The organism is Kitasatospora sp. NPDC057500, assembly GCF_042802195.1.
GTDB lineage: Bacteria > Actinomycetota > Actinomycetes > Streptomycetales > Streptomycetaceae > Kitasatospora.
In genome coordinates this window covers 1-48,611 of the sequence record NZ_JBHVER010000037.1, presented here as the reverse complement: position 1 = coordinate 48,611, position 48,611 = coordinate 1, and the positions used below count along the sequence as shown (strand labels likewise).

General features: G+C 75.1%; 39 protein-coding genes. 29 read left to right on the top strand and 10 right to left on the bottom strand.

From position 1 onward, the window contains the following. The 8 genes from ACFU74_RS11355 to ACFU74_RS11320 form a co-directional block, all read left to right on the top strand. The coding region (locus ACFU74_RS11355) for a hypothetical protein (protein ID WP_380755212.1) at window positions 1-667 on the top strand (667 nt) is incomplete at its 5' end. Continuing rightward, complete coding sequence (locus ACFU74_RS11350; protein ID WP_380755210.1) at window positions 664-1,089, top strand: hypothetical protein; 426 nt, start codon at window positions 664-666, stop codon at window positions 1,087-1,089. The genes ACFU74_RS11355 and ACFU74_RS11350, both read left to right, overlap by 4 nt. Next, window positions 1,082-2,413 carry a baseplate J/gp47 family protein gene (locus tag ACFU74_RS11345; RefSeq protein WP_380755208.1) on the top strand — a complete coding sequence of 444 codons (1,332 nt, stop codon included), beginning with the start codon at window positions 1,082-1,084 and terminating at the stop codon, window positions 2,411-2,413. The genes ACFU74_RS11350 and ACFU74_RS11345 overlap by 8 nt, the downstream gene beginning before the upstream one ends. Beyond that, a complete protein-coding gene (locus ACFU74_RS11340) occupies window positions 2,410-4,794 on the top strand; it encodes a hypothetical protein (protein ID WP_380755206.1) in 2,385 nt (794 codons plus the stop codon). Before ACFU74_RS11345 ends, ACFU74_RS11340 begins: the two co-directional genes overlap by 4 nt. Beyond that, the gene (locus tag ACFU74_RS11335; protein ID WP_380755204.1) at window positions 4,791-6,593 is read left to right on the top strand and encodes a hypothetical protein; all 1,803 of its coding nucleotides are present in this window, start codon (window positions 4,791-4,793) and stop codon (window positions 6,591-6,593) included. The genes ACFU74_RS11340 and ACFU74_RS11335 overlap by 4 nt, the downstream gene beginning before the upstream one ends. Further along, a complete protein-coding gene (locus ACFU74_RS11330; RefSeq protein WP_380755202.1) occupies window positions 6,590-6,922 on the top strand; it encodes a hypothetical protein in 333 nt (110 codons plus the stop codon). Before ACFU74_RS11335 ends, ACFU74_RS11330 begins: the two co-directional genes overlap by 4 nt. Continuing rightward, the gene (locus ACFU74_RS11325) at window positions 6,919-10,761 is read left to right on the top strand and encodes a hypothetical protein (RefSeq protein ID WP_380755200.1); all 3,843 of its coding nucleotides are present in this window, start codon (window positions 6,919-6,921) and stop codon (window positions 10,759-10,761) included. Before ACFU74_RS11330 ends, ACFU74_RS11325 begins: the two co-directional genes overlap by 4 nt. Window positions 10,762-10,892: 131 nt before the next feature. Further along, window positions 10,893-11,672, top strand: a complete 780-nt coding sequence (locus ACFU74_RS11320; RefSeq protein WP_380755198.1) for a peptidoglycan-binding protein — start codon at window positions 10,893-10,895, stop codon at window positions 11,670-11,672. A 73-nt stretch (window positions 11,673-11,745) separates the two neighbouring features. Here the strand turns inward: ACFU74_RS11320 and ACFU74_RS11315 are convergent, their stop codons facing one another. After that, entirely contained in the window at window positions 11,746-12,390 is a 645-nt protein-coding gene (locus tag ACFU74_RS11315) for a GntR family transcriptional regulator (RefSeq protein ID WP_380755196.1), read from the bottom strand. 128 nt (window positions 12,391-12,518) lie between these two features. Between ACFU74_RS11315 and ACFU74_RS11310 the strand changes: the two genes are divergently transcribed. The 12 genes from ACFU74_RS11310 (at window position 12,519) to ACFU74_RS11255 (ending at window position 27,637) form a co-directional block, all read left to right on the top strand. Continuing rightward, window positions 12,519-14,504: a beta-galactosidase gene (locus ACFU74_RS11310; protein ID WP_380755194.1), complete on the top strand. Its 1,986-nt coding sequence runs from the start codon at window positions 12,519-12,521 to the stop codon at window positions 14,502-14,504. Window positions 14,505-14,513: 9 nt separating this feature from the next. Next, window positions 14,514-15,863 (top strand): aminomethyl-transferring glycine dehydrogenase subunit GcvPA, encoded by a 1,350-nt coding sequence (gene gcvPA, locus ACFU74_RS11305; protein ID WP_380755192.1) that lies wholly within the window; start codon window positions 14,514-14,516, stop codon window positions 15,861-15,863. Further along, entirely contained in the window at window positions 15,860-17,434 is a 1,575-nt protein-coding gene (gene gcvPB / locus ACFU74_RS11300) for an aminomethyl-transferring glycine dehydrogenase subunit GcvPB (protein WP_380755190.1), read from the top strand. The genes gcvPA and gcvPB overlap by 4 nt, the downstream gene beginning before the upstream one ends. Next, window positions 17,431-18,534 (top strand): ATP-NAD kinase family protein, encoded by a 1,104-nt coding sequence (locus ACFU74_RS11295; RefSeq protein WP_380755188.1) that lies wholly within the window; start codon window positions 17,431-17,433, stop codon window positions 18,532-18,534. The genes gcvPB and ACFU74_RS11295 overlap by 4 nt, the downstream gene beginning before the upstream one ends. Continuing rightward, window positions 18,531-19,301 carry an SDR family NAD(P)-dependent oxidoreductase gene (locus ACFU74_RS11290; RefSeq protein ID WP_380755186.1) on the top strand — a complete coding sequence of 257 codons (771 nt, stop codon included), beginning with the start codon at window positions 18,531-18,533 and terminating at the stop codon, window positions 19,299-19,301. Before ACFU74_RS11295 ends, ACFU74_RS11290 begins: the two co-directional genes overlap by 4 nt. Window positions 19,302-19,367: 66 nt before the next feature. After that, window positions 19,368-20,684 carry an ABC transporter substrate-binding protein gene (locus tag ACFU74_RS11285; RefSeq protein ID WP_380755184.1) on the top strand — a complete coding sequence of 439 codons (1,317 nt, stop codon included), beginning with the start codon at window positions 19,368-19,370 and terminating at the stop codon, window positions 20,682-20,684. Beyond that, window positions 20,681-21,655, top strand: coding sequence for a carbohydrate ABC transporter permease (locus tag ACFU74_RS11280; RefSeq protein WP_380755182.1), 975 nt, complete (start codon window positions 20,681-20,683; stop codon window positions 21,653-21,655). Before ACFU74_RS11285 ends, ACFU74_RS11280 begins: the two co-directional genes overlap by 4 nt. Before the next feature lie 9 nt (window positions 21,656-21,664). Continuing rightward, window positions 21,665-22,504, top strand: coding sequence for a carbohydrate ABC transporter permease (locus ACFU74_RS11275; RefSeq protein WP_380755180.1), 840 nt, complete (start codon window positions 21,665-21,667; stop codon window positions 22,502-22,504). After that, window positions 22,504-24,108, top strand: a complete 1,605-nt coding sequence (locus ACFU74_RS11270; protein ID WP_380755178.1) for an amylo-alpha-1,6-glucosidase — start codon at window positions 22,504-22,506, stop codon at window positions 24,106-24,108. Before ACFU74_RS11275 ends, ACFU74_RS11270 begins: the two co-directional genes overlap by 1 nt. A 129-nt stretch (window positions 24,109-24,237) precedes the next feature. Further along, window positions 24,238-25,113 (top strand): nitroreductase/quinone reductase family protein, encoded by an 876-nt coding sequence (locus tag ACFU74_RS11265; protein ID WP_380755176.1) that lies wholly within the window; start codon window positions 24,238-24,240, stop codon window positions 25,111-25,113. Window positions 25,114-25,192: 79 nt separating this feature from the next. Further along, window positions 25,193-26,770 (top strand): PucR family transcriptional regulator, encoded by a 1,578-nt coding sequence (locus ACFU74_RS11260; protein WP_380755174.1) that lies wholly within the window; start codon window positions 25,193-25,195, stop codon window positions 26,768-26,770. A gap of 48 nt (window positions 26,771-26,818) precedes the next feature. Next, window positions 26,819-27,637, top strand: coding sequence for a HEAT repeat domain-containing protein (locus ACFU74_RS11255; RefSeq protein ID WP_380755172.1), 819 nt, complete (start codon window positions 26,819-26,821; stop codon window positions 27,635-27,637). Between the two features lie 27 nt (window positions 27,638-27,664). On the opposite strand, the gene ACFU74_RS11250 is transcribed toward ACFU74_RS11255, so the two are convergent. After that, entirely contained in the window at window positions 27,665-28,519 is an 855-nt protein-coding gene (locus tag ACFU74_RS11250) for a class I SAM-dependent methyltransferase (RefSeq protein WP_380755170.1), read from the bottom strand. Window positions 28,520-28,892: 373 nt separating this feature from the next. Here ACFU74_RS11250 and ACFU74_RS11245 point away from each other — a divergent pair, with 373 nt between their 5' ends. From ACFU74_RS11245 to ACFU74_RS11225, 5 genes are all read left to right on the top strand, one after another. Further along, window positions 28,893-30,191 (top strand): diaminopimelate decarboxylase, encoded by a 1,299-nt coding sequence (locus ACFU74_RS11245; RefSeq protein ID WP_380755168.1) that lies wholly within the window; start codon window positions 28,893-28,895, stop codon window positions 30,189-30,191. Window positions 30,192-30,339: 148 nt separating this feature from the next. Beyond that, window positions 30,340-31,041, top strand: a complete 702-nt coding sequence (locus ACFU74_RS11240; protein WP_380755167.1) for a DUF998 domain-containing protein — start codon at window positions 30,340-30,342, stop codon at window positions 31,039-31,041. Window positions 31,042-31,240: 199 nt separating this feature from the next. Beyond that, window positions 31,241-32,200 (top strand): GlxA family transcriptional regulator, encoded by a 960-nt coding sequence (locus ACFU74_RS11235; RefSeq protein ID WP_380755166.1) that lies wholly within the window; start codon window positions 31,241-31,243, stop codon window positions 32,198-32,200. A gap of 187 nt (window positions 32,201-32,387) precedes the next feature. Beyond that, complete coding sequence (gap, locus tag ACFU74_RS11230; protein ID WP_380755164.1) at window positions 32,388-33,386, top strand: type I glyceraldehyde-3-phosphate dehydrogenase; 999 nt, start codon at window positions 32,388-32,390, stop codon at window positions 33,384-33,386. Between the two features lie 167 nt (window positions 33,387-33,553). Next, window positions 33,554-34,579: an LLM class flavin-dependent oxidoreductase gene (locus ACFU74_RS11225; RefSeq protein WP_380755163.1), complete on the top strand. Its 1,026-nt coding sequence runs from the start codon at window positions 33,554-33,556 to the stop codon at window positions 34,577-34,579. 12 nt (window positions 34,580-34,591) lie between these two features. Here ACFU74_RS11225 and ACFU74_RS11220 read toward each other — a convergent pair whose 3' ends face one another. Both ACFU74_RS11220 and ACFU74_RS11215 read right to left on the bottom strand, forming a co-directional pair. Beyond that, complete coding sequence (locus tag ACFU74_RS11220; protein WP_380755162.1) at window positions 34,592-35,980, bottom strand: MFS transporter; 1,389 nt, start codon at window positions 35,978-35,980, stop codon at window positions 34,592-34,594. After that, a complete protein-coding gene (locus ACFU74_RS11215) occupies window positions 35,977-36,792 on the bottom strand; it encodes a glycerophosphodiester phosphodiesterase (RefSeq protein ID WP_380755160.1) in 816 nt (271 codons plus the stop codon). Before ACFU74_RS11215 ends, ACFU74_RS11220 begins: the two co-directional genes overlap by 4 nt. 172 nt (window positions 36,793-36,964) lie before the next feature. Between ACFU74_RS11215 and htpG the strand changes: the two genes are divergently transcribed. From htpG to ACFU74_RS11200, 3 genes are all read left to right on the top strand, one after another. Further along, entirely contained in the window at window positions 36,965-38,926 is a 1,962-nt protein-coding gene (gene htpG / locus ACFU74_RS11210) for a molecular chaperone HtpG (protein WP_380755158.1), read from the top strand. Between the two features lie 467 nt (window positions 38,927-39,393). After that, complete coding sequence (locus ACFU74_RS11205) at window positions 39,394-40,602, top strand: hypothetical protein (RefSeq protein ID WP_380755156.1); 1,209 nt, start codon at window positions 39,394-39,396, stop codon at window positions 40,600-40,602. A 48-nt stretch (window positions 40,603-40,650) separates the two neighbouring features. Further along, window positions 40,651-42,876: a tetratricopeptide repeat protein gene (locus ACFU74_RS11200; RefSeq protein WP_380755155.1), complete on the top strand. Its 2,226-nt coding sequence runs from the start codon at window positions 40,651-40,653 to the stop codon at window positions 42,874-42,876. Between the two features lie 53 nt (window positions 42,877-42,929). Here the strand turns inward: ACFU74_RS11200 and ACFU74_RS11195 are convergent, their stop codons facing one another. From ACFU74_RS11195 to ACFU74_RS11185, 3 genes are all read right to left on the bottom strand, one after another. Then, complete coding sequence (locus tag ACFU74_RS11195; RefSeq protein WP_380755153.1) at window positions 42,930-43,508, bottom strand: MAB_1171c family putative transporter; 579 nt, start codon at window positions 43,506-43,508, stop codon at window positions 42,930-42,932. Next, window positions 43,501-44,055 (bottom strand): ParH-like protein, encoded by a 555-nt coding sequence (locus ACFU74_RS11190; RefSeq protein WP_380755150.1) that lies wholly within the window; start codon window positions 44,053-44,055, stop codon window positions 43,501-43,503. The genes ACFU74_RS11195 and ACFU74_RS11190 overlap by 8 nt, the downstream gene beginning before the upstream one ends. An 88-nt stretch (window positions 44,056-44,143) precedes the next feature. Further along, complete coding sequence (locus tag ACFU74_RS11185) at window positions 44,144-44,563, bottom strand: XRE family transcriptional regulator (RefSeq protein ID WP_380755147.1); 420 nt, start codon at window positions 44,561-44,563, stop codon at window positions 44,144-44,146. 261 nt (window positions 44,564-44,824) lie between these two features. On the opposite strand from ACFU74_RS11185, the gene ACFU74_RS11180 reads away from it, so the two are divergent. After that, window positions 44,825-45,259, top strand: a complete 435-nt coding sequence (locus ACFU74_RS11180) for an Ohr family peroxiredoxin (RefSeq protein ID WP_380755145.1) — start codon at window positions 44,825-44,827, stop codon at window positions 45,257-45,259. 144 nt (window positions 45,260-45,403) lie between these two features. Here the strand turns inward: ACFU74_RS11180 and ACFU74_RS11175 are convergent, their stop codons facing one another. The 3 genes from ACFU74_RS11175 to ACFU74_RS11165 form a co-directional block, all read right to left on the bottom strand. Next, on the bottom strand, window positions 45,404-45,964 hold the full coding sequence (locus ACFU74_RS11175; protein WP_380755143.1) for a CGNR zinc finger domain-containing protein: 561 nt from the start codon (window positions 45,962-45,964) through the stop codon (window positions 45,404-45,406). A gap of 186 nt (window positions 45,965-46,150) precedes the next feature. Beyond that, the gene (locus ACFU74_RS11170) at window positions 46,151-46,618 is read right to left on the bottom strand and encodes an SsgA family sporulation/cell division regulator (protein WP_380755141.1); all 468 of its coding nucleotides are present in this window, start codon (window positions 46,616-46,618) and stop codon (window positions 46,151-46,153) included. A 538-nt stretch (window positions 46,619-47,156) separates the two neighbouring features. Continuing rightward, window positions 47,157-48,506 (bottom strand): amidase family protein, encoded by a 1,350-nt coding sequence (locus ACFU74_RS11165; RefSeq protein WP_380755138.1) that lies wholly within the window; start codon window positions 48,504-48,506, stop codon window positions 47,157-47,159. Window positions 48,507-48,611 lie beyond the last annotated feature (105 nt).

Genomic DNA, 48,611 nt, shown 5'->3' with positions numbered 1-48,611 from the left:
GGTGCGCGGCGCGGACGGGCCCACCGCCACCGTCTGGCGGGGGCTCGCGCCCGGCGACGGCGAGCCGATGCAGCACCGGCGGCTGGACACCGCCCGCAGCGAGCCGGACCGGCTGCCCGGTGTCGGCTACGCCACCCCGTTCGCCTGGGGCCGCTACGGGCTGGTGCTGCCGCGCTACCCCGGCACCCGGGTGCTGCTGGTGCCCCGGCGGGGCCGGGCCGACGACGCGGTGGACGTCGGCGCCCTCTGGCGGGACGGCGAAGGCCCGGCGGCCCGGTCCGGCGACTGGTGGCTGCACCTGCCCGCCGCGGTGCCGGCCGGCCAGCGGGGCGCGGTCGGCGACGACCGGCCCGGCGCCGACCCCGGCGACCGCGCCAGCAACGACCTCACCGACGCCGACGGCAACCGCGTCATCGAGGTCGGCGAACTGACCGTCCGGGTCGGGCGCAAGGCGCTGCACGGCGCCGGCGTCCGCCCCGAGCGCGCCCGCGCCGAACACGCCGTCACCATCGAGCACGCCGACGGCGGGGCGTCCGTGGTGATCGCCGCCGACGGCACCATCACGCTCACCGGCAAGAACCTGCGATTCGAGGCACAGGAGACCATCGCGATGAAGGCGGAGAACGTCAAGGTCGCCGTCACCGGGCACATGGACGTGACCGGATGACCGCCGCCTGGAACCTCGCGGTCGGGCCGTCCGCCGAGCCGGTGCCCGCCACCGACCCGCTCGCCGCCGACCTGCTGCTGCGCGACGGCGACCTCGCCGTCGTCACCGGCCCCGACGCCGTCCTCCAGTCGGTGCGCCTCGCGCTGACCACCGCGCTCGGCACCGACCCGCTCGACCGCGGCTTCGGCTTCGACGGCCTGCGGGTGCTCGCCGAGGAGCGCACCCCCGAACTGGTCCGCGAGCGGATCCGGCTCGCCGTCCTCGCCGTCCTGCGGCGCGACCCCCGGGTGCGGCGCGTCCTCGACGTCCGGGTCGACGACCCGTCCGGCGCCGACCGGGCCCTGGTGGTCGGCGCGGTCCTGGAAACCGACACCGGCGCGGTGCTGCCGGTGACCCTCACCACCGGAGTGCAGCGTGCCTGACCAGCCTTCCCCGATCACCCCGACCGCCGAGGCCGCCGAGGCCGGGTACGGGGTCACCGACCACGGCTTCGTGCCCAAGCCCTACGCCCGCCTGGTGACGGAGCGCTTCGAACTGGCCCGCGAGGTGTTCGGCGCCGACCTCGACCTCGGCCCCGGCTCGGTGATCCGCCGCCTGCTGGAGGTCACCGCACTGGAGGACGCCCGCACCTGGTCGGCCCTGGCCGGCGCCTACGACGACGCCTTCGTCCCCACCGCAGGCGGAGCCGCACTCACCGCGCTCGGCGCCGAACTCGGCCTCCCCCGACCGTACCTGGAGGCGGGCGGCGAGCTGAGGCTCTCCCTGCGCGGCACCCCGTCGGCGCCGGTCGTGATACCGCGCGGGGTGCGCCTGCTGACCCCGCGCGGCGACGACGCCGCCACCGACGCCCGGGTGGAACTCTCCGCCCAGCAGCGGCAGGTGACCGTCCCGGTGGTCGCCTTCAACCCGGGGCCCGGGGGCAACCTCGACCCGGCCCGGCCCGAGCAGCAGATCACCGCCTGGAACCCGCAGGACCCCTGGCGCGCCGAGTTCCTCGCCGGCCCGGGCAAGGCGGGCGTCGAGATCGAGATCGACGGCGCCGCCGCCCGGCTCACCGGCGGCGAACGGCAGTGGCCCGACGACCGCTACCGCCGGCTGCTGCTGCGCGCGCCGCGCTCGCTGTGGAACGCCGAGGCGATCCGGCTGGCCGCCGCCATGGTGCCCGGCGTGCGCCAGGTGCAGGTCAGTGACGTCTACGGCGGCCTGGACATCCACCAGTCGATCTTCGGCACGCTCGACGGCAACTTCATCGACCGGCTGTTCGGCGACGAGGCCACCGCGGCGAGCCCGTTCGGACTGGACGTGCTGGTGGCGCCCACCCCGGCGGCGATCTGGGGCGGCCCGGGCGGCGGCGGGCTGCACGACGCCGTCCGCCGGGCGATCGACGACCTGCGCCCGCTGGGCGTGGTGCCGCGCATCCAGCCCGCCGTGGAGGTCGGCGTGGTGCTCTCGGCCCGGCTGGTGGTGCGCGGCTCCACCACTCCGCCCGACCAGTTGAAGGCCCGGCTGCTGACCAGGGTCGCCGAGTACGTCGACGGCCTCGGCCTCGGCGAGGAGGTCCGGCACGCGGCGGTGCTCGCCGCGATGATGGCCGAGCCCGGCCTCGCCGACGTCGTCGACCTCAAGCTGACGAAGTTCCCCTCCCCCCTCCACGCCGGAGCGGTGCCCCCCGCCGGACCGAACGTGCGGCTGGCGGCCAACGAGATCGCCGTGCTCGTCGAGGACGCGAAGGGGCTCACCCAGTGACCGCCCGCACGCCCATCGAGCCCCCGGTGGCCGGCCACCGGGCAATGACGGCCCACCTCCCCGCCCCGCTGCGCGCCGCGGTGTACGACGAACCGGTCGCGCTCACCGCGGCGGACGGCCGCCTCACCGGGCGGCTGCCGGGCACCCCCGGCACCGGCCCCGCCCGCCCGCTGGTCCTGGCCGGACCGGCCCGCGGACTCGCCGAGCGGGGCCTGCGGCTCACCGCAACCGTGGCGGGCGCCGTCCAACCGCCGCTGCTGGTACTCCCGTTCACCGAGGCCGAGGCCCTGCACCCGCTCCCGCTCGGCGCCGACCGGGTGCCCGGCACCCCGTTCGAACTCGCCGCCGCCTGGCTCGACGGCGACGGCACCGCCCACCCGCTGACCGCCGCCGAGGCCGCCGACCTGCTGCGGGTGCGCTGCCTGTCCGGCACCACCGCCCGGCTGCTCTACGTCCTGGGCGCGCCGAAGGCCGAGATCCGCCGCACCGCCCGGCAGATCGCCGCCTCCCGCACCCTGGCCGGCGCGCGTTCCGGCGCGCTCGACGAACTCGGCGCCGAACTGGAGGCGCCCCGCTTCGCCGAACGCCTCACCGTGCGCCCGGACGGCGCGGACGTTCGGCCGGCCCGCGAGAGCGACGACGAGTACCGGGCCCGCCTCGCCGTGCTGCGCCCCTGGGCGGTGCCCTCGCCGCAGGGCCTGGCCGGGCTGCTCAACGGCCCGGCGCCGGAGGGCGGGGCGCTGGCCCGGTTCGCCGTCCCCGCGCCGTTCACCGTGGAGGACAGCGCCAACGGCCTGGCGATGGCCTTCCTGGTCACCGCCCCGGGCGGCGACGCGCTCGACCGGCTCACCGTGCTCGACCAGGTCCGCACCGTCCACCTGGTGCACCCCGGCCCGGAGGGGGACGCGGTGCACGCCGCCCGGCCGCTGTCGGCCGACCGCCGGGCCCGCGACGAGCAACTGCGGGCCGCCCTGCGCACCGGCTGGACCTTCGCCGACCGGGCGGCCGCGCAGCCCGCGCTGGCCCGCGGCCTGGCCGCCGCCCTGGTCCGGCTGGCGGCCTGCCGCACGGCCCTGGGCGCCACCGCCCGCGGCACCCTGCTGCGGGTCCAGGACCGGGACGGCGGCAGCCGCTACGAGCTCGGCATCGGCGCCGACCTGACCCCGCTCACCGCCGCCGAACTCACCGCGCTCGCCGCCCGGGTGCGCACCCCCGACCCGTCCGTCCCCCCGGAGGTCCGCGCGCTGATCGCCGAGCTGCGCCCGCCCGCCGACCCGGCCGACGACCCGGACGGCCGCTGGCTGCTGGCCCCCTGCGGTCTGACCACCGTGCACCGGCTCGCGGCGGACCGCCTGTTCGTCTCGCACCTGCCCCTGCACGGCATGGTCCTGGACCGCGACGCCGACCAGCTGCGCGCCCGTTACACGGCCCGCCAGGACGAGCGCACCCACGCCGTGCTCGGCGACGGCCTCGCCGCCGCCCTGCGCGCCTGGACCCCGCACGGCGCGGCGACGACCGTCCTCACCGACCGCTCCGCCGCCGTGCAGCGGCTGCGCACCGAGGCCCAGCAGCTGACCGCCGCCGACCCGGCGACCGCCGCGTTCCGGGCCGCCGGCCTGCCCGCGGTGTCCAACCCGCTCCCGGCGATCGAACAGCTGCCGCCGCTGCCCGCCGAGTTGTACACGGTGATCACCCTGCCCGGGCAGCTCGGCACCGACTTCCTCGCCCGCGGGGCCGAGGCCGTCGCCCAGGTCCGCCGGCTGGTCGGCCTGCTGCGCGACCAGTGGCTGGTCTCCGCCCTGCCGGTGGTGCTCGCCCCGGCCGGCGGCACCGGCAACCGGACGCTCGCCCTCGTCGTCGGCGCCGTTCCGCTGCCGCAGGTCGGCACCAACCTCAACCGCCGCCGCGCGGTGGGCTTCCGCTGGCAGACCGTGCGGATGCGCGGCGCGCTGGCGCTGTCCGCCACCACCGGCGCCGCCACCACGGTCGGCAGCCCCGACGGGGGCGTGGGCGTCGTCGTCGCCCTCGGCTACGCCCGCCGGCGGCGCACCGACCCGTACGAGTTCAGCGTCGACCTGCCCGCCGGCACCCTCGACCACCGGCAGTACGAGGCGCTGATGAACCTGCTCGACCGGGTCCACCCGGCGGGCACCGCGGTCGACACCTCACCGATCCGGCGCGCCCGGGTGGTGCTGGGCACGGGCCCCGACCCGACCCCGCTGACCCCCGAGCAGTCCCGGCTCTACCGGGACTACCGGCCGAGCCGGGGCCACCTCGCCGACCGGGTGTTCAAGCCCGTCACCGCGGGCCTCCAGGTCGGCGTCCGTGCCACCGTCCGCGTCGACACCTACCTCAAGCCTCGCAAGGGGGAGAAGCCGTGACCCAGCCCGTCCCGCCGATGCAGCGGCCCCGCTACTTCGACTACCAGTTCCTGCGCGCCGACGACTTCGACACCGAGCAGCGCTACCACCGCTCCCGGCGCGAGCTGCTCACCGCGCTGTTCTACAGCCCCGGCGTGGTCTCCGGCCTCACCGTGACCTGCACCGACGCCAGTGTCACGGTCGCCCCCGGCTACGCCGTCGACCGGCTGGGCCGACTGGTCGTGCTGCCCGCCGCGGCCCAGGTCCCCGTGCCCGGCGCCGGCGACCTGACGCTGACGGTCGCCGTCCGCTACAGCGAACGGGCCACCGACCCGAGCGACGAGACCGGCGTGCCCGGCGAGACGCGGTGGACCGAGGAGCCCAAGGTCGAGGCGGTCGGCGTCGTCACCGCCGACCACCTCGTGCTCGGCACCTTCCGCCGGGCCGCCGGCAAGGGCACCGTCACCACCGCCGGACGGGTCGCGGCCGGCCTGGTGATCCCCGGCCAGTACACCGTCAAGGGCAACCTGACGGCCGAGGGCGACCTCACCGGCGCCAACCTCAACACCAAGGACGTCCGGGCGACCGGGGCGATCGTCCCCTCGGTGGGCGCCACCGCGGCGAACGGCATCATGTTCCCCCGCGACCCCGGCGGCGGCTCCGGTGACGAGGCCTTCATCCGGTACTTCCCGTACAACGGGGAGAAGACCCAGCTGGTGATCGGCACCGGCAACGACCCCGACGACCTGATCGACTTCTACCAGGCGGCCAGGACCAGGCTGCGGCTCGGCGGCGGCATGCTGCACACGGGCCGGCTGGACGGCGACACCGCCGTGGCCGGCGAGGTGCTCGGCGCGCTCGGCTTCCACGGCCACGGCGTCCAGCACGCCCAGTTCTCGTTCCGGGCCGGCCGGGGCTTCGAGTTCGTCGACCGCAGCGCCGACTGGCCGTCGCTCGAGTACGCCGCCGACAGCAAGCCCTACGCCGACGTCTACGCCCGCAACCTCACCGTCAACGACGTGACCGCCCGCAACCTGGCGGTCAACGACGTGACCGCCCGCAACCTCGCCGTGAATGACGTCCGATCCACCGGCGACGTGTACCTGGGCCGGGACAAGACCCTGGTCGGCGCCGGCAACCTGCACCTCGCCGGGCCCGGCAAGACGGTCGTCAGCAACCAGTACTTCGGCAGCAGCGGCCTGCTGCACGTCCAGGGCGGCCTGTCGATCGGCGACTACGAGCCGGCGCTCAACCGGATCACCTCCTGGGACGCCAACTTCGGGGGCGGCCTCTACCTCGGCGGAACGATCGGCGACTTCGGCACCGCCACCGTCCGGATGTACAACAACGGCGACATCCGCTGCTCCGGGATCGTCTACGCCAAGGAGAAGAAGTTCCTCATCGACCACCCGCTCGACACCGAGCGGAAGTACCTCCTGCACACCGCGCTCGAAGGGCCCGAGAACGGCGTCTACCAGCGCGGCGAGGGGCGGCTCGCCGATGGCCGGGCGGTGGTCGAACTCCCGGAGTACTTCGAGGCGTTGACTCTGGCAGAGGGTCGAACCGTGCAGCTCACCCCGGTCTTCGAGGACGACGACGAGCCGCTCTGCGCGCTCGCCGCCTCCCGGGTGCGGGACGGCCGCTTCACCGTCCGCACGGTCGACGGCTCCCCGGCGTCGCACGCCTTCCACTGGGAGGTCAAGGCCGTGCGCGCGGACATCGAACCGCTGACGACCGAGGTCGACAAGGCCGAGTTCGACCTCCGGCACGAGGCCCCGGCCGCCGCGCCCGCCGCCGTGCCCGCCGGGGAGCCGGCATGACCGCCGTCCCCGGGGCGCGCTCCGTCACCGCCACCCCCGGCACCACGCCGGCCAACGGCGCCTGGGCCGCCGTCGAGGTCACCACCGCCACGGCGTCCAGGCTGCGGGTCGACGGCAAGCCGCCGCTGCTCGCGGCGAGCGGCTCCTTCCACTTCACCTCCAACAGCGGCGCGCTGGACAGCTCCGTCGGCCTGGAGGGCGCCGGGGCCCGGCTGCGCTGCGACGGCCGGCCGGTGCTGCTGACCGGCGACGCCGAGTCCGACGGCTACGGCAACACCCTCACCGCGGCCGACCCCGGCCGCCTGCGGACGGAGCGGCGCCCCGCATGATCCCCCAGGTCACCGTCCCGGTCCGGCTGCGCCTCGACGCGACCGCCGCGGCCGAGGGCTCCTACCGCCCCCGGCTGCGGGCCGCGCTCACCCGCGCCCTGGCCCGGGCCGCCGCCAACGCGCCGGTCGGGGCGGTGACCACGCCCGCGTTCCGCTGGTCCGGGCCCGGCGTCGCCGAGCTCTCGACCGGGGCCCGTGACCGCATCGAGCGCGAAGTCAAGGCGCTGATCCAGGAGTTGGCGAAGGCGCCGGCCCTGCCCGCCGGACCCGCCGACCGGCCGGCCCTGCCCGCCGGACCCGCCGACCGGCCGGCCCGACTCGACGTCCTCCCGGCCGGGTTCACCCTGCGCCCCCGCTCCGCCTACGACATCGCCGAGGAGGGACGCCCCGCCGTCTGGCTCACCGAGCCGATGAGCGTCCGCGAGGCGGCCCGCCGCCTCTACGGCCGCCCGGACGACTGGCGGTTGCTCGTCTACTGGTACAACCGCGACCTCTGGGCCGCCGAGCACGACCTCTCCCGGGACCTGCCGAACGTCGCCGACCGCCCGCTGCCGGCCGGTCGGCGCCTGCGCGTCGAACCCGGTCTGCTGCCCGAACGGCTGCGCGCCGAAGTGCAGTTGGCCGCCACCCGCCGCCAGTCCGGCGAACTCGACCAGACCGGCGGCGCCCGGCTCGTCGTCGAGGACCAGTCCGCGGGCGGCCCGGTTCCGCGCGGCAGCACCGTGCGGATCGGACTGCGCCTGCCCGAGGACGTCTACCCCGTCCGCGCCGAGTGGCGGCTGCGCCCCGACCCCGTCCACCGGGCGTTCGGCGGCGGCCTGGTGGACGCCGTCCGCACCGGACCCTCCGGCCGCCTGACCGGGGCGGAGAACGCCGAACCCCACCGCTGGGACCTGCCCGCCGACGCCGCCGGACTGCACATCGTCTCCTGCCGGCTGTTCCGGGACGGCGAGTTCTGGCAGGAGGTCTGGACCTCCCTGCTGGTGCTCAACCCCGAGGACCTCGCCCGGATCGTGCTCCGCTCCGGCGCCGCCGCACCCGCCGGCCTGGCCGAGCTCCGGGCCGGACTGCGGACCGCGTACGAGGAGCGGATGCGCGGCCTGGCCGCGCCCCGCGCGCGGAACGGCGGCGGCCCGTACCTGGTCGCCGAGCCGGACGGCCGGGCGACGCCGGGCAGCGAGGTCCGCTACCAACTCATCTGGCCCGACCGGCCGGAGGAGGAGGTACGGCTGCGCTGGCAGGTCCGCGCCCTCGACCCGCCACCGCCCGGCGAGTACCGCGGCGAGCTCGGCCGGGGCGTGGCGGCCGCCTCCCCGGGCCTGCTCGGGCCCGGGATCCCGACCGGATGGCTGGCCCCGGGCCGCGCCTTCAACGACTTCTGGAAGATCCGCTGGGCCGACCTTCCCGGGCGCTACGAGATCGGCTGCGAGCTGACCTGGAGCGGGGGCGTGCGCCACGCGGTGCTGGAGCAGCGGGTCGCGGTCGAACCCGGCAGCCGCCCGGGGTCCGCGCCGGACGGCCCGCACGCGGCGCGCCGGCAGCTGACCGAGGACCTCGCCTTCGTCGACCGCACCCTCGCCCGCGGCGAGGCGGTGCCGCTGCGCGCCGCCTGGGTGGCGGGCGAGGGCGAGCCGACCGGAGTCCCCCTCCAGCTGTACGTCACCACCGCCCCCGACGCCCCGGCCGACGGGGTGCGGCTGCGGATCTGGGACCACTCGCCGTCCGGGCGCCGCCGCTCCTACGAGGGCGGCGGCGACACCCCGCAGGAGGCGCTGGACCGGGCGCTCGCCGACCTCGCCCGGGTGCCCTACCCCAAGGGCGTCGTGCTCGCCGAGACCGACGGCTTCACGCTGGCCGGGCGGGCGTTCCCGGCGCGCGCCGTCGCGCTGCGCTGCTCGGGCGAGATCCCGCTCGCTGCCTTCCTCGCCGCCTCCTCGACGTTCCTGTTCGTCGGCGGAGCCGTGCTGTCGATCGCCGGCGCCCCGTACGTCGGCGCGCCGCTGATCGCGCTGTCGCAGGCCGGCGGGGCGGCGGCGGCCGTGGTCCGGCTGCGCGACCGCGCGCTGTCCGGGGACCTGCGGGCGGACGAGCAGACCCTGCTGGACGCGCTGGACCTCGGCGGCAATGTCACCGGGGCCGTGGGCAAGGGCGCGAAGGTGCTGCGGATCACCAAGGGGGCCGGGGCGCTGGCCTTCGTCGGCGAGGTCGACGGCGTCCTCGGGAACGTCCAGCTGGTGGTCTCCAACGTGGATCTGGCCTACCGGCTGGACACCGCGCTGGCGCGCGGCGAGCGGCGGGAGATCCTCGGCGTGCTGGGGGAGGCGGCCGCGTCGGGCGCCCTGCTGAAGCTGGGCGCGCTGGCCGAGGGCGCGGCGGAGGAGGGGAGCGCGCCGGCAGCGGGCGCCCCGGTGGTGCTGCGGCACGCCACCGTCGACCTGCGCTTCATCGAGGCGCTTCCGGCCGAACTGCGGGACACCGTGGAGGTGCTGGAGGACGGCGGGCGCACCGTGCAGGTCCGGCACGACTACGACCGGCTGGGCCGGGGCCGGATGTGGATCGCCGCCGGGCCGGACGCCACCGCCGAGGACGCGGCGCACCACCTGGCCGCGATCCGCGCGGTCCAGGACGCCCAGAGCCTGCGCGGGGGTCTGCGGACCCTGGTCGAACAGACCGGCGCCCTGCTCACCGGCGAGTACGTGCCGGTGCCGGGCACCAGGGCCTGGGACGCCGCGCGGGAGATCGAGAAGCTGACCTCGATGATCGATGCCCTGCGCGGCGGGAGCCGCCGGGACCGGGCGAGGATCGCCGATCTGAAGCGGCAACTCGCGGAGCACCGCCGTACCTTGGCCGGGCGGAGCACCGAGCAGGGCGGCGTGGTCGCCGCCGAGGACGGGCGCCGCCGCAAGCGCGGCGAGGGCCCGGTGCGGCTGGACCCGGCCGGCCAGGCCCGGGCGGCGGAGAAGGTGCAGCGCACCGAGCGGGACCTGGCCCGCTCGGCCGCCGCCACCGCGGCGCAGACGGCCGCCGCCGGCGCGGCCGGCCTCGAACTGGCCGGCCGGATCCAGGGCCGCCCGCCGCGCCCGGCCGCGCTGGACGGGTGGTTCGGCAGGGCCGGCCGGCTCCCGGACGAGGACCGGATCGCCGAACTCGACGCCTTCGTGGCGCAAGGAGGCCGCTCCCCGCAGGAGTTGGAGTACCTCACCTGGCTGCGGGACTCCTGGGCGCTGCGACACGAGGCCGACGAGGCCGGCGGCGCGGTCCGGGCCGGCGGGGGAGAGAAGGACAACCTCACCACCGCGCGCGAGGCGGGGGAGGGGGAGGTGCGGGAGAAGAGCCGGCCCCTGATCGAGGTGATGCGCACCAAGGGCGAGAACTACCGCAACCGGAGCCGGATCGACTTCGACGAGGTGACGGGCCGCGAGGCCTGGGAGGCCAGGGTGGCCCGGGCGGTCGCGGAGGGGAGGGAGAAGCCGACGCTGGACACCGACCACCTGGTCTCCCTCGACCGGATCACCAAGCTGGACGAACTCGTCCCGGTGCTGCGGCTCTACCTGGCGGCCCCGCGCGGGGTCCGGGCGGAGCTGTACGAGCACCTCAAGAACCTCGGCGACCACGAGGACAACCTGCGCCGGATGGACGCTTCTGCCAACCGCAGCAAGAACAACCGCAGTTGGCACGAGTACAGCTACGACGACGCGGCCCGGTACGGCTACACCCCGAAGCAGGTGAACGCGATGCGGGCGTTGGAGGACGCGGCGCTGGCCGCCATCCTGCGCCGGATCGAGAAGTTGCTGGCGGACTACACGGCCCGGGTGCACGGCGGCGTCACCGGGAGCTGACCGCCGGGCCCGGTGCACGTCCGCCGCATGCGGACTGCACGCGGACTGCACGCGCCGGGCGCAACGCTCGGAGCAGCACGGACGCGGGCCGGGGGACGGCCCGCGCAGCACGGAACGAAGGGGGAACGGCGATGAAGTTCGTCAGCCGCGCAGAGTGGGGCGCCCGGGCGGCCCGCAACGGGCACCAGTCCGTGGCGGCCAACCGGGGCGTCAAGGTGCACTACCTGGGCGGCCCGTACAGCGCGGACGAGCACGGCACCTGCGCGGGGTACATGCGCAAGGTCCAGAACAGCCACATGGACGGCAACGGCTGGTCGGACTTCGCGTACAACCTCGCCGTCTGCGAGCACGGCTACGTCTTCGAGGGCCGCGGGCGCAACGCGCAGAACGCGGCCAACGGCAGCACCGCGCTCAACCGCGACCACTTCGCCGTCCTCGCCTTCGTCGGCGACAGCGGCCACACCGGCCCGACCGCCGAGCAGACCGCCGGCCTGCGGGACGCCATCGCCTACCTGCGCGCCAACGGCGCCGGCCGGGAGATCCGCGGCCACCGCGACGGCTACGCCACCGAGTGCCCCGGCGGGGCCCTCTACCGGCTGGTCACCTCCGGGGCGCTGGAGCCGGGCGCGGGCAACGGCACGACGGGCAACGGCACGACGGGCGGCTGGGCGCCGTTCCCCGGCTCGGAGTGGTTCCGCACCGGCCCCCGCAGCCCGCTGGTCACCGCCATGGGCCGCCGCCTGGTGGAGGAGGGCTGCGGCGCCTACCAGCAGGGCCCGGGCCCGCAGTGGAGCGAGGCCGACCGCCAGAGCTACGCCCGCTGGCAGCGCAAGCTCGGCTACGCCGGCACCGACGCCGACGGCTGGCCCGGCGCCTCCTCCTGGGCACGCCTGCACGTGCCGAAGGCCTGACGCCCCGGCACCCCGGCAGCACCCCGAGCCCGCCGCCCGCGCCCCGGGCGGCGGGCGCTCCGCCGTTCGCGGGTCAGTCCTCCGGGAGGTGCGCCAGCATCCGCTCCATGCCGCCGACCCAGTTGGCCCGCAGCGCCGTGATGGCGCCGGGCAGGTCGTCCGCCAGCAGCCGGCGGGCGATCTCGCAGTGCTCCGCCGACTCGCGGGCCACCGGCTCGTCCTCGGCGACGACCAGGTTCTCGTAGCGCCGCATCCCGGCCTTGACCCGGGTGAGCAGGTCCAGCAGGCGCTCGTTGGAGCAGCCGCTGAGCAGCAGGCCGTGCCATTCGTCGTCGCGCCGGTCGACCGTGGCGTGCGCGGCCACCTGGTCGGGGAAGCCCTGGGCGAGCTCCAGCAGCCGGGGGGCGATCGTGCGCAGGTGCTCCGGGTCGGAGGACTCCAGCGCCAGCGCCTCCAGGGCCGCGACGATGGCGACCAGTTCGCGGAACTCCTTGCGGCTGACCGGGGCGAAGCGGAAGCCGCGGCCCTGGCTGCTCTCCAGCACGCCCTCGCCCGCCAGCGCGATCAGCGCCTCGCGCAGCGGGGTGCGGCTGACGCCGAGTTCGGCGGCCAGCACGGCCTCGTTGACATCGGTTCCCGCCGCGAACTCGCCGCGGGTGAGCCGGTCCATCAGCTCGTCGCGGATCTGCTCGCGCAGCGGACGGCGCTCGATCGCCATCGCGTCCCCCAACCTCCGGATTCGAAGCACACCTCTTGACCCGCTCCAGTGTACTGCACTATGCATTTTGAATACAAAATGCGGGACGACGCGGAGACGGGGCTTCCGACCCCCAGGGGAGGCGCGGCATGGGGCTGACACGGGTACCGGGTCTGCTGTTCGGCGGTGACTACAACCCCGAACAGTGGCCCGAGGAGGTGTGGCAGGAGGACGTCCGGCTGATGGCCGAGGCCGGCGTCAACCTGGTCACGGTCGCGGTCTTCTCCTGGTCCCGGCTCGAACCCGCGCCCGGGGCCTACGACTTCGGCTGGCTCGACCGGGTGCTCGACCTGCTGCACGAACACGGCATCGCCGTCGACCTCGCCACCGCGACCGCGACCCCGCCGCCCTGGCTGGTGCGCGCCCACCCGGAGGTGCGGCCGGTCGACGCCGGCGGCACCCGGCTGGAGTTCGGCTCCCGCCAGGGGTACTGCCCCTCCTCCCCGGTGTTCCGCGCCGCCACCGTCCGCCTGGCCCGCGCGCTGGCCGAGCGCTACCGCGCCCACCCGGCGCTGGCGATGTGGCACGTGAGCAACGAGTACGCCGACCACACCGCCGAGTGCTACTGCGAGGAGTCCGCCCGCGACTTCCGCCGCTGGCTCCAGGCCCGCCACCGCTCCCTCGACGGCCTCAACACCGCCTGGGGGACGTCCTGCTGGGGCCAGCACTACACCGACTGGACGCAGGTCGAACCGCCCCGCAAGGCCCCCGGCCCGGTCAACCCGGCCCAGCTGCTGGACTGGCGGCGGTTCTCCAGCGACGCGCTGCTCGCCTGCTTCGAGGCCGAGCGCGCCGTCCTCAAGGAGGTCACCCCGGACGTCCCGGTGACCACCAACTTCATGAGCGTGCTGCGCGACCTCGACTACTGGAGCTGGGCCGCGGCCGAGGACGTCGTCACCGACGACGCCTACCCCGACCCGGCCGACCCGCGCGCCGAGGTCAAGGCCGCGCTCAGCTACGACCTGATGCGCTCGCTGAAGCGGCAGCCCTGGCTGCTCCTGGAGTCCGCGCCGAGCGCGGTCAGCTGGCGTGCGGTCAACGTCCCCAAGGACCCCGGCGTGATGCGGCTGCACAGCCTCCAGGCGCTCGCCCACGGCTCGGACGGCGTGATGTTCTTCCAGTGGCGCCAGGCCCGGTACGGGCCGGAGAAGTTCCATTCGGCGATGCTCCCGCACGGCGGCACCGGCACCCGGCAGTGGCGCGAGACGCTCGCCCTGGGCGCCGACGTCCGGCGGCTGGCCGAGGTGGCCGGCGCCACCACCGCGGCCGAGGTCGCGCTGCTGCTCGACTGGGACAGCTGGTGGGGGCTGGAGGCGCCCGAGTCGATGCCCTCCGACCGGCTGCGGCTGCACGAACTGCTGCTCTCCTGGTACGCGCCGCTGCACGCCCGGGGCGTCGCCGTCGACCTGGCCCCGCCGGGGCGAGACCTCTCCGACTACCGGCTGGTGATCGCCCCCAACCTCTACCTCTGCACCGCCGGGCACGCCGCCGCGCTGGCCGCCCACCCCGGACGGCTGGTGGTCGGCCCGTTCAGCGGCGTGGTCGACGCCGCCGACCAGGTCCACGACGGCGGCGCGCCCGGGCCGCTGCGCGACCTGCTCGGGGTGCGCGTCGAGGAGTGGCGCCCGCTGCCCGACGGCGTCACCCAGGAGGTCGTCACCACGGACGGCACCTCGCTGACCGCCCGCACCTGGACCGAATGGCTGGAGGCCGCCGAGGGCACCGAGGTGCTGGCCCGCTACCGGGGCGGCCCGCTGCACGGCCGCCCGGCCGTGACCCGGCGCGGCGCCGCCACCTACCTCTCCTGCCTGCCCGAGGACCCGGCCCCGCTGCTGGACGAGCTGCTGGCCGCCGCCGGGATCACCGGCGTCGCCGGCCCCGGCCTGCCCGCCGGCGTCGAGGCCTGCCGCCGCGGCCGCTACCTCTTCCTGCTCAACCACGGCACCGAGCCCGCCACCGTGTCCCTGCCCGAGCCCGGCACCGACCTGCTGACCGGCCGCCCGCTGCCCGGCGGCCCCGTGACCCTCGGACCGCGCGACGCCGTGGTCCTCAAGCCCCGACCGACCACGCCCTGAGGAGAGTCCGTGGCCCACCCCTACATCCCCAACGCGGGACCCGAGACCCGGGCGGCGATGCTCGCCGAGATCGGCGCCCCCGACGTCGCGGAGTTCTACCGCGACATCCCCGCCGACCTGCGCCTGGACCGCCCGCTCGACCTCCCCGCGCCGTTCGCCGACGAGCTGGGCCTGGCCCGGCACGTCCGCGGCCTGCTGGCGCGCAACACCGACCCGTCCGCGCTGCTGAGCTTCCTCGGCCACGGCTGCTACCCGCACCACGTCCCGGCGGTCTGCGACGAGGTCAACGGCCGCGGCGAGTTCCTCACCGCCTACGCCGGCGAGCCCTACGAGGACCACGGCCGCTTCCAGGCGCTCTTCGAGTACGTCTCGATGATGGCCGAACTGCTGGAGATGGACGTCGTCAACGTCCCCATCTACGACGGCTACCAGGCCGCCGGCACGGCGCTGCGGATGGCCGCCCGCCGCACCGGCCGGACCCGGGTGATGGTCAGCGGGGCGCTCGCCGCCGACAAGCTGGCCAAGATCCGCGACTACCTCGCCCCGGACGTCGAGGTGCTGCTCGCCCCGGTGGCGGAGTCCGGCGAGACGGGCGAGGTCCGCCTCGACGACACCTTCGCCGCCCTCTACCTGGAGACGCCCACCGTGCACGGCGTCGTCGAGACCCGCGGCCGTGAACTCGCCGACCTGGCCCACGCCGTGGGCGCCCTGCTGGTGGTCGGCACCGACCCGATCACGCTCGGCGTGCTCGCCCCGCCCGCCTCCTGGGGCGCCGACCTGGTCTGCGGGGACATCCAGTCGCTCGGCATGCACCCCCAGTACGGCGGGGGCCAGGCCGGGTTCATCGCGAGCCACGACGACGAGCGGCTGGTCGCCGAGTTCCCGTCCCGGCTGTTCGGCATCGCCCCGACCGCCGTCCCCGGCGAGTACGGCTTCGGCGACGTCTTCTACGACCGCACCTCCTTCGCGCTGCGCGAGGAGGGCAAGGAGTGGGTGGGCACCGCCGCCGCCCTGTGGGGCATCACCGCCGGCGTCTACCTCGCGCTGATGGGCCCGCAGGGCATGCGCGAGATCGGCGAGACCATCCTCGCCCGCACCCGCTACGCGATGCGCGCGCTGGCCGCCGCCGGGGCCGTGGTGCGCCACCAGGAGGCCCTGCACTTCCGGGAGTTCGCCGTCGAGGTGGCGGACGCCGACGCGCTGCTCACCGCCCTGCGCGGGCGCGGCATCCTCGGCGGGGTGCGGCTCGGGCCCCGCGAGGTGCTGGTCTGCGTCACCGAACAGCACTCCATCGCCGACATCGACACCCTCGCGGCGGCCGTCCAGGACGCCCTTTCCACGCCCGGAGACACCGAGTGAGCACCCACGACGCACCCGAACCCTTCGCCACCCTGCCGGTGGCGCCCAAGCCCGCGCTGCGCCGCTTCCACCAGGCCCGCTGGGACGAGGAGATCGTCTTCGAGCTGTCCCGCCCCGGCCGGCGCGGCATGGGCGTGCCCGCCCCGGACGCGCCCCTGGTCGACCTGCCCGAGGGCGTCGCCCGCCGCACCCCGCCCGCGCTGCCCGAACTCTCCCAGAACCAGGTGGTCCGGCACTACCTGCGGCTCTCCCAGGAGACCCTCGGGGCCGACCTCAACATCGACGTCGGCCAGGGCACCTGCACCATGAAGTACAGCCCCAAGGTCAACGACTCCTTCGTTCGCGACCCCAGGGTGGCCGCCCTGCACCCCTTGCAGCCCGAGGACACCGTGCAGGGCGTGCTGGAGATCTACTGGCGGCTGGAGCAGATCCTCAAGGAGGTCTCCGGGATGGCCCGGGTCTCCCTGCAGCCCGGCGCCGGCTCGGCGGCGATCTACGCCAACATCGCGATGATCCGGGCCTACCACGCCGCCCGCGGCGAGGGGGAGCGGCGCGACCAGGTGATCACCACGATGTTCTCCCACCCCTCGAACGCAGCCTGCGCCAAGGTCGCCGGCTACGAGGTGATCACCCTGATGCCGGACGCCGAGGGCAACCCCGACATCGAGGCGCTGCGCGCCGCCGTCGGCCCGCGCACCGCCGCCCTGCTGATCACCAATCCGGAGGACACCGGCATCTTCAACCCGCGGATCCGCGAGTTCGTCGACCTGGTGCACGCCGCCGGCGGCCTGGCCTGCTACGACCAGGCCAACGCCAACGGCATCCTCGGCATCACCCGGGCCAGGGACGCCGGCTTCGACCTGTGCCACTTCAACCTGCACAAGACCTTCTCCACCCCGCACGCCTGCGGCGGCCCGGCGGCCGGCGCCTGCGGCGTCTCCGAGGCGCTGGCGCCGTTCCTGCCCGGACCGGTGGTCGACCGCGCCGGCGAGGCGTTCACGCTCACCGCCCCCGAGCACTCGGTCGGCAAGATCCGCCCCTTCCTCGGGGTCACGCCCAACGTGGTGCGCGCCTACGCCTGGGTGATGGCGCTGGGCGCCGAGGGCCTGCGCGAGGTCGCCGAGACGGCCGTGCTCAACAACAACTACCTGCTGGCCAAGGTCGCCCGCATCCCCGGCGCCTCCGTCCCCTGGGCCGGGCGGCGCCGGGTCGAGCAGGTCCGCTACTCCTGGCAGGAGCTCGCCGAGGAGACCGGCGTGCACTCCGAGGAGATCGGCATCCGGGCGGCGGACTTCGGCGTGCACTACTGGACCAGCCACCACCCCTACGTGGTGCCCGAGCCGTTCACCCTGGAGCCCACCGAGTCCTACTCCCGGGAGGACCTCGACGAGTACGCGGCTATCCTCGCCCACGTCGCCGACGAGGCCCGCAAGGACCCGGAGTTCGTCCGCGGCGCGCCCTACCGGCAGACCGTGCACCGGACCGACCCGGCGGCGCTGGACGACCCGGCCCAGTGGTCGCCCAGCTGGCGCGCCTACCTGCGCAAGCACGGCGCGAAGCGGCCGGGATGATCGTCGGCCTGATCGTGAACCCGGTCGCGGGCCTCGGCGGCGCCGTCGCCCTCAAGGGCAGCGACGGGCCGGACGTCCAGGCCAGGGCGCTCGCGCTGGGCGCCGTCCCCCGGGCCAGGGCCCGCGCCGCCGCCGCGCTGCGCGCCCTGCACCTGCGCCGCCCCGAGGTCCTGGTCCGCACGGTGGCCGGGCCGATGGGGGAGGACAGCGCGCTCGCGGCGGGCGTGCGCCACGAGGTCGCCCACCGGCCGGCGGCGCCCCGCACGGGCGCGGCCGACACCCGGGCGGCGGTGGCGGCGCTGCGCGACGTGGACCTGCTGCTGTTCGCCGGCGGCGACGGGACGGCGCGGGACGTCCTGGACGCCGGGCCGCGCCCGCCGGTGCTCGGCGTGCCGGCCGGGGTGAAGGTCTACTCGGGCTGCTTCGCGGTCAGCCCCGCCGCGGCCGGCGCGGGCGCCGCCGGCTTCGACGGGCGGACCACCGAGGCGGAGGTCGTCGACCTCGACGAGGAGGCCCACCGGGCGGGCGGCGTCGGCGCCCGGCTGTACGGGACCGTGCGGGTGCCCGCCGCGCGGGTCCGGCTGAGCGGGCGCAAGACCGGCTCCTCGGTGGCGGCGCCGGGCTCGGCGGAGTCCATCGCCCGGGCGGTGGTGGCGGCCATGGCGCCCGGCACCGCCTACGCGCTCGGGCCCGGTGCGACCACGCTCGCCGTCGGGCGGGCGCTGGGCCTGGAGCTGACGCCGCTGGGCGTGGACGTCGTGCGGGACGGCGCCTTGCTCGCCCGTGACGTCACGGAGCAGCGGCTGCTCACCCTTGCCATGTCACAGGTGACGCATGGCGTGCTGTCGGTGATCGGCGGGCAGGGCTTCGTGATCGGGCGCGGCAACCAGCAGTTCAGCCCCCGGGTGCTGGACGCGCTCGCCGGGATCGTCGTGCTCGCCACCCGGCCGAAGCTCGCCGCGCTCGGCGGCCGGCCGCTGCTGGTCGACAGCGGCGACCCGCTGGCCGACGCCGCGCTGGCCGGCCACGTCCGGGTGGTCACCGGACACCGTGAATCCGTGCTCTACCGCATCCAGTCCGCGAGTGAGGAACTCCCATGAACGACCTGAACCACCGCACCGCAGCCCTGCGCGACAAGGTCGCCATCGTCACCGGCGGCGCCTCCGGCATCGGCCGGGCCACCGCGAGGCTGTTCGCCGCCGAGGGCGCCGCCGTGGTCGTCGCCGACCTCGCGGACGGCGGCGAGGTGGTCCGCGAGATCGAGGCGGCCGGTGGCCGGGCGCTCGCGGTGCACGCCGACGTCTCCTCCGAGGCGGACTGCGAACGGATCGTCACCACCGCCGTCGAGGCCTACGGCGCCCTGCACGTCCTGTTCAACAACGCCGGGATCATCCGCCGGCAGACGGCTCTGGAGATCTCCGCGGACGACTGGGACCGGGTGATGGCCGTCAACGTCCGCTCCGTCTACCTGATGTGCCGCTTCGCCGTCCCGGCGATGACGGAGGGCGGCTCGATCATCAACACCGGCTCCGGCTGGGGGTTGAAGGGCGGCGGCAACGCGCTCTCGTACTGCGCATCCAAGGCCGCGGTCGTCAACATGACGCGTGCCCTGGCGATCGACCACGCCGCCGCCGGCATCCGGGTCAACTCCGTCAACCCGGGCGACACCATGACGCCGATGCTGCGCGACGAGGCGCGCCAGCTCCGGGAGGAGTGGGCGGCCTTCGAGAAGGACGCCGCCGACCGGCCGATGGGCCGGGCCGGCTCGCCCGAGGAGATCGCCGCCGCCGTGCTGTTCCTGGCCGGCGACGCCAGCAGCTACATGACCGGCTCCGCCCTCGTCGTCGACGGCGGCGGCCTCGCCTGACCCCGCACCGCGCCGGAAGAACCCCCCGACCCTCACCCACCCTCACGAAAGCCCAGGAGGCATCCGATGTCCGCTTTCACCAGAAGGACGGCCCTGGTCGCGGCCGCCACCGCGCTGGTCGCCACCGCCACCGCGTGCAGCGGCACCAACGGCGCGGGCGGCGCCGGCAGCGGCACCGCCGACGGCGGCAAGGTCACCCTGCGCTGGTCGACCTGGGGCTCGGCCGAGGACACGGCGGTCTTCAAGGCCTTCACCGACGAGTTCGCCGAGAAGCACCCGGACATCACCCTCAAGCTGGAGCAGGTCGCCTCCTACGACGACTACCAGCCCAAGCTGCTCACCCAGCTCACCTCCAGGACCGCCCCCGACGTCTTCTACGTCGGCGACGACTACATCGGCAAGCTGGTCGCCGACGGCGTGCTCGCCCCGCTGGACGAGAAGCTCGCCGGGCCGGACAGCCGCAGCAGGCCCGCCGACTTCTTCGAGGGCATCTACGGCGGCGCCAAGAAGGACGGCGTGACCTACGGCGTCCCCAACGACACCAACCCCGAGGTGCTCTGGTTCGACAAGAAGGCCCTGGCCGCGGCCGGTATCACCGAGGACCCGGCCGCGCTCAACGAGGCCGGCCGGTGGACCATGGCCAAGTACCTGGAGATGAACGCCAAGCTCAAGGCCGCCGGACTGACCGGCTCGATCTTCTGGAACTGGTACGGCGCCAACTACAGCGTGGTCAACGGCTTCGGCGGCAAGGTCTGGGACGGCGGGAGGTTCGTCGCGACCACCGACCCGAAGACCCGCCAGGCGTTCAAGACCCTCGCCGACGGCTACCGGGACAAGACCTTCGCCTCCGCGGACCTGCTGCCCGAGGGCAACGGCGCGGCCACCCAGTTCGTCAAGCACAAGGCCGGCTTCTACGCCGGCGGCCGCTGGGTGATCGAGGGCATCGACAAGGGCGGCGACCGCGCGAACTACGACATCGTGCCGTTCCCGTCCGAGTCCGGGCAGCCGATCCCGGGCGCCGTCGCCGCCTCCTACCTGGCCATCAACAAGGACAGCAAGCACCAGAAGGAGGCCTTCACCTTCCTGACCGAGTTCGTCAGCAAGGAGGGCCAGCAGCTGCGGCTCAAGGGCGGCAGCGGCGTCCCGTCCGTGCGCGGCGCCGAGAACCTGGTGACCGACGGCAACTACCCGCCGCACTCGAAGACCTTCCTGGACGTGCGCGACCGGGGCTTCGCCAACTACCCGGACGAGGTCGCCGTCCCCGGCCTGACCAAGGCGATCAACGACCAGCTGATGAAGATCTGGGAGGGCAAGGCCGGCTTCGACGAGGGCATGACCCAGCTCCAGACCCTGGTCGACGGCATGAAGGGCGAGCAGGGGTGAGCGCCGCCACCCAGCAGGCGGCCCGGCGGCGCAAGCGCTCCGCCGCCGGGCCCGCCCCCGCCGCCCCCGCCGCGCGCGGCGGCCGAGAGCCGCTCTGGCGCCGCCGCGACCGCCGGTGGGCCCTGGTCTTCCTCGCCCCCCAACTGCTCGGGCTGCTGGTCTTCCTGGTCGGCCCGCTCGGCTTCGCCGTCGTCCTCTCCTTCATGCGCTGGGACGGCCTCGGCGACGCCACCTGGGTCGGCCTGGACAACTTCCGCACCCAGCTCACCGACCCCGAGTTCGGCCGCGCCGTGTGGAACACCCTCAAGATCGGCCTGATCACCGTGCCCGGCGGCCTCGCGCTCGCGCTGCTGATCGCGCTCGCCCTGCACGGCGTGCGCGGGCGCACCGCCTACCGGGTGGTCTACTTCCTGCCCGTGGTGACCAGTTCGGTCGCGGTCTCGGTGATCTGGCAGATGATCCTCGGCGGCGGCGCCGACGGCATCCTCAACGGCACCGTCCACGACCTGTTCGGCGTCACCCTGCCCGACTGGCTGGCCGACCCGGACTGGGTGGTGGTCGCGGTGGCCGTGGTGACCGTCTGGTCCTCGCTCGGGCTCAACGTCGTCATCTTCCTGGCCGGCCTCGCCACCGTCCCCGCCAACCTGCTGGAGGCCGCCCGGATCGACGGCGCCGGGCCGTGGCAGACCCTGCGCTCGGTCACCCTGCCGCTGCTGTCGCCCACCGTCTTCTTCACCGTGGTGGTGTCGGTGATCAGCTCCTTCCAGGCCTTCGACCTCGTCTACGTGCTGGTCAACCCGGACCACAACGAGGGCGCGCAGACCATCGTCTACAAGGTCTACGAGCAGGGCTTCCGAGAGTTCCACTTCGGCCTCTCCAGCGCCGCCGCGCTGCTCCTGTTGCTGCTCACCCTGGTCGTCACGGCGGTCCAGTTCCAGGCGCAGAAGCGCTTCGTCCACTACGAGTCCTGAGGCGCCGCCATGACCGTCCGCCACTCCACCGCCCCCCGGCGGCTCCTCCTGCACACCGGGCTCGTCCTCGGTGGCCTGCTGATGCTCTTCCCGTTCGTCTGGATGGTGCTGACCTCCTTCAAGGGCGTCAGCCAGATGATCAACGAACCGCTGTCCTGGCTGCCCTCGCCCTGGCGCGCCCGCAACTACCCCGATGTGCTGAACGAGGTGCCGATCGGCCGGGCCTACTGGAACAGCATGTACATCGCGGCGGTCACCGTCGCCGCCACCCTGTTCACCGGCGCGATGGCCGCCTACGCCTTCGCCCGGATCCCGTTCCGCGGCTCCGGGCCGCTGTTCGGCCTCTTCCTGGCCACCCAGATGGTCCCCGCCCAGGTCACCATCGTGCCGCTGTACATCATGCTGGCCAAGCTCCAGCTGATCGACTCCCACCTGGCGCTGATCCTGCCCGCCGTCGCCAACCCCTTCGCGGTGTTCCTGCTGCGCCAGTTCATCCGGGCCGTGCCGGTCGAACTGGAGGAGGCGGCCAGGATCGACGGCGCCGGCCGCTGGACGATCTTCTGGCGGATCGTGCTCCCCAACATCCGGCCCGGCCTGTGGACGCTCGGCATCATCGTCTTCCTGGCCAGTTGGAACAGCTACTTCTTCCCGCTGGTGTTCCTCAACACCTCGGAGCTGTTCACCGTCCCGCTGCTGCTCGACTCCTTCAACTCCCAGCGCGGCGGCATCGACTACGGGCTGACCGCGGCGCTGTCCGCGATGACCGTGGTGCCGATGCTGATCGCCTTCCTGGTCGGGCAGCGCAAGATCCTCAACAGCATGGCCTCCTCGGGCCTGGGAGGTCGCTGATGTCCGCCCCGTACGTCGAACTCGACCTGGTCGAGCGGCCGTTCACCGAACGCGGCGCCCGGCTGCTGGTCACCGCGGGCGCCGAACCGGCCGACGGCCTGCGCGTCGCCCGGGCCGAGTACGAGACCCCGCTCGCCGAGACCACCGAACTCACCGGCCTGCTGGTGCGCGACGCCGGCGGGTGCCCGCTGCCCGTCGTCTCGGCCACCCCGGTCGGGATCGCCTTCGCGGGCGGGGTTTCGCTGCTGTTCGCGGACCCGGCCACCCTGGTGCTCACCGGGCACGGCGCGCGGGCCTCCTGGCGGCGGCCCGACGGCACGGAGCACACCCTCGCGATCGACGGCTGCCACGTCCTGGCCGGCCCGCCGGGGGAGCGGTCCGGGTGGTCCGCCCCGGCCGTGCGCGCCGCCGCCGAGGCCCGCTGGGCCGACTGGTTCGCCCGGATGCCGCCCGTCCGCCCCGACCTCGCTGAACGCGCCCAGGCGGCCTGGTGGACCCTGGCCGTCAACCTGCTGCCGTTCGCCGGCCGCGAGGGCCTGGTCCCCTCCAAGTACGGCTACGTCGGCGTCTGGAACTGGGACGCCCTGTTCCACGCCGTCGCGCTGCGCCACGGCGACCCGGCGCTCGCCCGCGACCAGATCCTGCTCTTCCTCGACCACCAGCTGCCCGACGGCCGGCTCCCCGACGTGGTGCACGATCACGGCGTGCTGGCCGACACCACCGACCTGCCGCGTGCCGACCACGCCCGCCTGGCCCAGCACGTCGGCAGCGCCAACGGCGCGCGCCCCGAACGCGCGCCGGTCCCGGTCACCAAGCCGCCCCTCGCCGCCTGGGCCGTCTGGAAGGTGCACGAGACCGACCCCGACCTCCCCTTCCTCGCCGCCGTCTACCCGCGGCTGGTGCGCGCGCACGAGTGGTGGTTCACCGCCTCCGACCCGGACGGCGACGGCCTGCCCGAGTACCTGCACCCGTACTCCTCCGGTCTGGACGACAGCCCGGTCTGGGACTACGGCCCTCGCGCCGAGCCGCCCGACCTCAACTCCTACCTCGTCCTGGAGGCCGACCGGCTGGCCGACATCGCGTCCGCCCTCGGCCGCCCCGCCGAGGCCGACCGCTGGCGCGAGCGCGCCGCCGCCCACGCCCGGCTGCTGGTCGCCCGGCGCTGGAACGGCACCCGCTTCACCACCCTGGCGGCCGGTGCGCCCGTGCCGGTGCGCACCGCGCTCGACCTGATGCCCCTGTTTACCGGCCGGCTGCCCGGCGGGATCGCCGCCGCCCTGGAACGGACCCTGCGCTCGCCCGCCTACTGGGGCGAGCGGCCGGTGCCGACGGTGGCGTTCGACGACCCGGCGTTCGACCCCGAGGCGATGTGGCGCGGACCGGTCTGGCTCAACGTCAACTACCTGCTCGCCGAGGGCCTGGAGCGCTCCGGCTTCCCGGACACCGCCGCCGAGCTGCGCGAACGGACGCTCGCCATGGTCCGGGACGGGGGCGGCCTCTACGAGTACTGGAACCCGCTGACGGGCGCCCGGGCGCGGCGCGCGACCTCCGGCTTCGGCTGGTCGGCGGCGCTCTTCCTGGACCTCGCCCGCGCGGTCCGGTAGTCCGCCCCGCAGGAGACTCCCCCGGTGCCCGTCGCGCCGTCCGAACCCCTGCGACCGGCGGGAGTTGACGGGCGGCGGCGGCCCGGCTAGTTTGCCTTTGCTTTCAAAGCAAACGATTGGAGTGCCCTCGTGAGCGGGAACGAACGGGTCATCAAGGAGTTCCGGGAGAACAACGGCAAGGTGGGAGGGGTGTTCGAAGGCGTCCCGCTGGTGCTCCTCACCACCGCCGGCCGCCGTACGGGCAGGCCGCACACCACACCGGTGGTCCGACTGCGCGACGGCGTCCGCCACCTGGTCTTCGCCTCCAACGGCGGCGGCCCGAAGCACCCCGAGTGGTACCACAACCTGCTCGCCTCACCCCAGGTCACCATGGAGACCGGCACCGACGAGGGGCACGTGAAGCCCTTCGCCACCCGCGCGGTCGTCCTGGAGGGCGAGGAGCGCGACCGGCTGTACGAGCGGCAGTGCCTGGTGAACCCGGCCTTCCGGGACTACCGGGAGAGGACCGACCGGGTCATCCCGGTGGTCGCCCTGCACCCGCTGGACCTCGCCGCCGACAGCGAGCGCAACCGGATGATCGGCCGCCAACTGGTCGTCCACCACGACGAGCTCCGGGCCGAACTCGCCGAGGTCCGCGCCGCCGTCGCGGCCGCCCGGGCCGGCGCCGCCGCCCCCCGTCCCACCCCCGGCCTCACCCGGCAACTGCATCGCCGCTGCCTCACGTTCTGCTACGGACTGCAACTGCACCACACCCGCGAGGACGGCTCCTTCACCGCCTTCGAACAGCACTTCCCGCACCTGGCGCCGGTCATCACCCGCCTCCGCGAGGAGCACAAGGCGGTCGAGGAGGCACTCGCCCGGCTGGAGCAGGTCCTCCAGGCCTCCGACGAGGACCTCGCCGGAGTCGGCGCCGAACTCGACCGGGTGCTCGACGGCCTGGAGGAGCACTTCGCCTACGAGGAGGCACACCTCCTCCCCGCCCTCGGCACCCCACGCCCGTCCTGACGGCCGGCCGGGGCGGCGGTCATACTGGGCCCCGGACCCGGGGAGGCGCGGATGGTCGAACGGACGTTGCGGGGGGGTCGTGGCGCTCGCGGAGGCCGTCGTCGAGGTGGGCCTCGCCCCGCTGGGCCTGGACGTGGCGGTGACGGGACTCGACGTGTTCGACCGCCCGGAGCCCGGCGCCGACCGGGGCGCCCTGGTGGTGGCCGTCGGCGTCGACCCGCGCTCGGAGCACGCGGCGGCGCTGGTGCGCGCGGCGGGGCGCGACCGGGCGGCCGCGGTGGTGTTCCGCGAGGAGGGCGCCGGTCCGCCGAACGGGGCGCTGCGGGACGCGGCGGGCCGGGCGGGCACGGCGCTGCTGTTCCGCCGGAGCTGGGCCGACTGGGCGCAGCTGATCGGCACCCTGCGGGCCGGACTGGCGGTGGCCGAGGAGGCCGAGGTGGCCAATGTGCCGCTCGGCGACCTGGACGCGCTGGCCGAGGCGCTCGCCGCGCTGGTGGGCGGCGCGGTCACGATCGAGAGCCCGGACTCCCGGGTGCTCGCCTACTCCTCCAACAACCGGGACGTCGACGACATCCGCCGCTCCACCATCCTGGCCCGCCGGGTTCCGGCCGAGCGCCGGGCCGCGATGCGCGAGGACGGCTTCCTCGCACTGCTGCGCCGCACCCCGGGCGCGCTGCACCGCCGGGCCGACGGCACCGCCCCCGAACGCGCGGCCGTCGCCGTGCGGGCCGGCGAGGAGGTGCTCGGCTCGCTGTGGGTCGCGCCGACCGGCTGCCCGCTGCCGCCGACCGTCGCCGAGGCGCTGCGGGCGGCGGCCCGGATCGCGGCGCCGCACCTGCTGCACGACCGGGCCCGCCGCGCCGGGCAGCGCGAACTGGTGCTGGAGGCGGTCCGCGCCCTGCTGACGGGGCGCGGGCCGGCGGACCTGCCGGCCGCCCGCACCGGACTGCCGCCGGGGGAGCCGTGCGCGGTGCTGGCCATCGCCCCCGCCCCGGCCGGCGGCGGGCGGCTGGCCCGCTCGGCGCGCGCCGTCTGCGCCCGGCGCGGCCACCCGGCGGTGGCGGTGGCCGCCGGGGACGGCGCCCGGGTGCTGCTCGGCGGCCTGGAGCACGATCCGCGGCACGCCGCCGCCCGGCTCTCCCGCCTGGCCGACGCGCTCGCGGAGGAGCTGACGGAGGAGTTCGGCCGCCCGGTGCGGATCGGCGTCGGCGAGGTCCGGCCCGGTCTCGACCGGGCGGCGGAGTCCGCCCGTACCGCGGACCAGGCGCTGCGCGCCCTGCGCCTCGGCCGCTCACCGCGCACGCCCCCGGCCGCCCGGGTCGGCGAACTCGCCGACACCGTCGCCCTGCTGTCCGTCCTGGACGCCCTGCGGGAGCACCCGGCACCCGCCCCGGAGAGCTCGGTGACCCGGCTGGCGGCGCACGCGGCGAAACCGGGGGAGGAGGAGGTGCTGCTCGACACCCTGCGCGCCTACCTGGAGCACGCGGGGGACAGCGCCCGGGCCGCAACCGCCCTGGGCGTGCCCGCCAGCACCTTCCGCTACCGCAGGCAGAAGGCCGAGAAGCTCTGCGGAATCGACCTGGACGACCCGGACGCCCGCCTGCTCGCCCATCTGCAGCTGCGCCTGCTCGCCCTGGCCGCCGCCGAGCGCGAGTGACCCACCCGCGGCGGGCGGCGCGCCGTCGCCGTACTAGCATCCGAGCCCATGGTGATGTTGGTGCACTTGACGTCCACGGCGAACGCGGCGCGCATCCGGCGGTCCGGGATCCGGGCGGTGAGCCACGGCCAGGACGGGACCCGGGGGGTGTACTGCTTCCCGGTGCTGCCGTCGTACACCCTCACCCACCAGTGGATGCGCGAGCTGGGCCGGTTCGACGGCAGGGGCGGGTGGGTGGCCGTCCACGTCCGGGTGGACGACGCGCAGCCGGTGCAGGCCGGGCCCTACGGGGACCGGTGGCGGCAGCGGCAGCGGACCGTCACGGCGGCGGAGGCGGTGCGGCGGATCGCGGCGCTGGAGGACCCGCGCGGGTGGGAGGTGTTCGTGCCGCGGGCGATCCGGGCGGGGGAGGTGCACCGGGTCCGCGCCGCGCCGCGGGTGGTGGGGTGGCGCTACCGGCCGGACGCGCACGGCACCCGCCCCTGCACCTGCTCCGGGTGCCGGGTGCGCGGCGAGTACGGGGCGCGGCGGCTGCGCGAGCGGCTTCCGCACCCGCTGGACGGCCCGCCGCCGCCGGCCCGGGTGCTGCTCGCCAGGATCGCGGCCGCGGGCGAGCCGGGGGACCCGGCGGCGGTGCGGGACGCCCTGTACTGGTTCCGGGTGCTGCGGCGACGGCGGGGCCCGCTCGACGGACTCGCCCGCCTCGCCGGCCACCCCGCCCACGACGTCCGGGAGGAACTGGTGATGACGGTCGCCGCCTGGTCCACCCCCGGGGTCGCCGAACTGCTGGACCGGCTCGCCGACGATCCGCACCCCGCCGTCCGCGAGGCCGTGGCCAAGGCGAGGGAGGCCCGCGCGGCGCGGTGAGCGGCGAAGGGGCGGCCGGGTTCCGGGTCACTGCCCGGCGTCCGGCCCGTCGCTCCTGAGGGCGAACGCGGTGACCAGCCCGGCGATCCGCCGTTCGGCCGCCGGCCGCAGACCCGCGGCGGCGGCGTGGTGGAGCCAGGTGGCCCGCGACCGGAAGTGCAGTGCGGCCGGGCCGTAGAGGGCGGTGTTGGCGGCGTCGCGCAGGTGCTCCACCAGGACGAGCGATCCGCCCGGTCGCAGCACCCGGGCCGCCTCGGCGAACAGCGCGGCCCGATCGGCGGCCCGGCGCAGCTCGTGGGCGGCGAGTACGGCGAGCACCGAGTCCAACGAGGCGTCCGCCGCGGGCAGTTCCGCCGGTCGCGCGGCCACCGCGCCCGGCACCGGCGGTACCCGGCGGCGGGCGCGGCGGATCGAGGCCTCCGTCATCAGCGCCGGGTCGTACAGGTCGGCGATCAGCTGCGGTGCGCCGGGATGACGGGCGGCGACCGGTCCGCTCGTCCCGTCGAGGCCCGCCGAGACCACGAGGTGGCACCCGGGGCCGTCCGGCAGGAGGTCGTCGAGCCAGGCGTAGCCGTGCAGCTCGGAGCGGTCGTAGACGTACCAGGTGGCGGCGGTGCTGCCGGTGAGCAGCCAGCCGGCCGCGAGCGCCCCCGTGCGGGCGAGCCGCGCGGCCGGGCCCGGGAGCCGCTGGGCGAGCGCCCGTCCGCCGACCGCGGCGAGCACACCGCCGGTGTACAGCGGCCAGTTGTAGCGGATCACGTCGCGCACGCCGGACGGGTGGCGCGGGGCCGCCGGCTCCCGGGCCGTTCGCGGCGGGGCCCCGTAGGCCCGTTCCAGTGCGGTCGCGGCGGTGGTGCGGCGGGCCTGTCGGCGTGTCGGCACAGCGGACCGTCCTCTCTGCCGCCACCCGGCGGGGTGCGGCGGGTACGGCGGGGCAGCCCGGCATCCCCGGTCAGGGCCGGTCACCCCGTCGGCGTCCATCATGGCGCATCCATTTGAACGTGTTCAATACGGGGTCGGTTCGCCGCCTACGGCGGTGGTGCGGTGCCGGGTTCGCTGCCGGGAGCGAACCCGGCGGTACCGGCGGCACGTCCGGCGCCGTCCGGTCGGGTGACGCGGAACCCGCACGGGAAGTCCGCGTCGTGGGACGAAGACGTGCCCGCCCCGCGACCGGCAGCCTGGAGGCACGCCCGGGGCGACACCGTCCCCCTGCTCCGGGCGTCCGACCGCCCGACGAGACCGGGAGCGCGACACCATGACCCCTCTTCAGCCCGCCGCCCGCCGTGAACTCGTGCTGCGCGAGGCCGTGCACCGCCGACTGCTCGACCCCGAGGACGCCCTGCTCGCCGCCTTCGTCGACCTCGACGGCGTGGCCGCGAGCGTCACCGCACTGCACCGCGCCTTCCCGGGCGACGTCGAGGTGCTGCACACCTTCGCGGCGAAGGCGAACTGCCTGGTCCCGCTGCTGGCCCGGCTGCGCGAGCTGGGCATGGGCTGCGAAGTGGCCAGTCCCGGCGAGTTCGCCCAGGCCCTCGCGGCCGGCTTCGACCCCGGGCGGATCGTCTTCGACTCGCCCGCCAAGACCCGCCGGGAGCTGGTCCGGGCCCTGGAGCTGGGCGCCGCCGTCAACATCGACAACTGGCAGGAGCTGGAGCGGGTCGACGACCTGCTGCGGGCCGGCGCCTCCGCCTCCCGGATCGGCGTGCGGGTCAACCCGCAGGTCGGCGCCGGGACGATCGGGGCGATGAGCACCGCCACCGCGACCTCCAAGTTCGGCATCACCCTCGCGGACGAGGGCAACGCGCGGCGCCTGGTGGAGGCGTTCCGCGCGCGCCCCCGGCTCACCTGGATCCATGTGCACGTCGGCTCGCAGGGCTGCCCGCTGGACCTGATGGCCGAGGGCGTCGGCCAGGCCGTCGCCTTCGCCGAGCGGGTCAACGCCGAGCTCGGCCGCCGCCAGGTGGTGGGCATCGACCTCGGCGGCGGACTGCCCGTCAACTTCGCCGACGACACCACCGCGCCCACCTTCGCCGACTACGTCGAGCGGCTGCGGACGCACGCCCCGGAGCTGTTCGACGGCCGGTACCGGCTGGCCACCGAGTTCGGCCGCTCACTGCTCGCCAAGAACGGCTTCACCGCCGCCTACGTCGAGTACACCAAGGACTCCGGGGGCCGGCGGATCGCCGTCACCCACGCCGGCGCCCAGGTCGCCACCCGCACGGTGTTCATGCCGGACGCCTGGCCGCTGCGGATCACCGCCCACCACCCCTCGGGCGCCGCCAAGGACGGCGCGCCGCTGCCGCAGGACGTCGCCGGCCCCTGCTGCTTCGCCGGCGACCTGCTCGCCAGGGCCCGTCCGCTGCCGCCGCTGGAGCCGGGCGACCTGGTCGCGCTGCTCGACACCGGCGCGTACTACGCGACGACCCACTTCCAGTACAACAGCCTGCCCGAGCCGGCCGTCCACGGGTTCACGGTGAACGCCGACGGCGGGGTGCGGTTCGTGCCGCTGCGCCGGGCCCAGCCGATCGACGAGCTGCTCCGGCCGGCCGGCTGACCCGGCGTCGCGTCACGATTCGGTGACGGACAGTCAGAGCAGCTGGCCGGAGGGGGTTGCCGGACGGCCCGGCGCGGGTATCACCCTGCCGCGACCGCCGCTCCCGGCCGCGGTGCGACAGCCTCAGCTCGTCGAAGGAGGCCTCGTCATGTCCCGAACCCCCGCCGATGTCCGTCCCCCCGTCGATCCCCAGGCCCAGGACGTGCGCACGGTGCGCCGACTGCGGCTCGGGGTCGGTGTGCTCGGCTTCCTGCTGCCGATCGTGCTGCCCGTCGGCAACAGCCTCACCTCCGCCCGGATCGCGCTGCTCGACTCGATGAGCGCGTCCTACTACACCGACATGCGCAATGTCTTCGTCGGCGGCTTGTGCGCCATCGGCGTCTTCCTCATCTGCTACCGCCACGACCGCCGGGAGGACCGGCTGAGTTCGGTCGCCGGGGTGCTGGCGATCGGGGTGGCGCTCTTCCCCACCGAGCCGCCGGCCTCCGTCACCGCGCACCCCAGCGGCGTCCAGACGGCCGTCGGCGTGATCCATCTCGCCTGCGCGGCGGGCCTGTTCGGCGTGCTCGCGTACTTCTGCCTGCGGCTGTTCGCGGACTCGCCGGCCGGCGGCGGCCGGCGCCCGGCGCGCGACCGGGTCTACCTGGTCTGCGGCTGGGTGATCGTGGCCGGGGTGGCGACGGTGGCCGCGGCCGGACTGCTCCACCTGGCCCGGGATTGGCCGCTGACCCTGCCCTACCTGGGCGAGGCGGTCTCCGTGCTGGCCTTCGGCGTGGCCTGGCTGGTGAAGAGCGAGGCCCTCGCCGGCCTCGCCCCGCGCCCGGCCCGGGCCGCCACCGCCGCTCCGTAGCCCGCCGCCCGCCCGGGCCCCGACGCAAACCCCGACCCGCCCCGACGCACTCCGGGACACCCCGACGCGAATCCCGACCCACCCCCGCCCCGGCACGGGCCGCGGGCGTCCGCCGATGGCAGGATGCTTGCGGCCGGTGTCGGACCGGCCGGGGCGCGCCGCGGCGCCCGCCGGCACCGCGGGGAGCGAGGGAGGTCCGATGGGCCGCAGGAAGCACCACGTGGCCGTCCTGGTCCTGGAGGGGGCGAAGCCGCTGGACGTGGGCATCCCCGCCCAGGTGTTCTCCAGCCGCCCGAGCATGCCCTACACGGTCCGGGTCTGCGGCCCGGCGCCCGGGCTGGTGACCGGCGGCGACGGCCTCTCCTACCACGTCGCCGAGGGCCTGGAGGCGGTCGAGCACGCCGACACCGTCTTCGTGCCCGGCTACCGCGACCCGGCCACCACCGAGCCACCGGCGGCCGTCGTCGAGGCACTGGTGGCCGCGCACCGGCGCGGCGCCCGGCTGGCCGCGATCTCCACCGGGGCGTTCGCGCTGGCGGCCACCGGTCTGCTCGACGGCAAGCGGGCGACCACCCACTGGCACTACGCCAAGGCCCTGGCGGAGCGCCACCCGCGGATCAGGGTCGACGAGAACGTGCTGTTCGTCGACGAGGGCGCCGTGCTCACCTCGGCCGGCGCCGCCTCCGGCATCGACCTCTGCCTGCACCTGGTGCGGCGCGACCACGGGGTGGGCCTGTCCAACCACGTGGCGCGCCGGCTGGTCGCCGCGCCCTACCGCAGCGGCGGCCAGGCCCAGTACGTGCCGCGCAGCGTGCCCGAGCCGCTCGGAGACCTGTTCGCCGACACCCGGGAGTGGGCGCTGGCGCACCTCGCCGAGCCGCTGACGCTGGAGGGGCTCGCCCGGCACGCCCGGGTCTCCGCGCGCACCTTCTCCCGCCGGTTCGTCGAGGACACCGGGTACACCCCGATGCAGTGGGTGCTGCGGGCCCGCGTCGACCTGGCGCGCGAGCTGCTGGAGCGCAGCGACCTGGGGGTGGAGCAGATCGCCGACCGGGTCGGACTCGGCACCGGGGCGAACCTGCGGCTGCACTTCCAGCGCGTCCTCGGCACCTCGCCCACCGAGTACCGCCACACCTTCGCGGCCCGCGCCGAGGACTGACGGGCTCCGGGCCGGGGCCGTGGCGAGATCCTTGCGGTCGTTGGCGGGGAGTCTGGCGGGATCCTTGCGCACCATGTCGATCCGGCCCCTGTCCGGCTCGTTCCGATCGTCCGATGATTGAACCGTCATCAAACGAACGGACCGCCCGGAGCACCCGGACCGCCCGGCCCGACCCCAGGGAGCCCTCATGACCCGCATCGCCATCAACGGCTTCGGCCGCATCGGCCGCAACAGCCTGCGCGCCCTGGTGGAGCGCGGCAGCGAGCTGGAGGTGGTCGCCGTCAACGACCTCGCCCCCATCGACTCGCTCGCCCACCTGCTCCGCTTCGACAGCTCGCTCGGCCGCTTCCGCCACCCGGTGCGGGTCGAGGGCGACGTGCTGGTCGTCGACGGCCGCCGGATCAAGGTGCTCGCCGAGCGCGACCCCGCCGACCTGCCGTGGGCCGAACTCGGCGTGGACATCGTGCTGGAGGCCACCGGCCGCTTCACCTCCGCCGAGGCCGCCCGCGCCCACCTCACGGCGGGTGCCGGGAAGGTCCTGGTGAGCGCCCCGTCCGACGGCGCCGACGTCACCCTGGCCTACGGCGTGAACACCGACGCCTACGACCCGGCCGAGCACGTGATCGTCTCCAACGCCTCCTGCACCACCAACGCGCTGGCCCCGCTGGCCTCCGTGCTGGACGAGCTGGCCGGCATCGAGCACGGCTTCATGACCACCGTGCACGCCTACACCCAGGAGCAGAACCTCCAGGACGGCCCGCACCGCGACCTGCGCCGCGCCCGTGCCGCCGGCGTCAACATCGTGCCGACCACCACCGGCGCCGCCAAGGCCATCGGCTTGGTCCTGCCGAACCTGGACGGCAAGCTCTCCGGCGACTCCATCCGGGTGCCGGTCCCGGTCGGCTCGATCGTCGAGCTGAACACCACGGTCGAGCGCGAGGTCACCCGCGAGGAGGTGCTCGCCGCCTACCGCGCCGCCGCCGACGGCCCGCTCAAGGGCATCCTCGACTACGCCGACGAGCCGCTGGTCTCCGGCGACATCACCGGCGAGCCCGCCTCCTCGATCTTCGACGCCGCCCTCACCCGGGTCGACGGCAAGCACGTCAAGGTGGTCGCCTGGTACGACAACGAGTGGGGCTTCTCCAACCGGGTGATCGACACCCTGGAGCTGCTCTCCCGGGGCTGACGGCCCCCGGGGCCGCCGGAACACTGCGGGGACGTGACACGGATGTTGCGTCCCGTGGCGATTCCCCGGCGGCCCTTGAGCGGCCCCGGCCGCTGTGTGACGGTGGACGGCACGCCGCCCGGCCGCTCACCCGCCGGACGGGGAGAGCCGAGGAAAGAGGACCACCGGTGCCGTCGCACGAGCAGCCCCTGCGGAAGCTGGGATTCCTGACCATCGGGCTGTTCGACCCGGCCGACCCGGCCCGCGGCCACGAGTCGACGCTGCGGCTGGTCGAACTCGGCGAGGAACTCGGCTTCGACAGCGCCTGGGTGCGCCACCGCCACCTGCAGTACGGCATCTCCTCCCCGGTCGCCGTGCTGGCGGCGGCCACCCAGCGCACCAGCCGGATCCAGCTCGGCACGGCGGTCATCCCGGTCGGCTGGGAGAACCCGCTGCGGCTGGCCGAGGACCTCGCCACCGTCGACCTGCTCTCCGGCGGGCGGCTCAACCCGGGCGTGAGCGTCGGCCGCCCCGGCCACTGGGAGCAGGTCTCCGGCGTGCTCTACCCGGACACCGCCGACGCCGAGGACTTCGGCTACCGGCGGGTGGCCCGGCTGCTGGGCTTCCTGCGCGGCGAGCCGGCCACCGACTTCAGCGGGGTCGAGGGCATCGAGGTCTACTCGGACCGGGTGCAGCCGGTCTCGCCCGGACTGGCGGACCGCTTCTGGTACGGCGGCGGGAGCCTGCGCTCCGCCCGCTGGGCCGGTGAGCAGGGGCTCGGCCTGCTCACCAGCAACGTGGTGCGGGCGGAGGAGTCGGAGGACTTCGCCGAGATCCAGCGCTCGCAGATCGCCGCCTTCCGCGCGCACCACCCGCTGGGCGCCCGGGCCCGGGTCTCGCAGGGGCTGGTGGTGATCCCCACCGACAGCGCCACCGCCGACCAGCGGGCCCGCTACCACGCGTACGCCCGCGACCGCACGCCCCGCACCGCCACCCCGCAGGGCCCGTCGCGGATCGTGTTCGCCCGCGACCTCGTCGGCAGCTCCGCCGAGATCGCCGAGCGGCTGTACGCCCACGCCGGGTTCCGGGAGGTGGACGAGGTGGTGTTCGCGCTGCCGTTCACCTTCGGCCACGAGGACTACGTGCAGATCCTCACCGACATCGCCACCGTGCTCGCCCCGTCGCTCGGCTGGAAGCCCGCCACGGGCGCCTGAGCCGTCGGGTTCTCAGAGACGCTCGGGCACCGGGTTGCCGACGGCCTCGATCGCCCGCCGCACCGGGACCTTCAGCAGTACGGCGAAGCCGATGACGAAGAACACCAGCAGCGAGATGATCGCGGAGCGGTAGCTGCCGGTGACCTGGTAGGCGAGGCCGAAGACCAGCGGCCCCATCCAGCTGGTGCCGCGGTCGCTGACCTTGTACACGCTGAAGTACTCGGCCTCCTTGCCGGCCGGGATCAGGTGCGAGAACAGCGAGCGCGACAGCGCCTGGCTGCCGCCGAGCACCAGGCCGATCATGCAGGCCAGGGCGTAGAACCAGGCCGGCTGGTGGGCCGGCATGAAGTACCCCAGCGCGAGCGTGACCACCCAGCCGGCCAGCGAGCCCAGGATGGTCCGCTTGGCGCCGTACCGGTGGGCGATCCGGCCGAGCAGCAGCGCGCCGCCGATCGCCACCACCTGCACCAGCAGCACGGCGGTGACCAGCGAGGTCTGGTCCATGCCCAGCTCCTCGCTGCCGTAGAGCGAGGCCTGCGAGACCACGGTCTGGATGCCGTCGTTGTAGCAGAGGAAGGCGGCCAGGTAGAGCAGGGTGAGCGGGTGGCGCCGCATGCCGCGCAGGGTGCGGCCGAGCTCCCGCAGACTGCCGGCGGCCGGCTTGTCCTCGACCGCCCCGGCGGCGTGCCCGGGAAGCACCCCGGCCCGGGACGGCAGCCGGAGCATCGGCACGATGGTGAACAGCGCCCACCACAGCCCCGCCGACGCCAGGCAGATCCGTACGGCGGTGCCGGAGGAGAGCCCGAACGCGTCGTGCCCCTGGAACAGCACCAGGTTGGCGATCAGCAGCAGCCCGCCGCCCGCGTACCCGTACGCCCAGCCCTTGGAGGACACCGCGTCGCGCTCGTCGGGCGAGGCCAGGCCCGGCAGGTAGGCGTAGGAGAGCGCGACCGACACCGCGTACGCGAGGTTGGCGACGACCAGCAGGCCGCCGCCGAGCAGGTAGCGGTCCCCGCCGAGGAAGAACATGCCCATGGTGGCGGTCGCGCCGAGGTACGCGAAGCCGCACATCAACTCCTTGTGCCGCCCGGTGCGGTCGGCGACCGTCCCGGCCAGCAGCATCGCGCCGACCGAGAGCAGCACCGAGAAGGAGACCGTGTACGGGAAGAACGAGCCCGCCCGGATCGACAGGCCGAAGGGGTGCACATCGCCGTCGGCGTCGGCGGCCTCCTTGGCGACCGAGGTCAGATAGGGCCCGAGGAACACCGTCAGGACGGTGGCGGAGAAGGCCGCGTTGGCCCAGTCGTTGATGTACCAGCCGACCTGTATCCGGCGCAGTGCGCGGCGGTCGTCGTCGGTGGCGGTCGGCGGGTGCCCGGACCGTTCGGCCGTGGTGCTCATGCTGTTCCCATCCCCGTGCTGGAGCCCGTGCCGCCGGGGACCCAGCGGCCGCGCTCGCGGAGGACGTCGCGCAGGACGTCGATGCGATCGGCCATGATGCCATCCACGCCCAGGTCGAGCAGAGAGCGGATGCGTGTGGCGTCGTCCACGGTCCAGACGTGAACCTGGAGGCCGAGGCGGTGTGCGGTGCGCACGAAGGCCCGGTCCACCACCCGTACGCCCCGGTGCCGTTCGGGCACCTGCGCGCAGAGGCCCGCCCAGGGCGCCCCGCCGCGCCGGGCGAGCGTTCCGGCGAGCGGTCCCGCCAGCGAGCGCAGCCGCAGCCGGGCGACCTCGCGGGGTCCGAGCGAGGTGGCCAGCCGGGGCCCGGCGGCGGCGCGGACGGCGGCGAGCCGGGTGTCGGAGAAGCCGCCGACGCAGACCCGGTCCCAGGCGCCGGTCCGGCGGACCGCCTCGACCAGCGGCCCGACGGCGGGCGCCGCCTTGACGTCGATGTTGAACCGGGCGTCGGGGAAGGCACCGAGCAGGTCCTCCAGCAGCGGCACCGGCTCGGTGCCGCCGATCCGGGCCTGCCGGACGGTGCGCCAGGGCAGTTCGGCGAGCGCCCCGGTGCGGTCGGTGACCCGGTCGAGCCGGTGGTCGTGGAACGCCACCAGCACGCCGTCGGAGGTGGCGTGCACGTCCGTCTCCAGGTAGCGGTACCCGAGGGCGACGGCGGCCCCGAAGGCGGCTAGCGAGTTCTCCGGGCGGCCGAGGTCGCCGCCCCGGTGCGCGAAGGCGAGCGGCCCCGGGTGGTCGAGGAAGGGGTGCATGCGGTGCTCCGTGCTCTCCGTGCGCTGTGCTGCGTGACATTGTTACATCTCGTGTCAAGATGTAACGCCCACGGGATCCGCTCGGCCGCCTATCATGCGGGTGCGGAGGGGGGCCGTCCGGCGCCCCGCCGCGTCCGTCGCTCACGCACCGCCCCTGAGAGGAGACCCCCGAGTGGGTAGCACTGTCGAGACGCTGGAATTCCAGGCCGAGACGCGCCAGTTGCTCCGGTTGGTGATTCACTCGATCTACTCGAACAAGGACATCTTCCTGCGCGAGCTGATCTCGAACGCCTCCGATGCGCTGGACAAGCTGCGGCTGGAATCACTGATCGACTCCGGCCTCGACGCCGACACCTCCGACCTCCACATCGCCCTGGAGGTCGACCGGGAGGCGCGGACGCTGACCGTCCGCGACAACGGGATCGGCATGAGCCGCGAGGACATCGTGGAGTTGATCGGCACCATCGCCAAGTCCGGCACGGCCGGCCTGCTGGAGAAGATCAAGGAGACCGAGGACGCCGCCGCGGCGCAGAGCCTGATCGGGCAGTTCGGCGTCGGCTTCTACTCGGCGTTCATGGTCGCCGACCGGGTCACCCTGCGGACCCGCCGGGCCGGCACCGCGGCCGGGACCCAGTGGGAGTCCGACGGCGAGGGCACCTACGAGATCCAGGCCCTCGACGGCCTGCCCGTCGGCACCTCCGTCACCCTGCACCTCAAGCCCGCCGACGGCGAGGACGGCCTGGCCGACTACCTGGCGGAGTGGAAGATCCGCCAGATCGTCAAGCAGTACTCGGACTTCATCCGCTGGCCGATCCGGATGGCGAGCGAGCGCACCGCCGCCGAGGGCACCGAGGGCACCGAGAGTGCCGAGGGCGCGGAAGGCGCCGAGGGCGCCGGCGCGCCGCAGGTCGAGACCCTCAACTCGATGAAGGCCCTGTGGGCCCGGCCGCGCAGCGAGGTGACCGAGGCCGAGTACACCGAGTTCTACCAGCAGATCAGCCACGACTGGCTCCCCCCGGCCGAGACCGTCCACATGCGCGCCGAGGGCACCTTCGAGTACGAGGCGCTGCTGTTCATCCCCGAGCAGGCCCCGTTCGACCTGTTCTCCCGCGACGCCAAGCGCGGCGTGCAGCTGTACGTCAAGCGGGTGTTCATCATGGACGACTGCGAAGCGCTGATGCCCGACTACCTGCGCTTCGTCAAGGGCGTGGTGGACGCCCACGACCTGTCGCTGAACATCTCCCGCGAGATCCTCCAGCACGACCGCCAGATCCGCGGCGTGCGCCGGCGCCTGGTCAAGAAGGTGCTCGGCGCGCTGAAGGACATCCGGACCAAGGACACCGAGCGCTACCTGAAGCTGTGGGAGCAGTTCGGCCGGGTGCTCAAGGAGGGCCTGCTGGAGGACGCCGACAGCACCGCGGCCCTGCTGGAGCTGGTGGCGGCCGCCTCCACCCACGACGCGGAGCGGCCCACCACCCTGCGCGAGTACGTCGGGCGGATGAAGGAGGGCCAGGAGGCGATCTACTACCTGACCGGCGAGGACCGCGCCACGGTGGAGAACTCCCCGCACATGGAGGCGTTCGCCGCCAAGGGGTACGAGGTGCTGATCCTCACCGACCCGGTGGACGAGGTCTGGGTCGAGCGGGTGCCGGACTTCGACGGCCACCGCCTCCAATCCATCGCCAAGGGCCAGGTCGACCTGGACGAGCCGGCCGACGGCGACGAGGCGGCCGAGGCCGAGAAGGCCAGGCGCGAGCAGGAGTTCGCCGCGCTGCTGCCGTGGCTGACGACGGCGCTGTCCGGGCAGGTGAAGGAGGTCCGGCTCTCCTCGCGGCTGACCACCTCGGCGGCGTGCATCGTCGGCGACGCCCAGGACATGACGCCGACCCTGGAGAAGATGTACCGCGCCATGGGGCAGGAACTGCCCCCGGTCAAGCGGATCCTGGAACTGAACCCCGGGCACCCGCTGATCACCGCGCTGCGCGCGGCGCACGAGGCCGACCCCGGGGACGCCTCCCTGGCGGAGGTCGCCGAGCTGGTCCACGGCGGCGCGCTGCTCGCCGAGGGCGGTGACCTGCCGGATCCGGCCCGGTTCACCCGGCTGCTCACCGACCGGCTGGCCCGCGGCCTCTGACCGGACCCGCCCCGCGACCCCGGCCGCAAGTCCTGCGGCCGGGGTCGTCGTGCATGGTCCGCCATTCATTTCAGTTTATTCATTGCCAGGGCGCAACCCCGTGCGGCACGGTGCGCATCCCTTGACGGGGGCCGCTCAGGTTCACCAACCTTGGTGCTGGCCGAGCTGAAATGACTGAGTGACAAAAGCTCATTCATTTCAGCTCATAGGCCGACTCTGTTGACCGTCCGTCATGGAAGGAGATGTCCGTCATGAAGAAGATCGTCGTCCGCAAGGCCGGCCCGGTCCGTCTGACCAGCACGGCTCGTGCGCTGTACCTGCCGTGGGACTGCATCGTGGCCCAGCAGCTCTGATCCGAACCCCCGGGCACGGGGAAACGCGGTGCCGGCCGGGTGCGTCACGGCCGGCACCGCTCCGTCCCCCTCCCGACCCCGTCCGCCCTCCGCCCACCTCCCGCAGGAGGATCCGTGCACGCCTCCGTGGACAGCAGCTCCAACGCCCCGGGACTCGACCTGGACCGTCCGCTGCCCCTGCGCCGGCTCGTCTACCTGGAGGAGGGCGACGAGGTCACCATCGGCAGCCCGGAGAACGACACCTACGCCGTCTTCCCGGCCGACGGCGCCGAACTGGTCCGGCTGCTCGCCGACGGCGCCACGCCCCGCGAGGCCGCCGAGCGCTACCGGCAGGCGCACGGCGAGAGCGTCGACATCGCCGACCTGGTCGAGGTCCTCGCCGACCTCGACCTGCTCCGCCCCGCCGGCGAGCCGGCCGCGACGGCCCCCGAGGCCGCGCCGGTGCGCTGGCAGCGCCTGGGCCGGGCGGTCTTCAGCCGGCCCGCGCTGATCGGCTACGCGCTGCTCACCGCGCTCGCCGCCGCCGAGATGATCCGGGTGCCGGCCCTCGTCCCGAGCATGGACAACCTGTTCTTCAGCCCCTCCTACACCCTGGTCGTGCTGCTGCTGTTCTTCGGCCAGGCGCCGCTGCTCGCCCTGCACGAGGCCTTCCACGCGCTGGCCGGCCGACGGCTCGGACTGCGCTCGCGGCTCTCGGTCGGCCGCCGGCTGGTCTACCTGGTGCTGGAGACCTCGCTCGACGGGCTGGTCAGCGTGCCGCGCCGGAAGCGCTACCTGCCCATCCTGGCGGGCATGCTGGCCGACGTCCTGGCGATCGCCGTCCTCACCCTGACCGCCGACCTCCTGCGCGGGTTCGACGCGGGCGCCGCACGGCTCTGCCTCGCGGTCGCCTACGCCACCGTGCTGCGGCTCGCCTGGCAGGGCTTCTTCTACCTGCGCACCGATATCTACGTCCTGCTCTGCACCGCGCTGGGCTGCGTCAACCTGCACGCCGCGGCGAGCGACGTGCTGCGCAACGCCGCACGGCGGGTCACCGGACGCCCGCCCGCGGACCTGTCGGCGCACCACCCGGTCGACCGGCGGGTCGCGCGCTGGTACGCCTGGCTGATGGTGACCGGCTACGCCTTCACGCTCACCGTGTTCGCGGGCGTCGTCGTACCGACCGCCTACCGGCTGCTGCGCGACATGTGGCTGCGGCTGACCGGCGAGGCGTCCCTGGCCGGCCGCCTCGACTCGCTGCTGCTGATGGTGCTGACCCTCGTCCAGACCGGCGTCGTCGTGGTCATCGCCCTGCGCGAGCGGCGTGCCGCCCGCGCGACCTGACACTGCGTTCCCCCGATCCCACGTCACCGCACGAAAGGCAGCTGTGCCATGGCCGACCACCGCCACCACTGGGTCCGCGCCGCCCGGCGCGTCGCCCGCGCCGAGGCCCTCGACGGGCTCGGCCTGCCGCCCGTGCTCGCCGTGGTGAACGCCGACCGCCGGCTGCGCGGGCCCTACACCGCCGTCGGGTCGATCCTGCGCGCGATCGTGCCCGACGTGCTGGCCCGCTGCCCCGAGGCCGTCACCGGGCACGACATCGAACTCCTCTCCACCACCCCGGAACTGCGCGACCTGGTGCCCGCCACCCGCGAGACGCTCACCTCGCTCGCCGTGCCCAAGGAACGCACCCGCTTCTACTCCGCGCTGCGCACCCTGCGGATCGCCCACGGCCTGGTCGAGTTCCTGGAGGCGTACCTGCGGGCGGCCGGCGAGGGCCCGCGCGCCCTGGTCGTCGAGGACGCCCACCGGGCCGACCCCACCGACGGGGAGTTCCTCGCCGTCCTGCTGCGGCGGATCGACCCCGGGCTGCTCACCGTGGTGGTCACCACCGGCACCGAGGCCCTGGAGCGCACGGACGGCCCCGGCCGCGAGACCCTGCCGGACGCGCTCGCCGCGCACTGCGTACCGCTCGACGTGCCCGCCGCCGAGCCGGCCGAGGCGGAGTCGCCGCAGGCCGGCCCGCCGGGGACGGCCGCGCCGGACGCCGCGCTCGGCCGCGCCCACATCGCCTCCGACGGCACCGGCGACGACCCCGCCGCGCTGGCCGGCTACCTCGCCCTGCCGGCCGACGAACGCGCCCGCCTGCACGACCTGCGCCGCGCCGAACTGGAGACCGCCGGCGAGTCCTCGCTGCGCCTGGGAGCCATCGCCTGGCACGCCGAGCACGGCAGCGACCCGTCCGGCGTCGGCGCCGACGTCCTGCGCCACGCCCTCGACCACTGCATGGACCTCGGCTACTACCACGCCGTCGTCGACCTCGGCGAGCGCGGCCGCAGGCTGGTCACCCACGAGAGCCACCCCACCCACTGGTGGGCCTTCACCACCAAGATGACCACCTCCTTCGCCGCGCTCGGCCTGGCCGACCGCGCCCTGCCGCTCTACGACGAGGCCCGCACGCTCAGCACCTCGCCCGAGGTCCACATGCAGGCCGCGTACGCCACCGCGATGCTGCACACCAGGCACTTCGAGGCGGGCCGGCGCGACCACGGGCTGGCCCGGGCCTGGGTCAACCAGGCGATCGCCTTCGCCCGCTGGCACCCGGACCCGAAGGAGCGCGAGGCGCGGGTGGTGTTCAACCGCAACGGGCTGGCGCTGATCGAGATCCACCAGGGCCGCCCGCAGGCCGCGCTGGAGCTGCTGGACCGCTGCATCGCGCAGCTCGACGAGACCCTGGAGCCGCACGAGCACGCGCTGCACCGCTCGGTGCTGCGCTACAACCGCGCCCAGGTGTACGCGGCCCTCGGCCGGTACGCGGAAGCCGTCGCCGACTACACCGCGGTGATCGAGTGCGACCCCAACTACGCCGAGTACCACTTCGACCGGGGCATGATCTGGCGCGACCTCGGCGAGCCGGAACGGGCGCTGGCCGACTACGACCGGGCCGTCCGGCTCTCGCCGCCGTTCCCCGAGGCGTACTTCAACCGGGCCGACGTCCTGGCCGAACTCGGCGACACCGAGGCGGCGGTGGCGGACTTCGGCTACGTCCTCCAGCTCGACCCGGAGTTCGACGACGCCCGGATCAACCGGGCCTCGCTGCTGTTCGAGGCGGGCGAGTACGAGGCCGCCGGCGCGGACGTCCGAGCCGGGCTGGCCCGCACCCCGGGCGACGCCCGACTGCTCTGCCTGCAAGGGCAGTTGCTGGCCGCCGAGGAGGACCCCGGCGCCGCCGCCGACGCCTACGCGGCCGCGCTCGCCGCCGAGCCGGAGTACGCGCAGGCCTGGGCCCTGCTGGGCGAACTCCGCTACCAGCAGGGCGATCTGGACGGCGCGGGCCGCAACCTGACGCGTGCCGTCGAGCTGTCCGCCGACCCCGGGCTGCGGTTCAACCTGGCCGTGGTCCACCACGACGCCGGGCGCTACGGCGAGGCCGTCCGGCTGCTGGACGAGGTGGTGGACTCCACCGAGGACGTGGACGCCCGGTTGCAGCGGGCGCGCTGCCTGCTCGGCCTGGAGCGGGCGGAGCCCGCCCGGGCGGACCTGCTGGCCTGCCTGGAGGCGGACCCGGACTCCGCCGAGCAGGTGTACGCCCTGATGCCGGAGCTGGCCGGCGCCTGATCCGGTCCGCCCCCGGTCCTCGTTCCCGGCGCCCCCGGGATCGGGGGCGGACCTCAGTCCGGTCCGTCGTCCCGCTCCGCGAGCTCCGCGCGCACCCGTCGGCGGACGTGCGCCATCACCGGTGAACTCCCGTACGCCGCGGCCACTTTCACCAGCCAGGCGGCCTCCTCACGGAGACCGGCCGCCACCGGGTGCGGCACCCACCCCCCGCCGGGCCCGGCGGGGAAGCGGCGGCCGGCCCGGGCCGCCTCCAGGGCGGCGGCGATCGCGGCGGCCTCCACCACGGCCGCGAACTCCTCAGGATCGGCGGGCCCGGTGACCTCGCGCACCCAGCGGGCCACCCCGGGATGCAGATGGGGGCGCAGGCACAACTGGCCGTCGCGGATCTCGATGATCCGCCGGTACAGCGCGAAGCGGATCTCCCGCCGCCCGCCCGCCGGGCCGAAGTCCCGCTCCGGGGTGACGAGTTCGATCTCCGGATGCTCCGAGCGCAGCACCGACCAGAGCGGGCCGAGCCGGCGGTGGTCGCGCCACGCCCGGGCCCGCCCGCCCGGGTCGGCCCGCAGGGCGGCGCCGCGCACGGCGCGCCGGAGCCGACCGGCGCGGGGGCGGCGGCGGAACCGGTCAGCCACGCCGGGCCGCACCGCGCGGCCATGGGCGGTCCAGTGCGTACCCGAGCCGCAGGATCCGCTCGGCGAGCCGCGCGGTCACCGCCGCCCGCGGCCGTTGCAGCGCCCGGTGCAGGGCCAGTGAGGCGACCAGTTCGGCCTCCTGCTCCTGCTGCTCCGAGTACACCGAGCGGCCGAGCACCCGGTGGACCAGCTCGCCGGGCAGCCGGGGGAGCAGGGTGTCCGCGGCGGCTGCGCCGAGTCCGGCGCCGCCGGTGTGGCCGCAGAGCAGGTGGCCGACCTCGTGCAGCACGATGTGCTGCTGGTGCAGCGCGGTCGTGTCGACCGGGTAGCCGATGTAGTCCGCGCGGTCGGTGCTGACCAGCGCGCCGCAGGCCGCGTCGACGGGCCCGGAGAGCGGGATCAGCTCGATCGGCCTGCCGCGCCGCCGGGCGAGCGCCTCGGCCAGCGCCGGGATGCCGAAGGGCTCCGGGAGCGGCACCGCCTCCGCCACGCTGCGACATCGCTGCCAGAGCCCGCGGTCGGTCCCGCCCGGATGCCCCACGTCCATTCCCCCCTGGTGTTCGACCCGCCCTCAGCCGGGAGGCGATCCTACGGACGGGGACGCGCCGGGAGAACCGCTTCGACGCCGATTTCCGCTACCTGCCGCCGGCCTCGCGGCGGGCGATCGCCTCGATCATGTCGCGGATCGTGCCGAGCCCCTCGGGCGACAGGGTCACCGCGCGCAGCGCCACGTCGCGCACGCCGGCGTCCCGCAGCGCGCCGAGCAGGGCGAGTTCCTCGGCGATCCGGGCGCTCTGCCGGTCGTCGAAGAAGTACACCGGCGGCACCTGGAAGAACTGGGCCAGGGCTTCGAGGTGACGTTTCGTCGGGTTGTCCCGGCGGCCGGTGCGCAGCTGCCACAGGTAGGTCGCCGAGAAGCTCTCGCCGGTCGCCTCCCGGCAGGCGCGGGCGACCTCCTCGTGGGTGTAGGGCTCGCGGTCGGGGCGGCGGACCACGTCGAACAGCCGGTCGATCTTCCCTGCGAGCGCGGACGTACCGGAGTCTGCGTCGGGCACGGCACACCTCTTCCCTCACCCCGTGCACACGCGCGGTGCGTGTGCGGATCGACCACTCGCGACGGTCGCCCATTGTAGAGGCCCCGCGCCCGGTCGCGGAGGGCTCCGGAGGAGCCGCCGATCCACTTCCGTCACCACCTTGACGGGTGATTGGCTCGACTGCCATGCTGGCGTCACCGCTCCAACCAGTGACGATGGAAGGCCTCTCGTCGGGGCCGAAGGGGTGGCCGGACACTTCCGATCGGATGGGGAGCACCACTCATGGCAGTCAGCTACACCGCCGTTGTCGACGTCGACGGGGAGGGCCGCAACGGCGGCCGGGTCCGCTCCTCGGACGGTCTGCTGGAGACCGGCCTCGCCATCCCCAAGGAGTTCGGCGGCGCCGGCACCGCGACCAACCCCGAGCAGTTGCTCGCCGCCGGCTGGGCCGCCTGCTTCCTCGGCGCCCTGCGCCTGGCCGCCGGCGGCCGCGGGATCCGGCTCACCAGTACGGCGATCACCGCCGAGATCACGCTCACCCACGGCGACGACGGCGAGTTCGGCCTCTCCGCCGTCCTCAGCCCGGTGCTCGGCGGGGTGGACCAGGCCACCGCCGAGGAGCTCGCGCAGGCCGCCCACCGGACCTGCCCCTACTCCAAGGCGACCCGCGACAACATCCCGGTCGTCATCAACGCCCGGGCCGCCGACGCCGCCTGAGTGAACCGGACCGTCCGACCGCGGGTCCCGCGCCCGTCCCCCGGCGCGGGACCCGAACCGCGTCCGGCCGGCCCCGCCCGCCGCCTCCGGGCTGCCCGGGAAGCCCCGCCGGGTCGCTGAAGCCCTCCTGCCGCTCGGCCGGTCTCAGTGCAGGTCGGCCGGGGCGGTCTTCTTCCGGGCGCGGTAGGCGGCGGCCTTGATCCGGTTCCCGCAGGACTCCATGCCGCACCACTGGCGCCGCATGCCCCGGGAGCGGTCGACGTAGATCCGGGTGCACTCCGGGTTGCCGCACTCCTTCATCAGCGGGAGGTCCGGGCCGCTGAGGAGTTCGACGGCGTGCCGGGCGACGGTCGCCAGCGCCTGCTCGGGGGTCGCCTCGTTGTGCCGTCCGGCCACCGTGAGCTGCGGCGTCACCGGGGTCTTGCGGGCCGCCGCGTTGAGCACGGCGAGCGCCTCGCGGTCGAAGTCCTCCCCGGCGACCCGGTTGGTGACCAGCCGGTGGACGGCCTCGCGCACCGTCTTCGCCTCCCGGACGTCGCGCTCGTCGCCGGGCGTGATCGTGTCCACGAGTCCGCAGTCGAGGTACCAGGCGTTCAGCCGCTCCGGCGTCACGAACATCTCGAAGCGGGTGGTGCGCCGGGCGCGGAGGGTGGCCGCGAAGTCCAGGGCCGGATGTCCGCATACGAAGACATGGTCAAGATTCACATCACCATGCTGACAGGTGACTGTGGCCCGGTGCAAGGACGCGTCGGCGCACCCCCGGCTTCAGCCGGAGTTCACGGCCCCGCCACCGTCGGCGCAGCCGGCGGTCGTGGCCGGCCGGCGCCACCGCCCCGCTCCTGACCGCGAGGGCCCGCACCCCGGTGCGGCACGGGGGTGCGGGCGGCGGCCTCATTCGGACGGCACCCCGGGACCCTCCAGCAGCTCCAGAAGGAAGCCGTCCCAGTCCAGCCCGTCCGGCTCCGCTCCGGCCGGGACCGCCCGGTAGGTGGCGTCGAGCCAGACCGCCAGCGGCGCGGTCGGCAGTTCGAACAGCGCCTCCAGCTCCGGCGATTCGAGGAGCAGCCAGGACGACGGCTGCTCCTCGCGCTGCGTCGGCCACATCCGGACGTCCCCGCCGCCGCTCATCGTCGCCAGGCCCCGGAACAGCAGCTCGCGCCCGAGCCGCCGGACCGGGCCCGGCCCGCGCTCCGCGAGGAACTCCACGGTGACCACGGCCGGCGTGGCCGGATCGAACCGGAACCGCGCCTGCCCGGGAAGGCGGGTGAACTCGTCGAGCAGCTGGTCGACGGCCAGGAGCAGCGCGGGCACCGCCCCGGACGCCGAGTGCGCCCGGTGCGGCGAAGTGTCACGGTCCATGGATCGCGTCCCCCTTGGTGGTGGCGGAAGGTGCGGCTCCCACTCTTCGCCCGGGGGCGCCGTGCGCGCATCGGTCACTTGACGGTCAACCGCTGCTGTCCGACGCGACTGCCCGACCGCCCACGGGACGAGTGTGCAGCTGTGCCCCAGTCACCGGCCGGCGGCGGGACGGGCAGTTCGAACCGGGCCGCGGTGCCGCCGGGGACCAGTCGCAGCCGGGCCCGCGCCCGGTCGGCCGACGGCCGCAGCCCGACGGCGCCCCGCCCGCCCGGGGCGCGCAGCGGATCGGCGGCGGGCGGCGACCGCCGGGTGGCCGTCGGCGCGCGGTTCGGCGATGACGCCGTTCCGGCTGGAGGCGTCGGCGAAGGCGCCCTGCCTCCAGGACGACGGCCGGCCGGGCGCGGCCGGCGGTGTTCCCGGTCGCGCCGCCGGCCGCGCAGGCGAGCAGCAGCCCCGCCGCGAGTGCCGCGCCCGCCCCGCCGGCCGCGTGCGCCCGCCCTTGGCGCTCACCACGACGATTCCCTCCCGGAGCGCTTCCTCACCTCTCAAGGTGGTGACGATCGCCGTGCAGCAGGGCGTCGACCCGGGCGGCCGCGGCCAGCAGCTCCCGGTCGCCCGTGCGCCGTCCGATCAGTTGCAGGCCGACCGGCGGCGAGTCGGTGGCCGGCAGCGGCACCGTCACCGAGGGCTGGCCCGCGGTGGCGGCGGGGGAGGTGTTGCGGACCAGCGTGGCGAAGGTGGGCGCGTTGCGGCCGTTCAGCGGGAGGGTGTCCTCGTAGCGGTGCAGCGGCCGCGCGCAGACCGGGACGGTGGGTGCGGCCAGCGCGTCCAGTCCGTCGGCGGCGAGGAGTTCGGCGTACGCGGCCTGCATCGCCCGGCGCTCCGCGACCGCCGCCGCCAGCGCGGCGGGCCCCGGGTACCCCGGGCCGGAGGGCAGGGCGCAGGCCTTCAGCACCTCGCCGACGGCGGGATCGCCCGCCGCGTCCAGCACGGCCTCCGGGGTGAGCCCGGTGCCGTGGACGTCGAGGTAGCGGGCCAGCGCGGCGGCGAACTCGCCGAAGACCAGGGGGAAGCCGATCCGTTCGTCGAACTCGGCCAGGTGGGCGGTGTCCACGGGTACCCACACGACGCCCCCGGCGGCCAGCCGGTCGACGCCCGCCTCCCAGGCCGCCCGGACCGGGCCGTCCAGGTCCTCGGCGAACACCTGCCGGGGCAGGCCGAGCCGCAGCGGGCGGTCCGGGGGCGGCGTGCTGCCGTTCTCCCCGGTGACCAGCGCGTCCAGGGCGGTGAGCCGCTCCAGCGTGCGGGCGATCGGCCCCGGGGTGTCCCGGGTGGTGGACAGCGGGGTGATGCCGCCGGCGGGGTAGCGGCCGGCGCTGGGCCGCAGGCCGTAGACGCCGCACAGCGCCGCCGGGACGGTGACCGAGCCGCCGGTGTCGGTGCCGAGCCCGGCGTCCGCGACACCGGCCGCCACCGCGGCGGCCGTCCCGCCGCTGCTGCCGCCCGCGAAGAGCGCCGGGTCGGCGGCGTTGCCGACGGCGCCGAAGGTCCGGTTGCAGGAGGTGGCGCCCATCGACAGCTCGTGCAGGTTGGTCTTGCCCAGCACGATCGCCCCCGCCGCGCGCAGGGCGGCCACCACGGGCGCGTCGGCGCGGGGGACGAAGCCGCGCAGGGCGGGGGTGCCCGCGGTGTTGGGCAGGCCGGCGACATGGATGTTGTCCTTGACCACCAGGCACCAGCCCGCGGGGCCGCCCCGGGCGTCGCGGCGGGCCGCCTCGGCGAGTGCGCCCTCGGCGTCCAGGGTGATGAAGGCGTTGAGGTGCGCGGTGGCGGCGGCCCGGTCGAGCGCCGCCGGGACGGCCGCGCGGGCGGGGTCGGGTCCGGTCATGCGGGGGTCCTCCTTCACGGTGGTCCGGCCGGGACGTCCAGCCTCGGCGGTCGGCCCGCCGGCCGGGGCGGGTACGCGGCGGCCGTGGCCCGTCCGGGCGGGCAC

Excerpts from the sequence above, each read along its gene's own strand:
- ACFU74_RS11170 (WP_380755141.1), bottom strand. The coding sequence starts at position 46,618 with ATGGACCGTGACACTTCGCCGCACCGGGCGCACTCGGCGTCCGGGGCG.
- ACFU74_RS11180 (WP_380755145.1), top strand. The coding sequence starts at position 44,825 with ATGGCAGTCAGCTACACCGCCGTTGTCGACGTCGACGGGGAGGGCCGC.
- ACFU74_RS11295 (WP_380755188.1), top strand. The coding sequence starts at position 17,431 with ATGATCGTCGGCCTGATCGTGAACCCGGTCGCGGGCCTCGGCGGCGCC.
- ACFU74_RS11190 (WP_380755150.1), bottom strand. The coding sequence starts at position 44,055 with ATGGACGTGGGGCATCCGGGCGGGACCGACCGCGGGCTCTGGCAGCGA.
- ACFU74_RS11215 (WP_380755160.1), bottom strand. The coding sequence starts at position 36,792 with ATGCACCCCTTCCTCGACCACCCGGGGCCGCTCGCCTTCGCGCACCGG.
- ACFU74_RS11320 (WP_380755198.1), top strand. The coding sequence starts at position 10,893 with ATGAAGTTCGTCAGCCGCGCAGAGTGGGGCGCCCGGGCGGCCCGCAAC.
- ACFU74_RS11330 (WP_380755202.1), top strand. The coding sequence starts at position 6,590 with ATGACCGCCGTCCCCGGGGCGCGCTCCGTCACCGCCACCCCCGGCACC.
- ACFU74_RS11350 (WP_380755210.1), top strand. The coding sequence starts at position 664 with ATGACCGCCGCCTGGAACCTCGCGGTCGGGCCGTCCGCCGAGCCGGTG.
- ACFU74_RS11325 (WP_380755200.1), top strand. The coding sequence starts at position 6,919 with ATGATCCCCCAGGTCACCGTCCCGGTCCGGCTGCGCCTCGACGCGACC.
- ACFU74_RS11315 (WP_380755196.1), bottom strand. The coding sequence starts at position 12,390 with ATGGCGATCGAGCGCCGTCCGCTGCGCGAGCAGATCCGCGACGAGCTG.
- ACFU74_RS11285 (WP_380755184.1), top strand. The coding sequence starts at position 19,368 with ATGTCCGCTTTCACCAGAAGGACGGCCCTGGTCGCGGCCGCCACCGCG.
- ACFU74_RS11200 (WP_380755155.1), top strand. The coding sequence starts at position 40,651 with ATGGCCGACCACCGCCACCACTGGGTCCGCGCCGCCCGGCGCGTCGCC.
- ACFU74_RS11270 (WP_380755178.1), top strand. The coding sequence starts at position 22,504 with ATGTCCGCCCCGTACGTCGAACTCGACCTGGTCGAGCGGCCGTTCACC.
- ACFU74_RS11165 (WP_380755138.1), bottom strand. The coding sequence starts at position 48,506 with ATGACCGGACCCGACCCCGCCCGCGCGGCCGTCCCGGCGGCGCTCGAC.
- gap (WP_380755164.1), top strand. The coding sequence starts at position 32,388 with ATGACCCGCATCGCCATCAACGGCTTCGGCCGCATCGGCCGCAACAGC.
- ACFU74_RS11275 (WP_380755180.1), top strand. The coding sequence starts at position 21,665 with ATGACCGTCCGCCACTCCACCGCCCCCCGGCGGCTCCTCCTGCACACC.
- ACFU74_RS11235 (WP_380755166.1), top strand. The coding sequence starts at position 31,241 with ATGGGCCGCAGGAAGCACCACGTGGCCGTCCTGGTCCTGGAGGGGGCG.
- ACFU74_RS11310 (WP_380755194.1), top strand. The coding sequence starts at position 12,519 with ATGGGGCTGACACGGGTACCGGGTCTGCTGTTCGGCGGTGACTACAAC.
- ACFU74_RS11245 (WP_380755168.1), top strand. The coding sequence starts at position 28,893 with ATGACCCCTCTTCAGCCCGCCGCCCGCCGTGAACTCGTGCTGCGCGAG.
- ACFU74_RS11255 (WP_380755172.1), top strand. The coding sequence starts at position 26,819 with ATGGTGATGTTGGTGCACTTGACGTCCACGGCGAACGCGGCGCGCATC.
- ACFU74_RS11220 (WP_380755162.1), bottom strand. The coding sequence starts at position 35,980 with ATGAGCACCACGGCCGAACGGTCCGGGCACCCGCCGACCGCCACCGAC.
- ACFU74_RS11290 (WP_380755186.1), top strand. The coding sequence starts at position 18,531 with ATGAACGACCTGAACCACCGCACCGCAGCCCTGCGCGACAAGGTCGCC.
- ACFU74_RS11240 (WP_380755167.1), top strand. The coding sequence starts at position 30,340 with ATGTCCCGAACCCCCGCCGATGTCCGTCCCCCCGTCGATCCCCAGGCC.